Source organism: Agreia pratensis (assembly GCF_900177685.1).
GTDB classification, from domain to species: domain Bacteria; phylum Actinomycetota; class Actinomycetes; order Actinomycetales; family Microbacteriaceae; genus Agreia; species Agreia pratensis.
In genome coordinates, this window is sequence record NZ_FXAY01000006.1 from 112,359 (window position 1) to 158,888 (window position 46,530).

Annotated in this window: 40 protein-coding genes and 2 tRNA genes; 16 read left to right on the forward strand and 26 right to left on the reverse strand. The window is 65.6% G+C overall.

Translation table 11 applies throughout. The annotated features are described in order from the left end of the window. Positions 1-3: 3 nt before the first annotated feature. Genes B9Y86_RS15665 through B9Y86_RS15675 form a run of 3 tightly spaced genes read right to left on the reverse strand, consistent with a single transcriptional unit; the run spans position 4 to position 3,167 of the window. Positions 4-1,365, reverse strand: a complete 1,362-nt coding sequence (locus B9Y86_RS15665; RefSeq protein ID WP_139824943.1) for a hypothetical protein — start codon at positions 1,363-1,365, stop codon at positions 4-6. Further along, positions 1,355-2,086 (reverse strand): TIGR03943 family putative permease subunit, encoded by a 732-nt coding sequence (locus tag B9Y86_RS15670; protein WP_244894790.1) that lies wholly within the window; start codon positions 2,084-2,086, stop codon positions 1,355-1,357. Before B9Y86_RS15670 ends, B9Y86_RS15665 begins: the two co-directional genes overlap by 11 nt. Before the next feature lie 4 nt (positions 2,087-2,090). Next, positions 2,091-3,167: a permease gene (locus B9Y86_RS15675; protein ID WP_085487817.1), complete on the reverse strand. Its 1,077-nt coding sequence runs from the start codon at positions 3,165-3,167 to the stop codon at positions 2,091-2,093. Positions 3,168-3,240: 73 nt separating this feature from the next. Here B9Y86_RS15675 and B9Y86_RS15680 point away from each other — a divergent pair, with 73 nt between their 5' ends. Next, a complete protein-coding gene (locus B9Y86_RS15680; protein WP_085487819.1) occupies positions 3,241-3,519 on the forward strand; it encodes a DUF4031 domain-containing protein in 279 nt (92 codons plus the stop codon). Positions 3,520-3,549: 30 nt separating this feature from the next. On the opposite strand, the gene B9Y86_RS15685 is transcribed toward B9Y86_RS15680, so the two are convergent. Continuing rightward, positions 3,550-6,156: an Rne/Rng family ribonuclease gene (locus B9Y86_RS15685; RefSeq protein ID WP_085487821.1), complete on the reverse strand. Its 2,607-nt coding sequence runs from the start codon at positions 6,154-6,156 to the stop codon at positions 3,550-3,552. A 329-nt stretch (positions 6,157-6,485) separates the two neighbouring features. Between B9Y86_RS15685 and B9Y86_RS15690 the strand changes: the two genes are divergently transcribed. Continuing rightward, complete coding sequence (locus B9Y86_RS15690; RefSeq protein ID WP_176223391.1) at positions 6,486-7,085, forward strand: vitamin K epoxide reductase family protein; 600 nt, start codon at positions 6,486-6,488, stop codon at positions 7,083-7,085. A 1-nt stretch (position 7,086) separates the two neighbouring features. On the opposite strand, the gene ndk is transcribed toward B9Y86_RS15690, so the two are convergent. The 10 genes from ndk to B9Y86_RS15740 all read right to left on the reverse strand — a co-directional run bounded on the left by ndk (position 7,087) and on the right by B9Y86_RS15740 (position 19,256). After that, the gene (gene ndk, locus B9Y86_RS15695; RefSeq protein ID WP_085487909.1) at positions 7,087-7,503 is read right to left on the reverse strand and encodes a nucleoside-diphosphate kinase; all 417 of its coding nucleotides are present in this window, start codon (positions 7,501-7,503) and stop codon (positions 7,087-7,089) included. 68 nt (positions 7,504-7,571) lie between these two features. Next, on the reverse strand, positions 7,572-7,973 hold the full coding sequence (locus B9Y86_RS15700; protein WP_244894791.1) for a DUF4233 domain-containing protein: 402 nt from the start codon (positions 7,971-7,973) through the stop codon (positions 7,572-7,574). Then, entirely contained in the window at positions 7,970-9,385 is a 1,416-nt protein-coding gene (locus B9Y86_RS15705) for a bifunctional folylpolyglutamate synthase/dihydrofolate synthase (protein WP_085487828.1), read from the reverse strand. The genes B9Y86_RS15700 and B9Y86_RS15705 overlap by 4 nt, the downstream gene beginning before the upstream one ends. Further along, positions 9,378-12,788, reverse strand: coding sequence for an isoleucine--tRNA ligase (ileS, locus tag B9Y86_RS15710; protein ID WP_085487830.1), 3,411 nt, complete (start codon positions 12,786-12,788; stop codon positions 9,378-9,380). Before ileS ends, B9Y86_RS15705 begins: the two co-directional genes overlap by 8 nt. Positions 12,789-13,022: 234 nt before the next feature. Next, on the reverse strand, positions 13,023-13,766 hold the full coding sequence (locus tag B9Y86_RS15715) for a DUF2071 domain-containing protein (protein ID WP_085487832.1): 744 nt from the start codon (positions 13,764-13,766) through the stop codon (positions 13,023-13,025). Continuing rightward, a complete protein-coding gene (locus B9Y86_RS15720; RefSeq protein ID WP_085487834.1) occupies positions 13,763-14,101 on the reverse strand; it encodes a metalloregulator ArsR/SmtB family transcription factor in 339 nt (112 codons plus the stop codon). The genes B9Y86_RS15715 and B9Y86_RS15720 overlap by 4 nt, the downstream gene beginning before the upstream one ends. 25 nt (positions 14,102-14,126) lie before the next feature. Continuing rightward, positions 14,127-15,845 carry a dipeptide ABC transporter ATP-binding protein gene (locus B9Y86_RS15725; protein ID WP_085487836.1) on the reverse strand — a complete coding sequence of 573 codons (1,719 nt, stop codon included), beginning with the start codon at positions 15,843-15,845 and terminating at the stop codon, positions 14,127-14,129. After that, positions 15,842-16,660 carry an ABC transporter permease gene (locus tag B9Y86_RS15730; protein ID WP_085487838.1) on the reverse strand — a complete coding sequence of 273 codons (819 nt, stop codon included), beginning with the start codon at positions 16,658-16,660 and terminating at the stop codon, positions 15,842-15,844. Before B9Y86_RS15730 ends, B9Y86_RS15725 begins: the two co-directional genes overlap by 4 nt. Beyond that, complete coding sequence (locus tag B9Y86_RS15735) at positions 16,657-17,601, reverse strand: ABC transporter permease (RefSeq protein WP_176223392.1); 945 nt, start codon at positions 17,599-17,601, stop codon at positions 16,657-16,659. Before B9Y86_RS15735 ends, B9Y86_RS15730 begins: the two co-directional genes overlap by 4 nt. 23 nt (positions 17,602-17,624) lie before the next feature. Next, positions 17,625-19,256: an ABC transporter substrate-binding protein gene (locus tag B9Y86_RS15740; RefSeq protein WP_085487840.1), complete on the reverse strand. Its 1,632-nt coding sequence runs from the start codon at positions 19,254-19,256 to the stop codon at positions 17,625-17,627. A gap of 110 nt (positions 19,257-19,366) precedes the next feature. On the opposite strand from B9Y86_RS15740, the gene B9Y86_RS15745 reads away from it, so the two are divergent. Then, positions 19,367-19,966: a TetR/AcrR family transcriptional regulator gene (locus tag B9Y86_RS15745; RefSeq protein WP_085487842.1), complete on the forward strand. Its 600-nt coding sequence runs from the start codon at positions 19,367-19,369 to the stop codon at positions 19,964-19,966. Positions 19,967-19,995: 29 nt separating this feature from the next. Here the strand turns inward: B9Y86_RS15745 and B9Y86_RS15750 are convergent, their stop codons facing one another. Continuing rightward, a complete protein-coding gene (locus B9Y86_RS15750; protein WP_085487844.1) occupies positions 19,996-21,435 on the reverse strand; it encodes a helix-turn-helix transcriptional regulator in 1,440 nt (479 codons plus the stop codon). 134 nt (positions 21,436-21,569) lie between these two features. Between B9Y86_RS15750 and B9Y86_RS15755 the strand changes: the two genes are divergently transcribed. The 6 genes from B9Y86_RS15755 (at position 21,570) to B9Y86_RS15780 (ending at position 28,788) form a co-directional block, all read left to right on the forward strand. Further along, complete coding sequence (locus tag B9Y86_RS15755; protein ID WP_085487846.1) at positions 21,570-23,417, forward strand: phosphoenolpyruvate carboxykinase (GTP); 1,848 nt, start codon at positions 21,570-21,572, stop codon at positions 23,415-23,417. 88 nt (positions 23,418-23,505) lie between these two features. Beyond that, entirely contained in the window at positions 23,506-26,118 is a 2,613-nt protein-coding gene (valS, locus tag B9Y86_RS15760; protein WP_085487848.1) for a valine--tRNA ligase, read from the forward strand. A gap of 31 nt (positions 26,119-26,149) precedes the next feature. Beyond that, positions 26,150-26,599: a GNAT family N-acetyltransferase gene (locus B9Y86_RS15765; protein ID WP_085487850.1), complete on the forward strand. Its 450-nt coding sequence runs from the start codon at positions 26,150-26,152 to the stop codon at positions 26,597-26,599. Positions 26,600-26,661: 62 nt separating this feature from the next. Next, on the forward strand, positions 26,662-26,907 hold the full coding sequence (locus B9Y86_RS15770; protein WP_244894792.1) for a hypothetical protein: 246 nt from the start codon (positions 26,662-26,664) through the stop codon (positions 26,905-26,907). 6 nt (positions 26,908-26,913) lie between these two features. Next, positions 26,914-27,837: a siderophore-interacting protein gene (locus tag B9Y86_RS15775; RefSeq protein ID WP_085487852.1), complete on the forward strand. Its 924-nt coding sequence runs from the start codon at positions 26,914-26,916 to the stop codon at positions 27,835-27,837. Between the two features lie 42 nt (positions 27,838-27,879). After that, a complete protein-coding gene (locus tag B9Y86_RS15780; RefSeq protein WP_085487854.1) occupies positions 27,880-28,788 on the forward strand; it encodes a DUF2510 domain-containing protein in 909 nt (302 codons plus the stop codon). An 8-nt stretch (positions 28,789-28,796) separates the two neighbouring features. Here B9Y86_RS15780 and B9Y86_RS15785 read toward each other — a convergent pair whose 3' ends face one another. The 4 genes from B9Y86_RS15785 to B9Y86_RS15800 form a co-directional block, all read right to left on the reverse strand. Beyond that, positions 28,797-30,011 (reverse strand): benzoate/H(+) symporter BenE family transporter, encoded by a 1,215-nt coding sequence (locus B9Y86_RS15785; RefSeq protein WP_085487856.1) that lies wholly within the window; start codon positions 30,009-30,011, stop codon positions 28,797-28,799. Further along, positions 29,992-31,269 (reverse strand): ATP-dependent Clp protease ATP-binding subunit ClpX, encoded by a 1,278-nt coding sequence (gene clpX / locus B9Y86_RS15790; RefSeq protein WP_055774534.1) that lies wholly within the window; start codon positions 31,267-31,269, stop codon positions 29,992-29,994. The genes B9Y86_RS15785 and clpX overlap by 20 nt, the downstream gene beginning before the upstream one ends. A gap of 169 nt (positions 31,270-31,438) precedes the next feature. Continuing rightward, entirely contained in the window at positions 31,439-32,119 is a 681-nt protein-coding gene (locus B9Y86_RS15795; protein WP_044442923.1) for an ATP-dependent Clp protease proteolytic subunit, read from the reverse strand. Between the two features lie 33 nt (positions 32,120-32,152). Beyond that, positions 32,153-32,764: an ATP-dependent Clp protease proteolytic subunit gene (locus B9Y86_RS15800; protein ID WP_085487858.1), complete on the reverse strand. Its 612-nt coding sequence runs from the start codon at positions 32,762-32,764 to the stop codon at positions 32,153-32,155. Positions 32,765-32,926: 162 nt separating this feature from the next. On the opposite strand from B9Y86_RS15800, the gene B9Y86_RS15805 reads away from it, so the two are divergent. Beyond that, positions 32,927-34,219: a DUF445 domain-containing protein gene (locus tag B9Y86_RS15805; protein WP_085487915.1), complete on the forward strand. Its 1,293-nt coding sequence runs from the start codon at positions 32,927-32,929 to the stop codon at positions 34,217-34,219. Between the two features lie 32 nt (positions 34,220-34,251). Here B9Y86_RS15805 and B9Y86_RS15810 read toward each other — a convergent pair whose 3' ends face one another. After that, complete coding sequence (locus B9Y86_RS15810) at positions 34,252-34,641, reverse strand: DUF952 domain-containing protein (RefSeq protein WP_085487860.1); 390 nt, start codon at positions 34,639-34,641, stop codon at positions 34,252-34,254. 112 nt (positions 34,642-34,753) lie between these two features. Between B9Y86_RS15810 and B9Y86_RS15815 the strand changes: the two genes are divergently transcribed. Then, a complete protein-coding gene (locus B9Y86_RS15815; RefSeq protein WP_228515257.1) occupies positions 34,754-35,275 on the forward strand; it encodes a TetR/AcrR family transcriptional regulator in 522 nt (173 codons plus the stop codon). A gap of 13 nt (positions 35,276-35,288) precedes the next feature. Here the strand turns inward: B9Y86_RS15815 and B9Y86_RS15820 are convergent, their stop codons facing one another. From B9Y86_RS15820 to B9Y86_RS15830, 3 genes are all read right to left on the reverse strand, one after another. Next, the gene (locus tag B9Y86_RS15820; RefSeq protein WP_085487864.1) at positions 35,289-36,044 is read right to left on the reverse strand and encodes an aminoglycoside 3'-phosphotransferase; all 756 of its coding nucleotides are present in this window, start codon (positions 36,042-36,044) and stop codon (positions 35,289-35,291) included. A gap of 68 nt (positions 36,045-36,112) precedes the next feature. Continuing rightward, positions 36,113-37,450 (reverse strand): trigger factor, encoded by a 1,338-nt coding sequence (gene tig, locus B9Y86_RS15825; protein WP_085487866.1) that lies wholly within the window; start codon positions 37,448-37,450, stop codon positions 36,113-36,115. A 78-nt stretch (positions 37,451-37,528) separates the two neighbouring features. Then, positions 37,529-37,606, reverse strand: a tRNA-Pro gene (locus B9Y86_RS15830). A gap of 204 nt (positions 37,607-37,810) precedes the next feature. Between B9Y86_RS15830 and B9Y86_RS15835 the strand changes: the two genes are divergently transcribed. Continuing rightward, a tRNA-Gly gene (locus B9Y86_RS15835) sits at positions 37,811-37,881 on the forward strand. A gap of 104 nt (positions 37,882-37,985) precedes the next feature. Continuing rightward, on the forward strand, positions 37,986-41,810 hold the full coding sequence (locus B9Y86_RS15840) for an SCO7613 C-terminal domain-containing membrane protein (RefSeq protein ID WP_139824944.1): 3,825 nt from the start codon (positions 37,986-37,988) through the stop codon (positions 41,808-41,810). A gap of 12 nt (positions 41,811-41,822) precedes the next feature. Here the strand turns inward: B9Y86_RS15840 and B9Y86_RS15845 are convergent, their stop codons facing one another. The 3 genes from B9Y86_RS15845 to B9Y86_RS15855 are packed head-to-tail and all read right to left on the reverse strand — an operon-like array spanning position 41,823 to position 44,169. Continuing rightward, positions 41,823-42,077: a hypothetical protein gene (locus tag B9Y86_RS15845; RefSeq protein ID WP_085487870.1), complete on the reverse strand. Its 255-nt coding sequence runs from the start codon at positions 42,075-42,077 to the stop codon at positions 41,823-41,825. A gap of 21 nt (positions 42,078-42,098) precedes the next feature. Next, positions 42,099-42,779: a response regulator transcription factor gene (locus B9Y86_RS15850; RefSeq protein ID WP_085487872.1), complete on the reverse strand. Its 681-nt coding sequence runs from the start codon at positions 42,777-42,779 to the stop codon at positions 42,099-42,101. A gap of 4 nt (positions 42,780-42,783) precedes the next feature. Beyond that, on the reverse strand, positions 42,784-44,169 hold the full coding sequence (locus B9Y86_RS15855; protein WP_176223393.1) for a sensor histidine kinase: 1,386 nt from the start codon (positions 44,167-44,169) through the stop codon (positions 42,784-42,786). A gap of 210 nt (positions 44,170-44,379) precedes the next feature. On the opposite strand from B9Y86_RS15855, the gene B9Y86_RS15860 reads away from it, so the two are divergent. The 3 genes from B9Y86_RS15860 to B9Y86_RS15870 all read left to right on the forward strand — a co-directional run bounded on the left by B9Y86_RS15860 (position 44,380) and on the right by B9Y86_RS15870 (position 46,234). Next, positions 44,380-44,868 (forward strand): Dps family protein, encoded by a 489-nt coding sequence (locus B9Y86_RS15860; protein ID WP_055774554.1) that lies wholly within the window; start codon positions 44,380-44,382, stop codon positions 44,866-44,868. A gap of 113 nt (positions 44,869-44,981) precedes the next feature. Continuing rightward, positions 44,982-45,926: a polyphosphate kinase 2 gene (gene ppk2 / locus B9Y86_RS15865; protein WP_085487874.1), complete on the forward strand. Its 945-nt coding sequence runs from the start codon at positions 44,982-44,984 to the stop codon at positions 45,924-45,926. Positions 45,927-45,952: 26 nt separating this feature from the next. Next, positions 45,953-46,234, forward strand: a complete 282-nt coding sequence (locus B9Y86_RS15870; protein ID WP_085487876.1) for a hypothetical protein — start codon at positions 45,953-45,955, stop codon at positions 46,232-46,234. The last annotated feature ends 296 nt before the right edge of the window (positions 46,235-46,530 follow it).

Genomic DNA, 46,530 nt, shown 5'->3' on the forward strand with positions numbered 1-46,530 from the left:
CGGTTACTGCCAGGTGACGCGGAGACCTGTCAGGGTGCGCTCCACCGCGCCACTCGACCGGTCGACGAGAGAGGTCGCGACCTCGGCTCCAGTACGCGGCTGCACAGCGATCGCAAGGTACTGCGTGTTCGGCGACTGCGTGACCGAGACGATGCGCGCCTCCGCCGAAGCGGTGTCGAAGATGACCGTTGCCCCGCCGTCATCGCTTCGCACGACGACCTGCCTCGTGGTGCCATCGACAGCGCCGACGCTCACCACGGAGACGGTCGTCGTGTCGTCGGGCCCTAGGAGCGGCAGTCCGACAGGGATCGCACCCTCTGGGAGGATCGGCTTGAGCGGCGACACCTCACCCGAGAGCAGATCGAGCACGTGGAAGGCTCCCTGACCGCCGATCACCGACTGTGCTCCCGCCGGAGCGACCTCACCGAGATCGTCGTAGTCACCGATCACGGCCCCCTGCTGCAGCGCGGAGTCGTAGATCGACATCACGCCGTCGGCGGTCGTCTCGACCAGAGTGCTGTCGGGAATGAATCGCCACTGGTCCACCTGGAGCGGCTCACCGATCACGGTGCCGGGCAGTGTGAACGAGGTGTGCTTGGCAAGCAGATCGAACAACAGAAGCGTGTTCGAGTAGCCGTCGGCAGGGTCGGCACCGGTGAAGCGGAACCCGAGCATCGCCTGTTTCACCGAGGAGCCGAGTTGCGTGATCGTTCCGCGCGTCGGCAGGGGTAGCGTCTCGACGGCGCTCTGTCCGGGTGCCACCAGCACGAGCTGCGACATGCCATCATCGGTCTCGGTCGCGATTGCGAGACTCGACCCGACAACGGCGAAGTCCTGGATGCGCGGGGCCGAGTAGACGACGTCTCTCGCGGTTCCGGAGACCGTGGTTCGCACGATGGCGTCGGCGGCGCCGCCCACCGCATCCGGCGCGCCTTTCTGCAGATAGTAGAGCGGCGGCGATCCCGTCGTGAAGGAATAGTCGAACGTCGACGCGGCCTCGTGGAACGGGCTCGTGACCCCGGACACGGACACGACGTAGTCGGTGCCGTACAACAGGCGCTGCTCGAAGGTGATGGAGAGCGTGTTTCCATCGGTGGCGACCTTCAGGGGAATGCTCGGCGTGACACTCACCTGCTCGGCGTCGATCTCGGCGAGCGGCTCGTTCGAGTGCATCAGCAGTCGTTGCTGGGTCAGCTGCACGACACCATCGGCATCGATGTCGGAGCGCACGAGCCGCGGACCCTGCCCCAGGGTCAACACGGCGAGACCGGTGCACAGCACGACCAGCACGGCGACCATCGCCGCCAGGGTGCGGCGGAACGAGCCTCGGTGTGCGGGCGCGGCCCCTCGCGACTCAGTAGACATAGGGGTCACTCGGCTCGTCGACCGGGCTCACCTGCTGGGGCACGATCACCATCGGCTGGCGACTCTTGACGCTCGGATTCAGGTCGAAGGCCCCCGTCACCTCGACCCAGTCGTCGAGCGCGAGCGACGACTTCCAGTCGGGCTGGTACACCGGCACCCCGACCGGCTGCGCATCGGCGGCGCAGCAGGTCACGAAAAAGCGTGTGACGAAGAACACGTTCTCCGGATCGTCGGGATCGGCGCTGATGAAACCGGTGAGCGTGGTGGGTTTTCCCGCGATTCCTTGCAGATCTGTGCTCTGCCGCAGGGCTGTAGCCCACTCCTTGACGCCGTAGTCCGCGGTGTCACCGGTGGCCTGCTGCGACCCCGCGCCCACGACCGTGCCGCTGTTCACGCTGCGCTGGTCGGCGGTGGCCGAGGTGAGCGTCGCGGGCGGCAGAACGATCAATGAGCCGACGCCGAACAGGCTCGCGACCACGACCGCTACCGACAGGCCGAGCCGCCACGCGCGACGCGTCGGTCCAGCGTCCGTCGCCTCGTCGGCCGGTACCCTCACGACGAAGCTGGCGACGACCACCACGATGCCGCAGACGGCCGCGATGACGGTGAAGGCGAAGTAGCGGGGGTGGACGTAGAGCCCCAGGTCGCCGTTGATCCACAGCCACACGGTCGTCACGCAGGCCACCAGGGTCAGAACGACGCCGATCCATCGTTGTCTCACGCTGTCAAACAAGAACGTTCACCGCCAATCCCAATGCCGCGGCCATCAGCCCGACGAGGAGGGAAACCTGCAAAAGAGTCTTGGTCGTGAACGTGGTGCGCATCAGCGCCAGCATCTTCACGTCGATCATCGGTCCGAAGGTCAGGAACGACACGATCGCTCCGGTCGAGAAGATGCCGCCGAACGACAGGATGAAGAAGGCATCGACATTCGAGCAGACAGACACGACGAAGGCGAGAGCCATCAACGCCAGCACCGACCACACCGGGTTGCTGCCGAGCGCGACCAGCACGTCGCGCGGCACGATGGTCTGGATGCCGCCGGCCACGAGCGAGCCGATGATCAGCGCGGGCATGATTCCCGTGGTCTCCCGCACGAACATCGCCAGGCTGCGCACGAGTCGGGGACCGGACTCATCGTGGGCGACGGCGCACTCCCGCACGAACCCCGGCGTCAGGAGGGCATCCGGATCGGAGTGCTTCGAGTAGAGCCACCCGATGGTGTTCGCGATGACGAAACCACCCACGAGTCGTGCAATGAGGACGATCGGGTCTCCCCCGAACGCCTGCTGTGTGGTGATGATGGTGATCGGATTGAGGATGGGCGCGGCGAGCAGAAAGGTCAGGGATTCGGGCACGGTGAAGCCGCGGATGATGAGCCCGCGCGCCAGCGGCACATTGCCGCACTCGCATACGGGCAGCAGCATGCCGATGAGCGAGATGCAAGCTCGACGGGCCACAGGGTTCTTGGGGAGGATGCGGTCGAAGAATCCCGCGGGAAGCCAGACCTGCACGATCACCGCGAGCACGATACCGAGCAGAACGAAAGGCAACGATTCGACGATGACGCTGATCGAGAGGGTGATGAAGTCCTGCATGCGGTTGGGCAGGCTCCACCCGAGGCCCGGTATGAGGGCGCGAACCGCGAACAGGAGAGCTACGACGCCGACGCCGACGGCGATTCGCACGAGCAGCTGACGACCCGTCACCGATGCCGAGTGCGTATGCCCCTCGTGCCCCGTGTTCTCATCGTGATCGGTGTGATCACCATGACCATCGAGCGTGAATCGGGTGGAAGACATCGGGCACCAGAGTACAAGCCGCTGGGAGGCCCGAGGGTGAGGAGCGCCGAGCAGCCGTACACTCGAGAAGACTATGACCGTGCTCATCGATTGGCCCATCTGGCCCGCTCACGGCACCGTCTGGGGCCACCTCGTCAGCGATTCGTCGCTCGATGAGCTTCACGAATTCGCGCAAGCGGCCGGTCTGCCCGCGCGCAGCTTCGACCTCGACCATTACGACGTGCCCATCGCTCGTCACGACGAGCTCGTGGCCGCAGGCGCGCTGCCCGTCAGCTACCGCGACCTGGTGCGCCGGCTCGAGCGCAGCGGATTACGCGTCAAAGGCCGCGACCGCCCCGGTGCGGGGCGATAGCGGCCTCTGACGAGTGCTGCGGTCTGACCGCTACTGCTGCTGTTCCTCGGGCGTCGGAGCCGAGAGTGCAGCCGTGCTCACTCGACGGCTGCGCGAACGGCCCTGACCGGGCTGCTTGGGCTCGGGAAGAGCGCCGAGCACCGAATCGAGAAGCACTTCGGCGTCTCGGTTCGAGATGCGGCGCTGCGCGGCCGGCGCCTTCGCTACGGGGATATCGAGGATATCAATTGCCGGAAGCTCTGCAGCGACGGGAGCCGCTGCGGCATCCGTGGTCGCGGAGACCTGAGGCTTCTCGGTCGTCGAAGACGACTCGGTGCTCTCGACATCGACCACGGGCTTCGACTGGCGTGCGCGCCGGTTGCCCTTGCGACGTGACGATGTGGGCGCATCCGAGCCCGACGCATCCGGCGCTGTCTGAACGTTCTCAGACACCGAAGCGACCTCGACAGGCGCTTCGACAGCGGGCGCCGACGCAGCCTTGGCCGCCTCGGACTGCTCCTGGGTGATGATGTTCACCGCACCCGTGTGTGTGGAGATGGTCGACGCGGCGATCTTGGCGAGCGCGTTCTTCGCGTCGTCGGTGATGCCGTGCGGCTTGGTGGCGGGCGCGCTGTGCGATGTCGATCCGTTCGAGGAGCCGTTGCCGTTGTTCGACGACCCGTTCGAACCGTTGCCGTTGCCGTTGCTGTTGCCATTGCCGCGACCCGAGCGCCGACGCTCCTGCTGAGGGGCGCCCGACGAAGCGGGGGCGTTTCCCGTTCCGCGGTGCTTCACGACGGGATCGTGGTGCACGATGACACCGCGCCCGGCGCAGACCTCGCAGGCCTCGCTGAATGACTCGAGCAGTCCGAGACCCAGCTTCTTGCGTGTCATCTGCACGAGTCCGAGCGAGGTGACCTCGGCCACCTGGTGCTTGGTGCGGTCGCGGCTGAGGCATTCGACCATGCGTCGCAGAACCAGATCGCGATTCGACTCGAGAACCATGTCGATGAAGTCGACGACGATGATGCCGCCGATGTCGCGCAGACGCAGCTGCCGCACGATCTCTTCAGCGGCTTCGAGGTTGTTCTTGGTGACGGTCTCCTCGAGGTTTCCGCCGGAGCCCACGAACTTGCCGGTATTGACGTCGACGACCGTCATGGCCTCGGTTCGGTCGATCACGAGCGATCCACCCGACGGCAGCCAGACCTTGCGGTCGAGCGCCTTCTCGATCTGCTCAGAGATGCGGAACTCGTCGAAAGCGTCACGGTCGCCCTCGTAGCGTTCGACTCTGTCGAGCAGATCGGGAGCGACCTGGCCGAGGTACGTCTCGATCGTCGAGCGAGCGTCGTCACCCGAGATGACAAGGCGCTGGAAATCTTCGTTGAACACGTCGCGCACGATCTTGATCAGCAGATCGGGCTCGGAGTGGAGAAGGGCCGGTGACTGCTGCTTCTGCACCGCGGTCGAGATCTCGGCCCACTGCTTGGTGAGGCGACTCACGTCGAGGGTCAGCTGCTCTTCGGTCGCGCCCTCGGAGGCAGTGCGCACGATCACGCCGACGTTGTCGGGCAGCACCTCTTTGAGGATCTTCTTGAGGCGCGAGCGCTCGACATCGGGGAGTTTGCGCGAGATGCCGTTCATCGATCCGTTGGGCACGTACACGAGGTAGCGGCCCGGGAGCGAGATCTGGCTGGTCAGGCGGGCACCTTTGTGACCGACCGGATCTTTTGTGACCTGCACCAGAACGGTTGCACCCGGCTTGAGGGCCAGTTCGATCTTGCGTGCCTGGTTGCCACCGTTCGGGTTCTCCGCGGCTGCGGCATCCCAATCGACCTCACCCGAGTAGAGCACGGCGTTGCGTCCGCGTCCGATGTCGACGAATGCCGCCTCCATGCTGGGCAGAACGTTCTGCACCTTGCCGAGGTAGACGTTGCCGATCAGCGAGGCGTCCTGCGCCTTGGCGACATAGTGCTCGACCAGTACGCCGTCTTCGAGCACGCCGATCTGAATCTTGTTGTCTTTGGCCCGCACGACCATGACCCGGTCGACAGACTCGCGGCGGGCCAGGAACTCGGCCTCGGTGACGACAGGACGACGACGACCCGCATCCCGACCGTCGCGACGACGCTGCTTCTTGGCCTCGAGACGAGTCGACCCCTTGATGCGCTGTGGTTCGGTGATGAGTTCGGGTTCGGGCCGAGGGGCGCGGACCTTGACGACGGTGTTGGCCGGATCGTTGTCTCCCGGCCTGTTGTCTTCGCCTGAACGGCGGCGTGAGCGGCGCCGTACAGAGGTGTCGGGACGATCATCGTCGTCGTTCTCATCGTCGTCGCGCGGGGGCAAGGGCCGAATGTCGGGCGCCTGGAAGATCAGCGACGTGGTCGGGCGCACGACGGGCGCCTGAGCGGGCGCGTCGGCCGTCGCAGCGGGCTCGAGGGGCGCGAGGCCCGGGTGCTCCTCGTCGAAGCCGGCCGCGACCTCGGTCGGGGCCTCTGGCGCCTGCCTCGGCGCGTCCGGCACCACGGGGGGCGCGACGGGAGTCTCGAGCGCGGGAGCCTCAGCGGGCTTCTTCGCCGACTTCCGACCTCCGAAGAGGCGCTTGCGCGGTGCTGATTCTGTGTTCGATGAACCGTTGTTGTTGTTGTCTTCCACCATTGCTGGTGCACTCCTTGCCGAACCGGTGGCCGCGCCACCCGTCGGTACTCTCCAGAGCGAGCCCGCCGCCTGAGCGACGCCCTCGCCAATCCTTTACACGGACAGCCGGCGACATAGGCTCTGGCTGCCTTTACGTGTACTTCTTTTGTGACTGTACATCTGTGTTCGGATGAGGCGGGCGACCGATGAGGTTGCGCCTGCTTTCGTTCCGACAAGCCTTCTTTGGCGTCTTCCCGGACGCGGCCAGGAGGACTGACGCCAATTATCGCATGCATTCTCAGAATGCGTATTTTGCGCTGTGCGATAATCCGAGCGTGGTGGATACGGCGATGAAAACGAGAAGACCCTTTATTTTTGCGATCTTCCTGATCGTGGCCGGGGTGATCGGGTGGATCGCCGCCTTCGACCTCACTCTCGAGAAGATCGAGACTCTCACAGATCCCTCATACAGCCCGAGCTGCGACATCTCGCCTCTGGTGCAGTGCGGGGTGAACATGTCGAGCGCTCAGGGATCGGTGTTCGGCTTCCCCAACCCCATCATCGGAGTGGCGGCTTTCATGGCCCCGATCTTCGTGGGATTCGCGATTCTGGCCGGCGCGCGATTCGCTGCGTGGTTCTGGATCACGTTCAACGCGGGCCTGTTGGCCGGCATCGTCTTCGTAGCCTGGCTCATCTCTCAGAGCATCTTCGTTCTGGGAACCCTCTGCCCGTATTGCATGGTGGTGTGGAGCGTGATGATCCCGATGTTCTTCTACGTGACGGTCTTCAACCTAAAAGAGGGCCACTTCGGCAACTCGGGCGCGTCGCGCCGGATCTTCGCCCGCATCTACCCGTTCACATGGGTTCTCGTGCTTCTCGGGTATCTGGCGATCGTCGTGATGGCGCAGCTGAGGCTCGACGCCATCACGACGATCATTCTCTACAGCTGATCTAGCCGAACCAGATGGCGAGTTCGCGCTCTGCCGACTCGGGCGAGTCGCTGCCGTGCACGAGATTCTGCTGAACTTTCAGTCCCCAGTCCCGACCCAGGTCGCCGCGAATCGTGCCGGGCGCTGCCGTTGTCGGGTCGGTCGTTCCCGCGAGCGAACGGAAACCCTCGATGACGCGGTTGCCGGCGATGCGGATCGCGACGATCGGTCCGGACTCCATGAACTCGAGGAGCGGTTCATAGAACGGCTTGCCCTCGTGCTCCGCGTAGTGAGCCGCGAGCAGGCTGCGCTCCGGCTCGATGAGCTTGATGTCGACGAGCTGGTAACCCTTGGCCTCGATGCGGGAGAGGATCTCCCCCGTGAGATTGCGGGCGACGCCGTCGGGCTTGATGAGAACGAGGGATTCTTCGCTCGTGATGGTCACAGAGGTGTCCTTCCAGACAATGGGAAACGTACCGCTTCACTGTAGCGAGGCTCGCCGACCGATCAGGGCTGAACGGCGGCGGCAGCGGCTTTCTCTCGGTCGATCCGCGCCCCGACGACCATGCAATACGTCCACAGACCCACGAAGAGAATCCCCACGATCCACATGACGGGAACGAGGAAGGCGGAGGCGATGATCGCGGCCTGCAGCACCCAGCCGAAGGCATAGCCCCAGCGGAAGCGAAGAAGACCGGCTCCGGCCACCAGCGCGACGCAGAGCACGGCGCCGCCGCCGAGCGCGGGCAGCGCGGGCAGCGCCTTGAGTCCGAACGCCACGAGTGCGGCGAGGAACATCACGATGCTCTCGAATCCGAGCACGATCGAGCCGAGCGACCGGCGCACTGACGCGGGTCGGGTGGGCCGAAGCGGCTCGGCCTCGGCGGCGGGGGGCTGGATGTCTGTCACGGCTTCCACTTCTCGGCCGCGGCCAGCGTGATGGCCTCACCGACGAGGGTGATCGAGCCTGTCACCAGCACAGCGCCCCGTTCGGCCTCGTCCGCGCTGTCGCGTGCGACCTCCATGGCGCGCTCGAATTCGGGCTCGACCGTGACGCGGTCGCGCCCCACGATGCCGACGACGATCGCCGCCAGCGAATCCGCATCGACCGCACGGTCGCTGGGCGCATCCGTCACGACGAACTCGGTGACCACGGGCTCGAGCGCCCGCACGATTCCCTCGACGTCTTTATCGGCGAGAACACCGAGAACGGCGACCACCTTGTCGAAGGTGAAGTACTCGGTGATGGCCACGGCCAGCACCTCGGCTCCCCCGGGGTTGTGCGCGGCGTCGACGAGCACGGTGGGCTCGATGCCCACCAACTGCAGTCGTCCGGGTGACGTGACGGTGGCGAAGCCCTCATTCACGACGTCGGATGCGAGTTCGTGCGTTCCACCGCCGAGGAACGACTCGACCGCGGCCACGGCCACGGCGGCGTTCTGCGCCTGATGGGCACCGTAGAGCGGCAGGAAGAGGTCTGAGTACGTTCCGGCGAGCCCCTTGATCGAGACGACCTGGCCGCCGACGCCGACGGCGCTGGAGGTCAGCCGGAACTGCTCACCCTGCACGGCGAGGGTCGACTCGGTGAGCTCCGCTGCGCGCTGCAACTCGCTCAGTGCGCCTTCGGGCTGAAGCGCCGAGACGACATGCGACACCGGCTTGATGATTCCCGACTTGGTGCGCGCGATCTCCTCGACCGTGTTGCCGAGGCGCGAGGTGTGATCGAGCGAGATCGGCGTGATCACGGCGACCTGCCCATCGGCGACGTTGGTGGAATCCCATTCGCCGCCCATGCCCACCTCGATCACGGCGACGTCGACCGGGGCATCGGCAAACGACGCGAAGGCGAGAACCGACAGGGCCTCGAAGAAGGTGATCCGGGGCTCCCCCGCCGTCTCGAGCTCGCCGTCGACGATCTGCAGGAAAGGCTCGATGTCTGCCCAGTTCGCGGCCAGCGCCTCGTTGCTGATCGGTTCGCCATCGATGACGATGCGCTCGTTGAGTCGCTCGAGGTGCGGGCTCGTGAAGAGTCCCGTGCGCAGGCCGTACGCCCGCAGAATGCTCTCGGTGATGCGGCTGGTGCTCGTCTTGCCATTCGTTCCCGTGATGTGGATCACGGGGTACGCCCGCTGCGGGTCGCCGAGCAACTCGACGACCCGACGGGTGGCTGAGAGCCTCGGCTGAGGCGCGGCCTCACCGAGCCTCGAGAGAAGGGCCGTGTAGACAGCGTCTCCCGCGGCGACGAACTCGTCGGGATCGGTATCGTCGAGCGGACCGATGTACCCGGATTTCTCTGGATCGGGTGACTCGTGATCAGACATTGCGGATTCCTGACTGTCGGCTCACTGCGACGATGACGTCGTCGGTGTTCGCGTACTTGGCGCCGCCGATGCGAACGACGTGTTCGGGTGCGACGGCAACCACGTTGCCGATCCACTCGGTGACCAGATCTCCACGGTACCCGTCGAGACCGGGGGTGTCACGGGGGCCAGAGATGGTGAAGGTCGTGGCGAGGGTCTCTCCCGCGATATCGACTCCCGAGGCCTGACGCAGTGCGTCGGCATCCGCGTCATCGAAGAACACGAGGTCGAGCACGATCCTGTCGCTCACATCGAAACCCGCCGACTTGCGTGCGTCCTGCACGGCACGGATCATGTCGCGCGCGAGGCCCTCCGCCTCGAGCTCGGGCGTTGTGGCCGTCTCGAGCAGAGCGAATCCGCCGCCAGCGAGCAGGGCGAGGGCCGTGTGGGCGCCCTCACCGGCATCCTGCGTCTCGAGCACGAGCTCGTACTCGCCGGCGACGAGGTCGATCCCTCCCGCCGTCACCACACCGTTGCTCTCCGACCAGTCGCCCCCGCGGGCGGCCTTGATGACCTGCTGCACCTGCTTTCCGAGGCGGGGGCCTGCGGCGCGAGCGTTCACCGTGAGCTTCGATGTGATGCCGAACTCGAGCGCGCTGTTCTGCTGCTGCTCGACCAGGGTGACGTTCTTCACGTTGAGCTCGTCGGCGAGGATGCCCTCGAAGGGGCGCAGGGCCTCGACGTTCGCACTCACGATCGTGAGATTCGCGAGAGGAAGGCGCACACGAAGGCCGTTCTGCTTTCGCAGCGACAGAACGGTCGACGAGATCTCGCGCACCTGATCCATGGCGTGCACGAGGGCGGGGTCAGCCGGGAAGCGGTTCTCGTCGGGCCAGTCGGTGAGGTGAACGCTCCGACCTCCCGTGAGTCCCTTCCAGATGCGCTCGGAGACAAGTGGCAGAAGCGGCGCGGCCACTCGGGTGACCGTCTCGAGCACCGTGAAGAGGGTGTCGAAGGCCGCCGTGTCGGTTCCCGACCAGAAGCGGTCGCGGCTGCGGCGCACGTACCAGTTCGTGAGCACGTCGGCGAAGTCGCGCAGCTTGGCCGTCGCCAGCGTCGAGTCGTAGGCGTCAAGATCTGCCGCCACGTCGTGGATGAGCTCGCGCGTCTTGGCGAGCAGATAGCGGTCGAGCACATCCGTCGAGGAGGTGTTCAGCTGCGCGTCGTAGCCTCCGGCCCCTTCGACAGGCTCAGGGGACGGGTTGGCTGTGTTGGCGTAGAGGGTGAAGAAGTAATACGTGCTCCAGAGCGGCAGCAGCACCTGGCGAGTCGCCTCGCGGATCGCCTCCTCGGTCACCACGAGGTTGCCCCCGCGCAGAACCGGAGAACTCATGAGGAACCAACGCATCGCATCCGAACCGTCGCGGTCGAGCACCTCGGAGACGTCGGGGTAGTTGCGCAGACTCTTCGACATCTTCTGCCCATCACTGCCGAGCACGATGCCGTGACTCACGACGTTGCGGAAGGCCGGGCGGTCGAAGAGTGCCGTCGAGAGGGTGTGCAGCGTGTAGAACCAGCCGCGGGTCTGCCCGATGTACTCCACGATGAAGTCTGCCGGGTTGTGACTGTCGAACCAGTCCTGGTTCTCGAAGGGGTAGTGCACCTGGGCGAACGGCATCGACCCAGAGTCGAACCACACGTCGAGCACGTCTTCGATGCGGCGCATCGTCGACTGCCCAGTGGGGTCGTCGGGGTTGGGGCGTGTGAGCTCGTCGATGTAGGGACGGTGCAGGTCGGTGGGGCGCACGCCGAAGTCGGCCTCGAGCTCGTCGAGCGAGCCGTAGACATCGATGCGCGGGTACTCGGGGTTGTCGCTCTTCCACACGGGGATCGGCGAACCCCAATAGCGGTTGCGGGAGATCGACCAGTCGCGGGCGTTCGACACCCACTTGCCGAACTGGCCGTCCTTGACGTTCTCGGGGATCCAGTTGATCTCCTGGTTCAGCGTCTCCATACGGTCGCGGAACTCGGTGACCCTCACGAACCAACTCGATACGGCCTTGTAGATCAGCGGGTTGCGGCAGCGCCAGCAGTGCGGGTACGAGTGCTCGTAGCTGGCCTGGCGCAGCAGACGGCCGTTCGCGCGCAGCAACTGGGTGAGCGGCTTGTTCGCCTCGAACACCTGCAGGCCGACGACGTCGGACACGCTCGGCAGGAAGCGGGCGCCCTCGTCGACCGAGATCACGACAGGGATCCCCGCGGCCTCACAGATCTTCTGGTCTTCCTCACCGTAGGCGGGGGCCTGGTGCACGATCCCGGTTCCGTCGGTGGTCGACACGTAGTCGGCCACGAGGATGCGCCACGCGTTCTGCGTTCCCCACGTGTCAGTGTCGGCGTAGTAATCCCAGAGCCGGTCGTAGGTGATGCCCTCGAGCTCGGCCCCCAGGTGGGTGCGCGAGATCGCGGCGATGGCGTCGTCGGCCGACTCGTATCCCAGGTCTTTGGCGTAGTTGCCGACGAGGTCACTCGCGATGAGGTACTCGTGCGACTCCCCCTCGACTCTGTCTTCGTGCACGTCGGCGGCGCCGTTCGGCCCGCCGGGCACGACCGCATACTGGATGCCCGGGCCGACCGCGAGCGCGAGGTTCGTCGGCAGGGTCCAGGGTGTCGTGGTCCAGGCCAGGGCACGGACGGCGGTGAGGCCGAGTGCCTCGGCCTTGGCGCCGGTGAGCGGGAACGTCACGGTGACCGTCTGGTCCTGGCGCATCTTGTAGACGTCGTCGTCCATACGCAGCTCGTGGTTCGACAGCGGTGTCTCGTCGTGCCAGCAGTACGGCAGCACTCGGAAGCCCTCGTAGGCGAGACCCTTCGTGTGCAGCTGCTTGAACGCCCAGATGACGCTCTCCATAAAGGTGATGTCGAGGGTCTTGTAGTCGTTCTCGAAGTCGACCCAGCGGGCCTGCCGAGTCACATATTCCTGCCACTCACCGGTGTAGCGCAGTACGGAGTCACGCGACGCCTGGTTGAAGACGCCGATGCCCATCTCTTCGATCTGGCTCTTCTCGGTGATTCCGAGCTGGCGCATCGCCTCGAGCTCGGCGGGCAGGCCGTGGGTGTCCCAGCCGAAGCGGCGCTCGACCTTCTTGCCGCGCATGGTCTGGAATCGCGGAAACAGGTCTTTGGCGTAGCCGGTGAGCAGGTGGCCGTAGTGCGGCAGGCCGTTCGCGAAGGGTGGGCCGTCGTAGAAGACCCACTCGTCGGCATCCGATCGGTTCTCGATCGACGCGCGGAACGTGTCGTCGGCCTTCCAGAAGCCGAGGACCTCTTCTTCGATCGCCGGGAAGTTCGGGCTCGGCGTCACGGCAGGAGCCGCGTGGCGGTGCTGCTCGCCGGGGTTCTCTTCAGAATTCTTGGGGTACGACATGCTTCTCCTGGACGGGCCTGCTCGTTGCCTGTTCCACGAGGACGCCTGGTACGGAAACGTTCCGACCCGCGTGGTACCACCTCGCTTGCCGATCACGACTCTTGCCTCGATCGACCGCTTGTTCTTTGGCTGTGACGGGCCAGACCCGTTCGGTTCTACTCGGCCCGCTCTCGCGTGCCTTTCTTCCGAAGACTCACCGGTGATAGCCGGATCACTGTCATGCTGCGGACAACTTTACCCGACGGGAACAGCATTTGTTCCCTGAGCCTGTCGGAGGCCGCGACTCGGCACACCCCACGCGATGGGAACGTCTCGCATCACGAGAACGCTGTCGAGCCGCGCACTGCCGGAGGGCAACGCATCGAAGAACGACGACTCCACGTTCAACAGTCGGCCGGGCTCGACCTTCCACTTCTCGGTCTCGAGAGTGAGTCCGTCGAACTCTCCCGAATCTCGTCGCGGCGACCAGCCTGTCGAGCCCGCACGAAAGAACTCCGAGGCATCGTCGACTGTCGCAAAGAGCCGACTTCTCCATTCGGAGACGACGGCGACATCGGCCGAGACCCGCACATCCGACGCCGCCAGCTCGACCCGGATACGATTTGCCGTCTCGGACCCGGAGAAGCGCGCGTGCCGGTGAACGCCGGGGAACAACCGTCCGCCTACGGCCACGGGAAGCCAGGATGCGCTGTGCCGCACAGGAATATAGACGCCCCGCTGCGTTCCCTCGTCGTCGTCCCACTCCACGGCGATGCGGTGGGCCGCATTCTCGGCGCCCCATCCGAGTGCCCGCGGCATCCATGGCGCTCGCATGTCGCCGAGCCTGATGAGGCACACCCCGGCCACGGCGGAGCCGTCGACGAGGTGCGGCCGGAACCCGGGCGGGAGCATCCCGACCGCGACCTCCGGATCGAGGGCGTAGTTGATGAGCAGCCTGCGTTCGATCACAGCCGTCAAAGAAGGAATGAAGTAGCTCATGCGGGCGCCTCGCTCGTGTGCGTCGGTGTGGCTTTCTGGATGGTTCGGAGAACGATCTGCTCGGGGCAGACGGCCGAGAGAAAATCGCCGACAGACAGCGCGAGCCTGTCGCCGACGAGCGAATAGAGGATGCGGTTGGCGTCTCGTCTCTCGGTCACGAGGCCTGCCCCTCTCAGCACCGACAGGTGCCGGGAGATCGTCGGGCCGGAGACGGGAAAACGACCGGCGATGTCGCCCGCGGCGAGCTCGCCGTCTCGCAACTCCTGCAGGATCTGTCGCCGGATCGGAGAGCTCAGCGCCGTGAAGACATCGGATGTCGACTCGTCATTTCGCATATTCGCAATATAGCACTAATGCTAATTAGCGAGAAGGCTCATCTGGGGCGTGATGCCGATCGCTCGATGGCATGCGAGGCACAGCAGCGACCAGAGCACGGGTGAACGGATGCTCCGGGTGCCGGAAGACGTGATCGGTCGCGCCTCGCTCGAGAACGCGGCCGTCCCTCATCACGAGCACCTCGTCACACAGCTGGGCGACCACGGCGAGGTCGTGCGAGACGAAGACGAGGGCGACGCCGAGATCTCGACGCAGCGCATCCAGGAGATCGATGATCGTCGCCTGGATCGACACGTCGAGGGCCGATACGGGCTCATCGCAGACGAGAATTCGTGGCTCCGACGCGAGGGCGCGCGCAATCGCGACCCGTTGCCTCTGCCCACCCGACAGCTCGTGCGGCCGCCTGCCCTCGAGCGAGACGTCGAGGCCGACACTCTCGAGCAGCTGCCGGATGCGCGCGGCGGGTTTTTCGGAAGACCTGCGGCGAGCGTCGCCTCGCAGCCCCTCGGCCACGATGCGGGCCACCGTGTATCGAGGATCGAATGAGCCGAGCGGGTCCTGGCTGATGAGTTGGATCTCTCCGCGCCTCGATCGACGACGCCGTTCGGACACGCCGCTCCAGTCACGCCCGTCGAGGGAGACCGATCCGCGATCCGGATCATCGAAGCCGAGGAGCAGCCGGGCAAGGGTGGTCTTTCCCGAGCCCGACTCTCCCACGACGCCGATGGACGCTCCCGCGTGCACCGTCAACGACACATCGTCGACGGCCGAGCGCAGGCTCCCGTCATGACGCCGGAAGTCACGCCCGAGCCCGGTCGCGTGCAGCAGAGGCGCTGACTCCCGCTGGTCGAGTGGGCCGCGCGCGGCCGTATCGAGACCACCGGGAGTGATCTCGATACTCGGGCTCCTTCGTCGCGCCGCTACTCGATCAGCGAAGGGTCCGTCGCCCAGGCGCGGCGCCGCCGCGAGAAGCATCTGCGTGTACGGGTGCTGCGGATTCGACAGCACCTCCGTGGTGGTGCCCTCCTCGACGATGCGTCCGTCTTTCATCACGGCGACGCGGTCGGCCACACCAGCGACGACGGCGAGATCATGGCTGATCATGATGATGCCCAGCCCGGCGGCGCGCAGGCGAGAGAGCAGATCGAGTACCTGGGCCTGCACGGTGACGTCGAGCGCGGTCGTCGGCTCGTCGGCGATGAGGATTCCCGGCTCTCCCGCGAGCGCCGAGGCGATCAGGGCACGTTGTCTGAGGCCGCCGGACAACTCGTGCGGGTACTGCCTGGCCCGATCGGCGGGCTCCGGCACGGCGACCCGAGCCAGCAGCCCGGTGACCGTGTCGGCGATCCCGGCCCGCGGCATCCTCTCGCCCGAGCCGGGCGCACCGTGGATCTCGATGACCTCGGCGACCTCGGCCCCGACGCGGCGCAGCGGGTCGAGGGAGACCAGGGCGTCTTGGCTCACCAGACCCACGCGCGCGCCGCGGAGGTGGCGCCAATCACGCTCGGAGTTGCTTCGAGCATCGACGCCGTCGATGACGAGCTCATCGACATCGACCGAGGCTCCATCGGGAAGCAGTCCGAGAAGCGCCCTGGCCGTCAGGGTCTTGCCCGAGCCCGACTCCCCCACGATCGCCAGGCACTCTCCGGCTGCCACCGAGAGCGAGACCGAATCGACGACGACCGTCTGGCCGAAGCGCACAGTGAGCCCCGAGACCCGCACGACCTCACGATTCTCCGTCATGACCTGCGCCCCTCACCGGCTCGACGCAGTCGCCGACCCACGACGGTCGCCGACACGACAGTCAGCGTGATCAGCACCCCGGGGAAGAACGCGACCCACCAGGCCTGGCCGAGCAGATTGCGCCCTCCCGAGAGCAGAAGTCCCCACTCCGGGGTCGGATCCTGCGGCCCGAGGCCCAGAAAGCTGAGACCTGCCGCGGCCACGATCGTGGTTCCGATTCCGATCGTGGCGATGACCCCGAGCGGGCGCAGCGTGTTCGGCACGATGTGCGCCACGGCGACGCGCAGCGGGTGCACTCCGAGACCCCGAGCGGCCTCCACGTAACCGGCGCGGCGAACGACGAGCGTCTCCGCGCGCGCCACCCTGATGTAGGCGGGCAACGCGGCCACTCCGACGGCCGTGGCGACGTTGACGGGCCCCGGGCCGAGCACGGCGATCGCGAAGAGCGCGATGAGGAACTCGGGAAAGGCGAGGAGGATCTCGACGCCACGCATCGCCACGCCATCGATCACACGGGGAGCGAGCCCTGCCAGCGTGCCCACGACGATTCCGACGACCAGCGCGGCCGCGGTCGCGCCGACGCCCACACCGAGCGAGTAGGAGGCGCCGTAGACGACGCGGGTGAACACATCGCGACCCGTCTGGTCGGTGCCGAAAGGATGCCCCCAGCCCGGTGGCCGCAGCACCTGGGAGGTGTCGGTCGCCAGCGGATCGAGAGGGGTGAAGATCCACGGTGCGACGGCCATGGCCACAACGATGAGAAGAAGGAATACCGCAGCGACCAGCCCGAGCCGCCCGCGCGCCCAGCCCCTCATCGCGCACCTCGGATGGCGGTCGTAGGCGTTTCGATGCGTGGATCGACAGCTCTGTAGGCGAGGTCGACCACGAGATTGACGAGCACGAAGACGATCGCGGTGAACACGATGATCCCCATCACCACCGGCAGATCGCGGTTGGTGATGGCCGCGAGCGCCACGCGCCCGAGACCGGGGCGGGCGAACACCGATTCGACGACGACAGCCCCGCCGAGAAGCGACCCCACGATGTAGCCGGCCAGAGTCAGCGCGGGAATCGCGGCGTGGCGCAGAGTGTGCCTCAGAACCAATCGCGCGGAGCCCGCCCCTCGCGCTCTGGCCGTGGTGACGAAAGGCTGCTCCTCGGCGTCTTCGAGGCCCGTCCGCAGCACCTGGCCGAGAATTCCGGCGACCGGCAGCGCGATGGTCACGGCGGGCAGAACGAGGCTCTGGATGCCGTCTGCGCCGGCCACCGGAAACCAGCCGAGCCCGAACGCGAAGATACTCAGAAGCACCAGGCCGATCCAGAACGGGGGTGAACTGATGGCCAACAGCTCGAGTACCGAGAAGATGCCTCGCGAGGCCCGCCCGTGCACGAGCACCGCGCCGACGAGGGCGATGACCAGCGCGATCGCCAGCGAAGCCGCCGCCAGCTGCAGCGTGTATCCGAGCTGCTGACCGATCACATCCGTCACCGGTAGCCGGAGTTGATAGCTGGTGCCGAAGTCTCCCCGCACGAGCCGAGCGAGGTACGACAGATACTGCACGATCAGGGGCTGATCGAGGCCGAGCTCCGCGCGGATCGACTGCTTGAGCTCGGGCGAGGCCTGCGCCGAGACACCGAGCATGACGTCGACCGGGTCACCGGGAACCAGCTTGAGAACCAGGAACGCCGCGGTCGCCGCACCCCACACGACCACGACCATTCCCGCTACGCGCTCGAGGATGCGCCGCACGATCATGCCCTGAACTCTATGTCAGCGCTCTACTTGGTGACGTAGGCCCCGGAGAAGAGCGGCCACCCGTGAATGTCGACCTCGATGCCGCCGACCTTCTTGCTGGAGGCGAGGATGTACTCGGGCACGTAGAGCGGCACGATCACAGCGTTCTTCGCATTCCACTGCTGCAGCTTGGTATACAGCTCTGCACGCTTGGAGCCATCGGTCGTGGCGACGGCCGAAGCAAGAGTCGCGTCGATCTCGGGATCGCTGAGGTGCGACGCGTTCTGATAGCCGCCGGTTCCGAGGTGGCTGCGCAGAACATCGGCGTCGGCCGACAAGAAGCCCCAGTCGGTGAGGTCGTAGTCGCCCGCAAGGTATGCGTCGAGGTAGGCGCCGGGCTCGAGCTGATCGTGCACCACCTCGAAGCCGATCTTCTTCAGTCCGTCTTGAATCAGGTTGGCGAGATTGGCGTTGTCTTCGTTGACCGGTGTGTACGAGATCCACCGGGCACTCAGGCGCTCACCGTTCTTCGTTCGGTAGCCGTCGGAGTCGCGCTCGGACCAGCCCGCGGCATCCAGAGCGTCGTTCGCCGCGTCGACGTCGAACGACGCGCTCTTCTCGAGGGCTGCGTCATAGGAGTCGGGGGTCGTGGGCCCGAGGATCGAGTACGCGCGCTGATAGCTGTCGTTGAAGACGGCCTTCACGGCCGCATCGAGGTCGAAGCCACCGGCAAAGGCCTTGCGCACGGCGACGTCGGAGAAGACGGGACGTGTGACATTGAGATAGAGCGAGTACGGAACGCCGGGCGACTCGGTCGAGGTGACCGTGAATCCGTCGCCGATCTGGCTGAGGCTCGACGGTGCGGTGTCGCCGATCACGTCGACCTGCCCCGAGGTGAGCGCGCTCGTGCGCACCGAGCTCTCCGGAAGGATCTTCACATCGAGCTCGTCGATGCTCGCCGGCCCCTGGTTCGTCGCGCCCTCGGGCGCCCAGTTGTAATTGGGATTCTTCGTGTAGACGAGCTCACTGCCGGGGGTGTACTTCGACAAGATGAATGGACCCGAACCGACGGAGATGCCCGGGCCTCCGGCCTTCAACTCGCTGGCGTGCTCGGCGAGCACCTTCGGAGAGTAGAAGCCGAGCTGAACCGATGCGGCGTTGGCGAGGAACGGCGCGTACGGCTGCGAGAAGCTGACCCGAACGGTCGTGGGGTCGATCACCTCGGTGCCGGCGTAGTAGGCGCCGCCGATGAGGCTGGATGCCTGGGCCGACTCGGTGGCCGGGTCGACGATGTGGTCGAAGTTGGCTTTGACCGCGGCCGCATCGAACTTCTCTCCGTCGGAGAACGTGACGTCGTCGCGCAGCGTGAAGGTGTACTGCAACTGGTCGTCGGACACCTGCCAGCTCTTCGCCAGCCACGGAACGATCGTGCCGTCGGCCTTCTGCGACACCAGGGAGTCGAAGACGGGTCGCTGCAGGATCGCGTTGATGTCGAGTTGCGACGAGTGCACGTCGAGGTGCCCCACCGGGTCGACGTCGACACCGAACGAGATCGTGCCTCCCTCGACCTTCTCACCCGTGCCCGCAGACGCGGAGCAGCCGGCCAAAACCAGAGCGGCACTGACGACGAGCGCGAGGGAACCTGCGATGCGGAACGATCCGGGGCGCGAAAACATGATGAACTTCTCTCGGGTGGGGATGCCTCGATCGCGAGACGCGTGTTCTAGCCTAGGCCGTTTTAAATAGACTCAGCCCAATTAAAGCGAAGACGAGAGAGGATGCGCCCATGACGGATGCGCCGCGCGCAACGAGGGGGCGACCCCGCGTCGGATCGCCCTCGCTTCTCGAGGAAGCCGCCTTCGAACTCTTTCTCGAGAACGGCTACGCCGGCACGACCGTCGAGCAGATCAGCACCCGGGCGGGAGTGAGCCGGAACACCTTCTTCAACTACTTCGCGGCCAAGAGCGACGTGTTCTGGGTCGGGCTCGACGCCAGCATCGATCGCCTGGCGGCCTCACTCGACGCTTCGAACGCCGATGGCGGAGTGCTACCGATCGAACTGCTGCGCACCGCTCTTCTCGATGTCGCCGCTCGCCTCGGCCCCTCCGATGTTCCCTGGGTACTCACTCACTTCGAGCTCATCGGCAGCACGCACGAGGTCATGGCATCCGCCATCGGCCGGGCCACGCGCCTGTCGAGCGTCATCGAGCGGGCTCTTGGCGACGCCACGTCCGCCGCCGTCTCCCGCAGCCTCTCGTTCGCGTGCGTGGCGGCCGTCGTCGCGGCGATGATGAGCTGGGCAGAGGCCGGCCCCGACCGAGGTTCGCTCGCGTCTCACCTCGAACGTGCGCTCTCGCCGGTCTTGACGGGATTCTCCTCACCGTAGCCACCGAGCGAGACTCGCGCGCACCGCGGTCAGGTTGCGGAATGCGACTCCAGAAACTCATAGACCTCGAGGGTGTCGACTCCCGGAAACTCTCCCTGGGGCAGCGGCGACAGAATGTGGGCGTGCAGCCGTGCGCTGGGCCAGGCTCGATCTCTCCACCGCTCAGCAAGTTCGTCGTCCGGCCTACGGCAGCACGACTCGTCGGGGCAGCGAGACTGTGCCCGCACCGTCGTGTCTCTGCCCCGAAACCATTTCGCTTCGGCGAATGGAACCCCGACGCTGATCGAGAACTCGCCGGCATCGGTTTTTCCCGTCTGCGTCGCACACCAGAAGGTCCCACCCGGAGTATCGGTGTACTGGTAGAACTCCGTGGTGCGGTTCGTGCGGTGCAGGGCCGCGCGTGACGCCCAGAAGCGGCACACGAGCTGACCTTCGATCGCACCCGTCACATCCATCGGGAGAACGAGACCGTCGTTCTCGTAGGCCTTCTGGATGGCGCCGTCGTCGGCGACGCGCAGGAAGTGCATCGAGAGGCCGAGTTGCTCTGTGCTCAGATTGGTGAGCCTCAGCGCAGCCGCCTCGTGGGTCACCCCGAAAGCGTCACGGAAGTCCTCCACAGACAGGTCGCGACGCTCTTTCGCAGCTCGCAGGAAACGCACCGACGCGTCGTGCGGCATCAGACAGGCGGCCGCGAAGTAATTGATCTCGAGCCGCTGCTGCAGAAACTCGGCGTAGCTCTCGGGCGGCTGATGCCCGAGCAGCCTGTGCGCCATCGCCTGCAGGGCCATCGAGCGCAGCCCGTGGCCGCCGGGAATCGAGGCTGGCGGCAGGTAGATGCGCCCGTTCTCGAGGTCGATGACGGATCGTGCCGAGTGAGGCAGGTCGTCGACGTGGATGAGGCTGAATCCGAGACTCTCGGCGAGCAGGCTCACGCTGCGATGGGTCAGCGCTCCCCCGACGTGACCGACCTTCGCGAGCGCCTCCGAGGCGATCTTCTCGATCTCGGGCAAGTAGTTGTTGCGCTCACGCATTCTGAGTCGCAGCTCGGTGTTCGCTCGGCGCGCCTCCTCGGGTGTGGCGACCGCCCGATTCGCGCGGCGGATGAGTTCGCGATGGAGGCCCACCAGAGACTCGAGCGTCTCGGTGGGCAGGCTGCGTGATGCAGGAACGACAGGCAGACCGAGTGACGCGTACAGCGGGCCGCGCTGAGCCCGCGACAATTCGATCTCGAGGGCGGTCCGGGCATCCGGAGCATCGCCCGAGAGCAGATCGGCCAGCGGAACACCGAGTTCGCTCGCGATGTTCTGCAGCAACACGAGTCGCGGCTCCCTGCGGCCGTTCTCGACGAGAGAGAGCTGGCTGCCCACGACGCCCACCCGCGCGCCCAATTGGTCGAGGGTGAACCCGGCCTTTTTGCGATGGTGCCGGATGCGTCGGCCCAGCGTGATCAGATCGGTTTCGGCGGCCACATTGCCCTCCTGTCAAGAACGGCGATTCTTTTCGCGCGATCTTTTCAAATCTACGCCGCGATGAGCTCATTGTGGAGATACCGAAGGATTTTCTTCCTCGTAACCAGACCGACGCATCTATTCACAGGAGAATCATGACGCTGCTCGCACCGAGGACCGCATCAGCCCGCACTCGCCCCAACCCGGAGATCGCCGACTGGGTCGACGACATCGCTCGCCTCACCACTCCCGACGAGGTCGTCTGGGTCGACGGATCGACCGCGGAATGGGACCGGCTGACCAAGGAGATGGTCGCCCAGGGAACGCTGATCCGGTTGAACCCCGAATGGCGACCGAACAGCTTTCTGGCTCGCAGCGACCCGGCCGACGTGGCGCGGGTCGAGGATCGCACGTTCATCTGCTCCGTCGATCCCGACGACGCCGGCCCGACCAACAACTGGCGCGCCCCGTCGATCATGCGCCTCGAGCTCTCCGAACTCTTCTCCCGCAGTATGCGCGGCCGCACGATGTACGTGATCCCCTTCTCGATGGGCCCGGTCGGCGGAGATCTGTCGCAGTTCGGCGTGCAGATCACGGACTCGCCCTACGTCGTCGCGAGCATGGCACTGATGACTCGCGTCGGAGACGACGCACTCCAGGCGATGACGCCCGGAACCCCATGGGTGCCCGCTCTGCACAGCCTCGGCGTCCCACTGATCGACGACGACGGGGTGCGCCACGACGACTCGCCCTGGCCGCACAACGAGACCAAGTACATCTGCCATTTTCCCGAGACCCGCGAGATCTGGTCGTTCGGTTCGGGCTACGGCGGCAACGCGCTGCTCGGAAAGAAGTGCTTCGCCCTGCGCATCGCGAGCGTGATGGCCCGCGACGAGGGATGGATGGCCGAGCACATGCTGATCGTGCGCGTCACCTCGCCTGAGAAAAAGGTGTTCCATCTGGCCGCCGCTTTTCCCTCGGCCTGCGGCAAGACCAACCTGGCCATGCTCGCACCGACGATTCCCGGCTGGAAGGTCGAGACCATCGGCGACGACATCGCGTGGATGCGCCCGGGCCCAGATGGGAGACTCCGTGCGATCAACCCCGAACGCGGCTTCTTCGGTGTCGCGCCCGGAACGGGACCGTCGACCAACCCGACCGCCACGCAGACGATCTGGGGTAACACGATCTTCACGAATGTCGCCCTGCGCGACGACGGAGATGTGTGGTGGGAAGGTCTGACCGACTCACCGCCCGCGCACGCGACCGACTGGGAGGGGAACGACTGGACCCCCGCATCCGGAACCCGCGCGGCCCACCCGAACGGCCGATTCACCGTGACCGCAGATCAGTGCCCCTCTATAGCAGACGAGTGGAACTCTCCCGACGGAGTCGTCATCGACGCGATCCTGTTCGGAGGGCGCCGTCCGAGTACCGTGCCCCTCGTGTCGCAGGCCAGGTCATGGCAGCAGGGTGTGTTCATGGGCGCGACGATGGCGTCGGAGACGACCGCGGCCGCCACCGGCGAGGTCGGCCGGCTACGCCACGATCCCTTCGCCATGCTGCCCTTCGCCGGCTACAACATGGCCGACTACTTCGCTCACTGGATCGCCATGGGCGAGCTTCTCGGTGACAAGGCACCGCAGATCTTCTCGGTGAACTGGTTCCGCACCGATGCCGACGGCCGATTCATCTGGCCGGGATTCTCGGAGAACGCCCGGGTCATCGAGTGGATCGTCGGCCGGCTCGAAGGCGATCTGGCCGCCCGCGCCACCCCTATCGGAGGACTGCCGCTGGCCCACGAGTTGAATCTCGAGGGACTCTCGGTCGGCGTCGACGAGATCCAGGCGATCATCGATCTCGACAAGCCGGCCTGGCAGCGAGAGGCGGCGGCGATCGCCGAGTACTTCGGCACCTTCGATGAGACCCGGTTCCCTGCCGAGTTGCGACGAGAGCTCGATCGGTTGACGCGCGACCTCGGCCCCGATGTGACGCCGAGCTGAAGCGACGGCGGGGAGGGTATCCTTAGGAACTGACATTCAGGCACCTCACCATCGACACGGTGCCGCCCATAACAAAGGACTCCCCGCCGTGACCGACTCTGTGCCCTCGTCCATTCCCGCGAAGCCCGTGCTCGAAGGTCTCGAGGAGAAGTGGGCAGAAGCCTGGGACGCCCAGGGAACGTATCTCTTCGACCGCGACGCGGCGAAGCGCGAGGGTGTCTATTCGATCGACACTCCCCCGCCCACAGCATCCGGTTCGCTGCACATCGGGCACGTCTTCTCGTACACGCACACCGACGTGATCGCGCGCTTCCAACGCATGCGCGGCAAGAGCGTGTTCTACCCGATCGGCTGGGACGACAACGGTCTGCCCACCGAGCGCCGCGTGCAGAACTACTACGGTGTGCGCTGCGACCCGTCGCTGCCGTACGAGGCCGACTTCACGCCTCCCTTCGAAGGCGGCGACAACAAGAGTTCCAAGGCGGCAGACCAGAAGCCGGTCTCGCGCCGCAACTTCATCGAGCTCTGCGAACGTCTCACCGTCGAAGACGAGAAGCAGTTCGAGCTTCTCTGGCGCGAACTCGGCCTGTCGGTCGACTGGACGCAGACGTACCGCACCATCGGCGACGAGTCCCTCCGAGCCAGTCAGCTCGCCTTTCTCGGCAACGTCGAGCGCGGCGAGGCCTACCAGGCCATGGCGCCGACGCTGTGGGACGTGACCTTCCGCACCGCGGTCGCCCAGGCTGAACTCGAAGACAAGGAGCAGCCGAGCGCGTATCACCGACTCGCGTTCCACGGCCCCGCCGGCGACATCTTCATCGAGACGACCCGCCCAGAACTCCTGCCTGCCTGCGTGGCGCTCGTCGCGCATCCGGATGACCCGCGTTACGCCGATCTCGTCGGTACCACGGTGCGCTCCCCCCTCTTCGATGTCGAGCTTCCTGTGGTGGCCCACCACCTCGCGCAGCAGGACAAAGGATCGGGCATCGCCATGATCTGCACCTTCGGCGATCTGACCGACGTGATCTGGTGGCGCGACCTCGACCTGCCCATTCGCGCGGTGATCGGCTTCGACGGCCGCATCGTCTCGGATGCGCCACTCGCGATCACGTCGGAGGCCGGCAAAGCGGCCTACGCCCAGCTCGCCGGCAAGACTGTCTTCTCGGCCAAGCAGACGATCGTCGAGCTGCTCCGCGAATCGGGAGAGATGATCGGCGATCCGCGCCCCATCATGCACCCGGTGAAGTTCTTCGAGAAGGGCGACAAGCCGCTCGAGATCGTGTCGACCCGTCAGTGGTACATCACGAATGGCGCGCGCAACGAGGAGTTGCGCTCCCGCCTGCTCGAACTCGGAAACGAGATCTCGTGGCACCCCGAGTTCATGAAGGTGCGCTTCGACAACTGGGTCGGCGGCCTCACCGGAGACTGGCTCATCTCGCGCCAGCGATTCTTCGGCGTGCCCCTGCCCGTCTGGTACCCGCTCGACGCCGACGGCAACCCCGTCTTCGATCAGCCCATCTTTGCCGACGCCTCGTCGCTGCCCGTCGACCCGTCGTCGGATGCGGCACCCGGTTACGACGAGAGCCAGCGCGGCGTCGCGGGCGGGTTCCAGGGCGAGGTCGACGTGATGGACACGTGGGCCACCTCGTCGCTGACCCCGCAGCTCGCGGGCGGGTGGAAGCGTGACGAAGACCTCTTCGAACGCGTCTATCCCTTCGACCTGCGCCCTCAAGGCCAGGACATCATCCGCACCTGGCTGTTCTCGACGCTGCTGCGCGCCACCCTCGAAGACAACGAGAAGCCGTGGAAGCACGCGGCGGTCTCGGGATTCATCGTCGATCCCGACCGCAAGAAGATGTCGAAGTCGAAGGGCAACGTCGTCACCCCTGCCGATGTGCTGAAGCAGCACGGCTCCGACGCCGTGCGGTACTGGGCTGCATCGAGCCGCCTCGGAACCGATGCGGCCTTCGACCCGCAGAACCCGACCCAGATAAAGATCGGGCGCCGTCTCGCCATCAAGATCTTGAACGCGGCCAAGTTCGTCTACGGCTTCGAGCTGCCCGCGGGCGACCACGCCGTGACGCACCCCATCGACCTGTCGATGTTGACCTCGCTCGACGCTGTGATCGCCACGGCCACGGAGGCATTCGCGAATTACGACCACGCCCGGGCGCTCGAGACCACGGAGTCGTTCTTCTGGACGTTCTGCGACGACTACCTCGAGCTCGTCAAGGAGCGCGCCTACAGCGAGGCGACCGAACCTGCGGCCCGCGCGTCGGCCGTCCTCGCCCTGCGCGCGGCGACCGACGTGATGCTGCGACTCTTCGCCCCGTTCCTGCCGTTCGCAACCGAGGAGGTCTGGTCATGGACGCATGAGGGCTCGGTGCACGTCGCATCCTGGCCCACGACCACGCGCGACGCCGCCGGAGTCCCGGCCGACGGCATCCCCTCGAACGAGAGCCTGCTGCACCTGTCAGGGCAGGCATTGATCGGAATCCGCCGCGCCAAGACAGACGCGAAGGCCTCACAGAAGACTCCCGTCGCATCCGCCGTGATCGCTGCGCCCGCCGAAGCCCTCGAGGTTCTCGAGAGGGCGTCCGACGATCTGCGCGCCGTGGGAAAGATCGAGAATCTTACCTTCCGTGTCGGTACTGAGCTCGCCGTCGAAGAGATCGTCTTCGCGCCCGATAGTCTCAGCTGAGACAGCGTTGTCGCACACCCTAGGAGCACCAGTGGCATTCACCATCAGACCCGTTGTAGACCGTGATTTCTTCGCATGGCACGAGCTGTTCGAGGGCTACTGCGACTTCTACGAGACACCCCTGAACGACGAGAAGGCCGTGCGCGCCTGGTCGTGGTTCACCTCGGAGCGCCCATTGGCCGAGGCTATGGTCGCCGTCGATGACGAGACGGGCCAGTTGCTCGGACTCGCCCACTTCCGCGAGTTCGTCGACGCCCTCGCCGGTGGCACCGGGCTCTACCTCGACGACCTCTACGTACGTCCGGATGCGCGAGGGCAGGGCATCGGGTCAGCCTTGATCGAGCGGCTGCGCGAGATCGGCGTCGAGCGCCGCGCCTTCGTCGTGCGCTGGATCACGGCGGAGAACAACGAGGACGCCCGACGTCTGTACGACCGGATCGCGCAGAAGACCGAGTGGGTCACGTACGATCTGAAGGCGTGACCGAACCGAGCCACCACTGACATCGGCCTCGGCGCACCCGTGGCCCCGACCAAGGAGACACCATGATCCAGCTCGGAACCCGTTGGGCCGTCGGCGACGAGACCCCATCACGGCTCCCCCAGGTCGTCTCCGATGCCATCGAAGGGGTCGAAGCCGCCCTCGCAGAAGAAGACACCGACACCTCGGGCTGGAATTGGACGCTCACATGGCTCGAAGGCAAGCCGGTCTGCGAACTCGATGACGGAACGCTCGTCGAATACGATTCAGACGCCGACGAGGCGATCGTCACTCCCTACGACGAGGACTGAGCGACGGTGTTCGCTCAGACACCCACCGCACCATTCCATCTGCACCGAGTGAGGGTCAGCGCTATCCGTGACCTCTCTCCCAGCTTCCGCCGTTTCACGCTCACCGGCGACCACCTCAACCGCTTCGCGGACAACGGCTTCGATCAGCGGATCAAGCTGATCCTGCCACTCGACGAGCACGGTCTCGACCCTGTGCCGATGCACGACGAGTGGTACAACGCCTGGCGCGAACTGCCCGACGATCGCCGCAATCCTCTGCGCACCTACACGGTGCGCGCTGTGCGTCAGAGCGAACGCGAGATCGACGTGGATGTCGTTGTGCACGACGTCGCAGGCCCCGCCTCGCGCTGGGCTGAAGAAGCGACTGTCGGGTCGGAGATCGTCGTGCTCGGTCCGAACGAGGATCACGACGGGCCACAGGGCGGCGTGGACTTTCTGCCTCCGCCGCACGCCGAGCGGATTCTGCTCGCGGGCGACGAGACCGCGGTGCCAGCCATCGCATCCATTCTCGAGCGTCTCGACCCTTCAGCGCGCGGCGAGGCACTTGTCGAAGTGCCGTTCGACGCCGACGCCGTGTGTCTCCCGCAACACCCCGGCATCTCGGTGCGCGTGCTTGGACGCAACGGTCGCGCGCCGGGTGCGCTGCTCATTCCTGCCGTGACAGAGATTGCACCGGCTCTTCTGGAGAACACCGACCGCTCCCCCGCCGGCGAGATCGACGACGTCGACATCGATGAGGGCCTGCTGTGGGAGGTGCCGAGCGACCAGCACGGCGGGCCTGCGAAACAGACGACCCCGCTCTATGCCTGGCTTGCGGGCGAGGCGAGCGTGATCAAGGCCTTGCGCCGCCACCTCGTGGGCGAGCTGGGCATGGATCGCAAGGCAGTCGCCTTCATGGGCTACTGGCGCCTCGGCCGCAAGGAGAACTAGTCGGCCGGGTTAAGAACGGTTCACAAGAGGAAGAGCACATCGATGGTGGAATTTCAGCGGAATCCGACCAAGTACCTCGCGGCGACGTCCGCGCTCTTCGGGCCAGAACTGCACGCCCTCATCGCCGACGTGGAGTTGCCGAAACCGGCAGCCACGGCTCTGCGCCGGGTCAAGAAGATCGCGCCGGTGAAGTTCAGTCGTATGTGGGACATGTTCGACTTCGGCACGATCCAATCCGCCCTGCTGGTGGGCAACGAAGGTCAGCGCTCGATCGGCTACGAGATCGCGCGGCTGGTGACCAACGTGGGTTTCGCCAACTACACGGTCTATCAACCGATCTCCGGCATGATCCGTCACGCTGCCTATGTCGCCGCTCGGCATGGAGACCATGAGGTCACCGCCTCGCTTGAGGCGCATCTGTGGACGCCGAACGACGCTGAACTCACCAGCCGTTTCAACAATCACGGTGACGACAATCGAGGCTTCCGCTTCATCACGCTATTCGAGCGATTCGATCCGATGGCGCATCCGAATTCTTACTTCACCTGGGGCAAGCGAGGCTACTCGCTCGCATCGCAGTTCTCGCTCGAGACCAGCTATCTGGAGGCGGCGGCGGACTTCGGTCTTCGCGGAGGCAACAGCGATTGGCCCGTCGACCTCGTCGATCGCGCCTACGACGATCACGTCGAACGAATCCACCGCGTGCTCGCCGGGGAGTCGCTCATCCCTCAGGGTTTCGGCCACCCCTTCCCCGACGAGGCTGTCGATCTACCGCCTCGAACAACAGGCGAGCCCGCCCCAGCTTCTGGCTGGTATACCGACCCGCTCGACCCCGAGGGGCACAAAAGATGGTGGAACGGCGAACGGTGGACCGATTACATCCACCCCGGCCACAACGAATGGAAGCTCGAGGGTCGCGACGATCCCCCGCCCGAACTCCGCGGCATCTGACCTCGGCGTCAATCCGCCGGGCGGCGCCCGAGAGAATTCACGATCATCACCATGCCGCCCACGAGCAACCCCCAGAAAGCCGAGCCGAGGCCCACGATCGAGACGCCCGAGGCCGTGACGAGGAACGTGGCGATGGCGGGGATGCGCTGCGTTGCTGTCTCGAGCGCGCTGGTGATGCTCGTGACGAGCGCTCCCAGCAGAGCGAGGCCCGCGACGGCGGTGATGAGAATCGGCGGAGCAGCGGAGATCAGGGCTGTGGCCATGCCCGCCCCGAGGCCGAAGAGCACGTAGAGCGCGCCGGCAGTGACCGAGGCGGGCCAGCGCTTCTCCGGGTTCGGATGCGAGTCGGGGCCGGCCATGATGGCCGCGGTGATAGCGGCGAGATTGATAGCGTGGCCGCCGAAGAAGGCGCCGATCATCGACCCCGCGCCAGAGGCGACGAGCACCGGTCGCGGCGGAACGGTGTAGCCGAAGGTCGACATGACCGCGAAGCCGGGCACATTCTGACCCGCCATCGTCACGATGAACAGGGGCAGCCCCAGGCTGACGATCACGAGCGGATCGAACGCAGGTACAACGAACTGAAGAGTCGGCGCGAGCGATGCCCCCGCGGTCAACCCGCCGCCCGCTGTGACGACGATTGCAATGGCGGCCACGGCCATGGCCGCGGGCACGGCCCATCGCGGTGACAGGCGGAAGAACACAAGCCAGGTGACGATCACGGGAATCGCAAGCCACGGAATCTCGACCGCCGCAGTGATGGGAGCGAGGCAGATGGGAAACAGGATTCCGGCGAGCATGGCACTCGCGATCGACCTGGGGATGCTGGTGATCGCGCGACCCAGCGCCGGCCACAGTCCGCACAGCACGATGAGTGCGCCGCAGACGAGAAATGCCCCCACTGCCGCTGCGAAGTCGTCTGTCACGCTGGCCGCCGCGACCAGCAACGCTGCTCCGGGGGTCGACCAGGCGAACGAGATGGGCATGCGGAAGCGCCAGGCCAGCAGTATGCAGCAGAGTCCACTCGTGACGCAGACCGCCAGCAGGCCCGACGATGCCTGAGCGTCGCTCGCACCCACGGCGTGCAGCCCCGCCACGACCAGCACAAAAGAACTGGCGAAGCCGGTGATGGCCGAGATGACACCGGCCGAGACCGGCTGGATCAGCCCTGCGGCGTTCGAACCGCCCGACCCGGTGCGGCCGCTAAGCCGACTTCTCGGCACGGACGGGCTTGCGCGGAACGATGGTGGGAGCGGCGTTGTTGTTCACGGATTCGCGAGTGACGACCACACGTGCCACCTCGTCGGTGGAGGGAACCTCGAACATGATCGGCCCGAGCACCTCTTCCATGATGGAACGAAGGCCACGTGCACCCGTCTTGCGGAGCACCGCCAGATCGGCAATCGCTTCGAGAGCCTCACGGTCGAATTCGAGCTCGACGCCGTCGAGTTCGAACATGCGCTGATACTGCTTAACGATGGCGTTGCGCGGCTCGGTGAGAATCTGCATCAGCGCGGTCTGGTCGAGCGGAGTAACCGTGGTGACGACAGGGAGTCGACCGATGAACTCGGGAATCAGACCGAACTTGTGCAGGTCTTCGGGCAGAACGTCGGAGAAGAAGTTGACGTCTTCGCGCTTGGAATGCAGGGGTGCGTTGAAGCCGATGCCCCGTTTGCCCGCACGCTCGGCGATGATCTCCTCGAGCCCGGCGAATGCCCCGGCCACGATGAAGAGCACATTCGTCGTGTCGATCTGGATGAACTCTTGATGCGGGTGCTTGCGCCCGCCCTGCGGCGGCACGGAGGCCACGGTGCCCTCGAGAATCTTGAGCAGCGCCTGCTGAACACCCTCGCCGGAGACATCGCGCGTGATCGACGGGTTCTCGGCCTTGCGGGCGATCTTGTCGACCTCGTCGATATAGATGATGCCGGTCTCGGCGCGCTTGACGTCGTAGTCGGCGGCCTGGATGAGCTTCAGGAGGATGTTCTCGACGTCTTCGCCCACGTAGCCGGCCTCGGTGAGAGCGGTCGCGTCGGCCACGGCGAACGGCACGTTGAGCCGCTTGGCCAGGGTCTGTGCGAGGTAGGTCTTGCCACAGCCGGTGGGCCCGATGAGCAGGATGTTGCTCTTGGCCAGTTCGATCTGATCGCCCTGCGTCTCTGCCGGGCCGATGGTGGTGCGCGCCTTGGTGCGCTTGTAGTGGTTGTAGACGGCGACGGAGAGCGCCTTCTTCGCGGCCTCCTGGCCGATCACATACTCTTCGAGGAAGTTGAAGATCTCTTTGGGCTTCGGCAGCTCGAACTCACCGGTGGCTTCGTCGCCCGCCTCTGACAGGCGCTCCTCGATGATCTCGTTGCACAGCTCGACGCACTCGTCGCAGATGTAGACCCCGGGGCCGGCGATGAGTTGCTGCACCTGCTTCTGGCTCTTTCCGCAGAACGAACACTTGAGCAGGTCGGCGCTTTCTCCGATGCGAGCCATGCCAGCCTCCTGTCGATGACGATTGATTCGAGCCTAGCCCGTGCCACCGACATCCGGGGCAGACCACGATCGAGAGTCGCATTAGTCGTAATAAAAGAACCCTTCGACGAGCTCAGGGAACGATGATTCCGTTCCCTGAGCCTGTCGAAGGGCCCGTGGTGATGCGGAACTACTTGACGAGCGCCGGCAGGTTCTTGCGCGAGGTCAGAACCTGATCGATCAGTCCGTACTCGAGAGCGTCGGCCGCACTCATGATGTTGTCGCGATCGATGTCCTTGTTGACCTGCTCCGCGGTCTTGCCGGAGTGGTGCGCCAGGGTCTCCTCGAGCCACGTGCGCATGCGCAGGATCTCGGCGGCCTGGATCTCGATGTCGGACGCCTGGCCGCCACCCTCTCCGCCACCGGCGGAGGGCTGGTGGATGAGGATCCGAGCGTTCGGCAGCGCGAGGCGCTTGCCGGGCGAGCCGGCGGCGAGCAGCACGGCAGCGGCGGAGGCAGCCTGTCCGAGGCAGACGGTCTGGATCTGCGGGCGGATGTACTGCATCGTGTCGTAGATCGCCGTCATCGCGGTGAACGATCCACCGGGCGAGTTGATGTACATCTCGATGTCGCGGTCGGGATCCTGGCTCTCGAGAACGAGGAGCTGGGCCATGATGTCATCGGCGGACGCGTCGTCGACCTGCACACCGAGGAAGATGATGCGGTCTTCGAAGAGCTTCGCGTAGGGGTCCTGGCGCTTGTAGCCGTAGGCCGTGCGCTCCTCGAACGTGGGCAGGATGTAGCGGTTGGACGGCGAGGTGCCGTTTCCGTAGGGCGAGCTGTAAGCGGCGCCGAAAGCGGGAGTATTCATTCTTCTTCTCTGTTCGTCTGGTCTCGGCGGAACTTACTTGGACTCGCTGGGCACGGCGTCGGCTTCTTCGGTGCCGCCGCCGCCGGCGACGTCGGACGCGAACTCGCGGACGTGGTCGACGAAGCCGTACTCGAGGGCCTCCTGTGCGGTGAACCAGTTGTCACGGTCGCCGTCTTTGATGACCTGTTCGATGGTCTTGCCGGTCTGCTCGCTGGTGAGCTCCGCCATGCGGCGCTTCATGTCGAGGATCAGCTTGGCCTGGGTCTGGATGTCGGCACTCGTGCCGCCGAAGCCACCGGAGGGCTGGTGGAGCAGGACGCGTGCGTTGGGCGTGATGTAGCGCTTGCCCTTGGTTCCCGACGAGAGGAGGAACTGCCCCATCGAGGCGGCCATGCCGATGCCGACGGTGACGATGTCGTTCGAGACGAACTTCATCGTGTCGTAGATGGCCATTCCCGCGGTGATCGATCCGCCGGGAGAGTTGATGTAGAGGTAGATGTCGCGATCGGGGTCTTCTGCTGCGAGCAGAAGGATCTTCGCGCAGATCTCGTTCGCATTGTCGTCACGGACGGCACTGCCCAACCAGATGATGCGATCCTTGAGTAGTCGGTCAAAAACACTGGATACCAGAGCCGGTTCGGCCATGTGATTGCTCCTCTATTACTTGCGTGATCTCGAATCTACTGGAGGCTGCCTCGACAGGTGCCGTTGTTCGCCGTAGGCAAAGATCACACTGCCGCCGTAGGCAAAGATCACACTGCCGCCGTAGGCAAAGATCCGCGCAGCTCGCCGCCTTACGATGAATCCATGGCCACCTCGCCCGACGCGCCCGTCGCATCCACCACCCTTCTCTCGCCACGCGACCTCGAAAAGCTGGCCGCGCTGCGTGGCATGAAGCGCCTGGCCACAGGACTGCTCGTGATCATGGCGGTGATCTTCGTTGTGGCATTCGCCTTGCAGGAGAAGTACGTGTGGCTGCAGTACGTGCGTGCCGCCGCAGAGGGCGGCATGGTCGGCGCCATCGCCGACTGGTTCGCGGTGACCGCGCTGTTCCGGCATCCGCTCGGGCTGCGCATCCCGCACACGGCGATCATCCCGACAGAGAAAGACCGCATCGGAGTGACGCTCGGCGAGTTCGTCGAGACGAATTTCCTGTCGCGTGAGGTCATCACGACCAAGCTTCGCTCGCTGGGCGTCTCGCACGCGGTCGGAACGTGGCTCATCGATCCGGCCCACGCCGAGAGGCTCACCTCGGAAGCGGCGAATGCAGCCCGCGGATTCCTCTCTCTCGCCGACGACGACACGATGCGCGAGGTCATCGAAGAGATCGGGCGTCGACAGCTGATCGATCCGGCATGGGGACCTCCACTCGGGCGCATGACGTCGACCTTCGTCGAGGGCGGGCATCAGGGCCAGGTCGTCGACCTGCTCGTCGAACGGATGCATGAGTGGCTCGAACGCAATCCGGATGCGTTCGGTCAAGCCGTGAGCGAGCGCCTGCCCAGTTGGATGCCGTCATTCGTCGATCGGGTGGTCGACGATCGCGCACATCGAGAGGCGCTGAAGTTCATCTCGGCAGTTCGAAACGACCCGAATCACCAGCTCCGCGTCGCGATCGACGAGTACCTGCGCAAGCTCAGCGACGATCTGCAGCACGACGACGCCACGATGGCCAAGGTCGAGGAACTGAAGGGGCAGGTGTTCGACAGCCCGCAGGTGCGCGATCTGGCCGGCCAGGCGTGGAACGCTGCGCGCACGGCGCTGATGTCATCGCTCGAAGACGCCGACAGCGAGTTGCGCACGCGCCTCACTCAGGCGGTCACGCAATTCGGGCATGCCCTTCTCGAAGACCGGGTGCTCGGCGAGAAGGTCGACCGCTGGGTAGAGGATGCCGCCGGCTACCTCGTCGAGACCTATCGCCACGACCTCGCGGCGATCATCTCAGACACCGTACGCGGCTGGAATGCCGAAGACACGGGACGCAAGATCGAGGTCGAGGTGGGCCGCGATCTGCAGTTCATCCGCATCAACGGCACCGTCGTCGGGTCGCTCGCCGGACTCGCGATCTTCACCATCGCCCACGCCGTTTTCAACGGCTGACACTCTCACGACGCACCTGCGGCCGCGCGCCGTCAGAGGGCAACATCGAGACCGGTGAGGTCAGGAACGTCGAGACCATCAGCGGATCGCTGCACGGGGAGCAAGGCCACCACGACGTCGTCGATCATGGGAAGAATCCCCTCGATCCTCGGCGTTCGTCGCGAGTCGACTCCGTGGTCTTGCCAGCAGACACCCACTCCCGCCTTCTCGAGTCCCTCGACGTCGATGACGACGAGCAGCAGTGGCAGCTGCAGGTCGGCATACCGGCGGCGAAGGACATCATCGATGCCTGATGCCGTTGTCGCGCAGATGTACCCCGCATCGAACAACCCGACTCCGCGAGTCGAGACCTCGTACTCTCCGAAGTTGCGTGAGGCCTCCCAGTCGTCGCTGATCGCCACGTGCAGAATTCTGGTTCCCATCGGAATCTCCCGTCTTGTCACTGTGTCGCTTAATGATACGACGCAGTACTATTAAGAAATGACCGCATCCAGAGGACGAGTGCCCGATTCAAACCGACCGATACGTCGCGCGATGATCCTCGACACAGCGGTCGCCCTCTTTCTGACCGCGGGTTTCGCGGCGACGAGCATCGACGAGGTGGCTCGCCGAAGCGAAGCGAGCAAGAGCACCGTCTATGCGTACTTCGGAGACAAGGCCGGACTGTTCTCTGCCGCAGTAGAGCGGCTCCATGACGCGATCGCTGAGTCCATCGACGGTGAGGCGACTCTCGCCGAACTCGCGACGTCGGTCGTGATGACGCTTCATTCAGACGAAGCCGTCGGTCTGCACCGCACGGTCATCGCGGAGTCGTTGCGATTCCCCGAGCTCGCTCGTTCCTTCTATGCGTCGGGCCCCTCGCGCTCCACGCAGATGCTCCTGGCGGCGCTCCGCCGAGCAGACCCGGCGATCACCGCTGTGCACGCCGAAATGCTCTACACCCTTCTTCTCGGCGAGTCGCATCGTCGCCGGCTCCTCGGCCTGAGCGGTGCACCGAGCGTGCGCGAAGCAGCCCAGCACGCTCGTGACGCGCTGCACGCTCTCGGCCACAGATGATTGCGCTCCGAGCTCAGGTAGCGGCCCAGAGGGCTCGGTAGTACTCGATGCGCTCGTCGTCGCGGGCGACTCCGTAGGCCTCGAGCAGGTCCGACTCCAGAAACTCTCCCCCGGCGTAATTCCATTCCAGACTCCACGTCGCGACGGCCAGGTCGGCCCAGCGATCGGCGACGCCCAACGACCCCAGATCGACGTGGCCCACGACTGCTCCGTCGTCGGCGAGAAGGGTATTCGGCGCGCACGCGTCGCCGTGGCAGACGACAAGCCGATCAATGGATGGCGGAGTCTGGAGCGACTCGGCCACCGCAAGGCCCTCCGTCCGAGCCCGTGCGATGCGCTGCGATACCGACCACGAGTAGGGGCATCGGTCCACCGGCAGCGCGTCGTGCATGCGGCGGAGTCCGGCGCCGATGCCGCGAGCTGCCACCCGCGCTGCCGTCTCGTCCGAGGTGAAGCGCACATCGACCGCACTGTGGCCCGGGAGGCCGGCCGTCAGCATCCACGAACCGTCGTCGCCAGAGCCAGACGCAAGTACGCGAGGAACCTCGATGAACGGAGCCGCCCAGCTCACGCGCGCGACCTCGGCCTCGAAGATGGGATCGCCGCCAGGCATCCACTTGATGAAACGGGCCAGCTCGCCGTCTCCGAGACGGAAGGTCAGCCCACCTCGGGTGTTGCGCCAGACCGGAACCGGCGTATCGCCGTCGGCATACTCCCCCACGATCGGCGGCACGTCGATCGGGCCGTCGGGTACCGCGGCGATCAACATACCTCAGTGTGGCTTAACGACGAAGGGCCCGACATGCGCGTGCATGTCGAGCCCTCCGAATGAAGCGACTAGTGCGAGTGACCCTCGTGGTCGTGGCCCTCGTGCTCATCGATGGCGTCATCGGGCTCCGAGACGACCGCAGCGAACTCCTTGAGGTCGACCGTCTTGCCGTCGGTGTCGACGACCTTGGCCTTGCCGAGCAGGATCGCGAGAGCCTTGTTGCGGGCGACCTCGCCGACCATGGCGGGGATCTGGCCGCTCTGGTCGAGAGCCTGAACGAACTCGTTCGGCTCCATGCCGTACTGGGCGGCGCTCTGCACGAGGTACTGAGTCAGCTCGTCTTGGCCGACCTTGACCTGCTCCTTCTCGGCGACTGCGTCGAGAAGGATCTGGGTGCGGAAGGTGTTCTCGCTCGAGGTGGTGACCTCGGCGCGGTGCTCATCGTCTTCGAGGCGGTTCTCGCCCTCGAGGTGACGGTGCACCTCGTCTTCGATCAGGGCGGGCGGCACGGCCACGTCGACCTTCTCGAGCAGCGTCTCGACCAACTTGGTGCGAGCGGCGGATGCCTGGCCGAACGCCTTCTGCTTGGCGACGGTGTTCTTGAGGTCGGCCTTCAGCTCGTCGAGCGTGTCGAATTCGCTCGCGATCTGAGCGAAGTCGTCATCGGCCTCAGGAAGCTCGCGCTCCTTGACCGCAAGAAGCGATACCGAGACGAGCGCGTCGGAGCCGGCGTGGTCTCCGCCGAGCAGCGGCGCCTCGAAGGTGGTGGACTCACCGGCGGAAAGCGAGTCGAGCGCCTCGTCGATGCCCTCGAGCAACTCGCCCGATCCGACCTCGTAGGAGATGCCCGTGGCCTTGTCGACCTCGGCGCCGTCGATCGTGGCGACCAGGTCGAGCTGGGCGAAGTCGCCTGTCTTCGCGGGGCGGTCGACGGTGACGAGCGTGCCGAAGCGGCTGCGCAGGTTCTCGAGCTCGGTGGCGATGTCCTCGTCGGACACCTCGACCGCGTCGACGGTGACCTCGAGGTCGTTGTAGTCGGGGAGAGTGATCTCGGGGCGCACATCGACCTCGATGGCGAGTTCGAGGTCTCCGGAGAAGTCCTTGTTGCTGGGCCACTCGACGATGTCCGCGCTCGGCTTGCCCAAGGGGCGAAGCTCGTTCTCGGTGATCGCCTGGCGATAGAAGCCGTCGAGTCCGTCGTTGACCGCGTGCTCGAGCACGGCTTCCTTGCCGACGCGCTGGTCGATCAGGGGCGGCGGAACCTTGCCCTTGCGGAAGCCGGGGATGTTGATCGACTCGGCGATGTGGCCGTATGCGTGATCAATGCTGGGCTTCAGCTCGTCGGGGGTGACCGAGATGGCGATCTTCACGCGTGTCGGGCTGAGCTGTTCGACCGTGGTCTTCACGTTTGGCTTCTCCTGAGGGTTAGTACTGTGCTGCACCGTTTGGCTGGATCAAAGTGGTACCTGGGGGAACTCGCGCTGTGGTCGGGGCGACAGGATTCGAACCTGCGACCTCCCGCCCCCAAAACGGGCGCTCTAGCCAAGCTGAGCTACGCCCCGGTTCTCGTCACAAGTCCCGTGAGGCCAGTCACCGGGTAACGCACAGGGCGCATGGCACGAGGGTAGTGCCGGGCGAATTGGCCTCGGCAAGTCTACTGCACAGTCTGGAGGGCCGCTGAGCATTTTCCCGCCGCCGGTTACGCGGAGGGGGAAACTGTGTACTACGATGTTCCAGTGCCGCTTGCGGCGCACACCTCCCATTTCGGGGCTGTAGCTTAGTGGTAAAGCCTCTGTCTTCCAAACAGATGATGCGAGTTCGATTCTCGTCAGCCCCTCGTTCGTGAATCAAGGCCCCCGAGAATATCTCGGGGGCCTTTTCTCATCCACAGATCGAACGCTTCTGCCACGCGCGATCCGCCACGTCTGACACGCTGTGAACATGACAGACCCCGTGCCCGCCGCCGTTCCCTCATCGGGAGCCGCTTGGCCTACGACACCTCAGGCCTTCGCTGACACCACTCTCTGCCCGCGCTGCTTCGCCGTTCTCCTCAGTAGCCGATGCCATTCCTGCGGCCTCGAATTGGCTGTGCCCCTGGCCGCAGAACTGATCGCCGCGTCACACACGCTCGTCGATGCCGAACGCCATCGACGTGACCTGATCCAGCGCATGTGGAACGAGCAACTCGCCGCGCAGCTGATTGTGACGCCGGCCCGACCGGCGCCCACATATGTTCCGGATGCCGCGAGCGCGGCCGCCGCAACGGCCATCGCTCCCCCGCTCCCCGCGTTCCCCTCCGTCTCACCTCATCCGAGCACCGTCTCGCCTCCAGGAGCGACTCCAGCGCCCACGGTCCCGCCCTCGCACGAGTCGTCCGATTCGCGCCCTCGACGTTCCGGCGTGCAGGTCTTTCTGCTGGTGACAGGCATCGTTCTCCTCTCTGTCTTCGCGCTGTTCTTCGTGACGGTCGCCTACCTTTTCGCCACGGTCGAGGTGCGCGTCGTCGTCACCGCTCTCGCGGGACTGGTCGTATTCGGCGTCGCCTGGGTGTTGAAACGCCGCCACCTGCCTGCCACGGCAGAGGGCGTCGGGGTGACGGGTACGGTGATCCTGCTCGGTGTGCTCGAATTCGTTCGAGGCGCCGAGTTATTCGGTTCCGCCTCGATCACCCCCGCTCTCTTCTCCGGTGCCGGATTCCTCGCTCTGTCCGCTCTGCTCGAGGCGCTTCACCGCATCTCGAGGCTCCGCTTCGCACGACTCGGCAGCGTACTTCTCGCCCCGACAGGCGTCGCTCTCGTCGTGGTCGGTGCGCTTGGGTCTGTCGACTCCGGCTTGGCCTTGTGGGCGGGTCTGGTTGCCGCCGGCGCCTCGACCCTCGCACTGCCCCAGATCAGAGAGCGCTCGGGCGAGGCCGCCCTCGTTCGCTGGGTGGCCGTCGTCTCCATGACTGCGGCGCTCATCCCCGCCGCGCTGCTCCTACCCGAGGTTCCCGGCTCATCTGCACTGTCGTATTCGGTGTCGGCGATTGTCTGGGGCGCGTTCATTCTCCGACTGCGCGCAGGGTCCGGTGCACACGCATGGAGCAGGGCAGCATCGGTGATGCTGGGGTTGTCGGTGTCGCTTGCCCCGACAGTGGCGATATTCAGGCACGCTTCGACCGAGTGGAACCTGTGGGCGCCGGGAACCGCTGCAGCAATCGTCGCCGTCACTCTCGTGATTCGTGCGCGCACCTCAACCACACAACTCGCGAGCCGTATCTGCCGCGATGCTCAGATCCCCGCGCTCATTGTCGCCGCGCTCGGCCTGCTACCGGGCGTCGGCCTCGCTGCGATTCATATTCTCGGCTCCGTTTTTCCGCGATATCTTCTCTGGCAGGCGCGTCCGGGCGACGCTGCCGGCTTCGTTCCCGAGACTGGAGCGTGGGCTGCTGTACTTGCCCCGGCCGTCGCTGCACTCCTCGGAGCCGTGGCCATCCGCCTCGCGCGGCTACCGAGTGCGCTCGGCGCACTCGTGGGCTGCCTTTCGTGTGTGGCGTTGCTCGCTGCTGCCAGTCATGCGGGCACCGTCCTCCTCTCGCTCCTCGCCTACGCGATTGTCGCCACCACCGGGCTCGCCGCCCTTCTGGCGACGCGGGGCCGACGTGTCCCCGCCGTGCGTGTCCCCGCCGCGATAGCGCTGGGCGTCGCCACGTTCGCTGTCGTCATCCTTTCTCACGCGAGCACGTCGTTGTGGCTCCCGGGCACCCTCGCGACCGCCGCGCTCATCGTCGTATCTCGCTTCGCCATCGCGCCGAGCACTCCCGCCGCGTCGTTCGTTCGCCCCCTTCTCACAGGCTTCGTCGCGGGGTTCTTGTTCGTCGAGATGACACTGCTGATGCCGTGGATCTCCGGCTGGCGCCCATCGCTCTTGTCAGCGAGTTCGCCCTTTCCCGCTCCGACCGACTTCTTCGCTCTTCCCGGCGCGGGCGCTGTGCTCCTTCTGTGCGTGGTGCCGCTGGCTCTCCGCAGCCGCATAGACCGCGCATCCCGAGGCGCGTGGGACCTGCGAGCGGCAGCCGTCGTCGCCTTGCTCACGGCGGCCATCAGTTCGCTTGTTCTCTTTGTGGCGGGCAGCGCCTCCGCCATCGATCACGGCGCGCGTATCGCCATCCCGCTCGGTCTCGCCGTCGCAGCAATCGTGTGGCAGATTCGTGGCTCGGTGGCGCACACCGCTGAACGCGTCGCCTTGGCGGGACTCGCGCCCCTCGCTCTGACGGCAACCCTCGCTTCCGTCGCCGACGCTGCGACGGCATCGTCGACGGCACTGATGCTCGACCTCGCGGCACCAGTCGCCGCGATCCTGTCGGCCGCTCTGGGGGCGGTGCTCTTCACCCGAGCATCGCCGGGCATTCGCTCGGCGGCGCGCATCGCATGGGAGTGCGCGATTGCCCTCGTCATGATCGTGAGTATCGTCCGATGCATAGCCTCTGCCGACGCGAGCACCTGGCTGATTCTGCTTCTGCTCGCCGTGACGCCGATCATCGTCTCGTTCGCCGACGGCAACCCGTTCAGGAGCCGGTCGCCGAGACGCTTCGGCGGTGCGCTCTCGTGCGTCCTCGCCACTGCAGCACTCTGGCAATTCCTTGCATTCCGCGGCATGGTCGACGTCGAACCGTACACGCTTCCGTTGGCGGGCATGCTGCTCTGTCTGACGGCCGCCATCGCCGTGTTCAGCACGCAGACGGCGAGCGTGGCGACCGTTAGGTCGACCCTGTTCGCTGCGGCTCTCGTGATCGCACTCGTCCCCTCCGCGCTGGTGTCGATCGCCGACGAACGCCCGACTCGCGGCGTCGTCGTGCTCGTGATCGCAGCGGTATTGACGGCGGCGGCGCTCCTCGCGCCTCGCGTCATTCGCGGCGTCATCGTGCGCGACAGTGCGCTGTACTCGAGCATCGCCGTGCTCGTCACAATAGGCCTCGCGCGCGCCGTGCGCGACGCCATCGTCTCCGAAGACGGAGTGCTCTTTCCCGAAATCTGGGTGCTCCCCGCTGTGATCGCCTTGGTCGTCACCTCCGCAGTATGGACGAGACGACGCGCCCTGCCGTTCCGCGTCGCCCAGCTCGGTGTTCCCGCCGCCGTCGCCCTCATCGGTCTCATCTCGGTCGTGTGTCTGATCACTCTTCCCGAGACGAACTCGTCGACTCGCCTGGCTGTCGTGAGCACGACGTTCGTCGGTGTCGTGGTCGCAGCCGCCGTACGCCGCTGGGTACCGCTCGACCGCGTCTCGCAGATCACGGCCCTGTGCGTTCTGGTCGTCGTCGGCGCCACCGGCCTCGTGACGGGCGCGGCGCATCCGTTCGAACTCTCGACCACACCCGTCGGCCTCGCGCTGATCGTGTCGGGCCTCGTCACGGTGCGCCGTGACGCCTCCGCCCGTACGTGGCCGAATCTCGGTCCAGGCATCGCCGTGCTTCTGGTCCCGTCACTCCTCGCCGACTTCGGCAGCACCGAACTCTGGCGCGTCATCGCCCTCGGCGTGCTCTCGGTCGCCCTCGTCGCGGTGTCCATCACCCTGCGCTGGCAAGCCCCGCTGATAGTCAGCGGGACTGTGCTTCTCGTACACGCGCTCGCTCAATCCTGGCCCTGGATCCAGGGACTTTATTCGGTCGTACCGTGGTGGATCTGGCTGGGAATCGGCGGCGCGCTCCTCATCGCCTTGGCCGCGCGATATGAACACCGGGTGCGCAACCTCAGATCCTTCGTCGGCACGATCTCGTCCTTGCGCTGACGCACAACCCGGCTAGTGCGCGCCCTGCATCTCTCGTACGGCGTCGCTGAGGGCGTCAGGCCAGATGAGGCTGATCGCTCCGAACAGGAGGCCGATCGCGATCACGACTCCAAGACCGATCACCCGAGTCGCGAATCGGCGCGTCTGCGGGTCGACGACATCCTGATCGTAGAAGGCGGCCTCGGGGTCAGCATGCGACGGATCGCTATCTTCGGGAACATCCGACTCGACATCGGCGGAAGCCCGGTCGCTCTGGTCATCGCTCATGAGCCGACACTATCGGAGCATTCACGACGCCTGCAGCCAGGCGAGCACGGCCAGAACGCGGCGATGATCGGTGCCGGAGTCGTCGAGGCCCAGCTTGGAGAAGATGCTCGAGACGTGCTTTTCGATGGCCCCGGTTCCGACGACGAGTTGGGCGGCGATGCCCGCATTCGTTCGGCCTTCGGCCATCAGCGCGATCACGTCGCGCTCCCGTGCCGTGAGCGTCGACAGCGGGTCGCGACGCCGCCCGAGCAGATGCCGCACGACCTGTTCATCGAGTACCGTGCCGCCGCCTGCGATGCGGGTCACGGCATCCTGCAGTTCGTCGAGCGACGCCAGCCGGTCTTTCAGCAGGTACCCGACCCCGCTTTCGCCAGCCGCCAGAAGCTCGACCGCATAGGTCTCCTCTACGTACTGGCTCAGAAGCAGAATGCCGATCTCCGGATGCCGCCTACGCAGATCGAGCGCCGCGCGCACGCCCTCGTCGCGGAATGTCGGCGGCATCCGGACATCGAGAACGGCCACGTCGGGGCGAGCCGAGGCGACATCTGCGAGCAGAGCCTCGGCGTCGCCGTAGGCGGCCACCGTCTCGAACCCTGCCTCTGCGAAGAGCCGAACGAGGCCTTCGCGCAGCAGGAGGGAGTCCTCAGCGAGAACGAGACGGATTCTGCCGGCCGACCGCGGCTTGTCGTCTCGATCGCTCACCCCCTCAGGATAGGGGGATGCGGGTCGTGATCATCGTCGGGCCGCCTTCGGGCGAGGTGATCGAGATCTCTCCGCGCAATCCACTCACCCTCTCGGCCAGACCTGCCAACCCATGACCTGCGGCCTCCGCCGCCGACCCGACGCCATCATCGAATACGGTGAGCTCCAGCACGCGCTCCCCGGTCTCGGATTCGCGGGTCGACGCCGAGACCATGGCCGTCGTCGCCGCGGCGTGTTTCGCCACGTTGGTCAGAAGCTCGGCCGCAATGAAGTAGACGCTGCGCTCGACCTCGGGTGCGATCTCAGACTCCCCCAGAGACAGCCGGATGCTTGTCGGCACGGTGTTGCGCACGGCGAGCGATTCGAGGGCGGCCGCCAGACCACGGTCCTGCAGGAGGGGTGGGGCGAAGCCTCGCGACAGGTCGCGGAGTTCTTCGAGCGCCTCACGAGACTGCTCCCTGGCCCCCTCGAGCAGGGCTCGTGCTGTGGCGGGATCCGAATCGAGCGCACGCTCTGCGCTGGCGAGATCGAACTGCAGCCGCACGAGACGCTGCTGCGGGCCGTCGTGGATGTCTCGCTCGAGGCGGCGCAGGCCGTGATCCTCGGCCGAGACCGCTGCGTCGCGGGATGCACCCAATGCGGCGACTTCACGCTTGAGATCATCGGAGGCGAATCGACCGAGCATTCCCCGTGCGATCCCCTGGTGGATTCTCACGAGACCGTGAGTGACGAACGGCAGCATCGCGAGCATCGCGAGACCGAGGAGGGTGTAGAGGATCGTCTCGTTGCGCTGAAGACCATCGGAGTCGTTGCCGAGTTGAATACCGGGCACAACGAACTCGATGACGACCTTGTTGATCCAGATATTGCCTGCTTCGTGCGGGGGAAGAAATCGTGACCAGATGCCGAAGGTCACGCCGCCGAGGCCCGTCATGAGCCAGGTGATGGCGGTGCACCATGTCGCCACGCCTACGGCGAAGTTCACGACTCCCCCGTGCAACAGGTAGAGCCAGTAGTGCCCATCGCCCAGATAGCGCCTGAGCCAGCCCACGATCCCGGGGCGCCTCTCCGTGTTCCATGCGGGGCGAGCGATGCGCGGCATCCCAGCCGCTTCGAGACGCACGAGCTCGACAGCACCGAACCATCGAGCCGCAACCATGGCGGCGGCCAAGACGAAAACACCGCCTACGAGAACGAATGTCGAGGCGCCGAGCGAGAACAAAGTCACAAGCACGACGAACGCGATCGTCACCACCGGAAGTGTGGCGAGCAGGAATCCCAGTTCGCGGGGCACTCTGGCCCAGCGTCGGCGGAATCGGCTCTGCGTCGCTGCCTGCCCGTCGGTGTCGATCATCGTGCCCAGCGTGGCAGAGTCCAGCTGCGGTGTCATGTCGAGAGTCTGTGTTGTTATTCCTGTTGTTATGCCTGTTGTCATGCCTCAACTCTGACCGTCACGTCGCCCCATCGACATACGACGAGCATCCGGCATCGACCGGGGGTTAACCCCCGGTCAGACCTGGGTTAGCCCAGCCTCAGCTTGCTTGCGGAACAATCTGTGCTGAGTACGGTTATACGAGTCAGACACGATAGGAGTCACACAATGACCAACACAACCGTCACCGTTCCCACCAGCTCGACAAGCCCCGACGTCGCAGCCGCTACGGCCCAGTTCCTCGCCCCGATCGTCGTCGACCTCCAGGCCCTCGCCATCAACGGCAAGCAGGCGCACTGGCACGTGCGCGGCGCCAACTTCATCGGCGTGCACGAGCTGCTCGACAACGTCGTGAGCCACGCCCAGGATTGGGCCGACCTCGCCGCCGAGCGCGTCGTCGCCCTCGGACTTCCGCTCGACGCTCGCATCGAGACCGTCGCCGCGAAGACCGTCATCCCCACCATGGAGCCCGGTTTCCAGCGGTCCGAGTACATGATCGCCGCGATGGTCGCGCAGATCGACGCGACGCTCGTGGGCATTCGCAAGGCCATCACCGAGCTCAACGACATCGACCTCACCAGCCAGGACGTCGTTCTCGAAATCGCCCGCGGCCTCGAGAAGTCGCGTTGGTTCCTCGCGGCGCACATCGCCGAGTAGATCCCGTCCGAACGACAGCCCTCCAGTGAATCCACTGGAGGGCTGTCGTGGTTAACCCGGCGTCCACCCGGCGGACACCGACCGGATGCCTCTGACGGCTAGCGTCATGCTCCATGACCCAGCTCGTGAGCCACTACGCACTTCCGCCCGATCTCGACGACGTCTCGGGCTACACCGTGCTCGATGAAGACGATGACGATCCGGTGCTCATCTCGCGAGACGGCACCCAGATCGACACCTGGCGCGAGGGATATCCGTATGCCGAGCGCATGGACAGGAACGAGTACGAGCTCTCGAAACGACTACTGCAGATCGAGCTGCTGAAGCTGCAGAACTGGATCAAGGCATCCGATCGTCGTCTCGTCGTGGTCTTCGAAGGCCGAGACGCCGCAGGCAAGGGCGGAACGATCAAGCGGTTCACCGAGCACCTCAATCCGCGCGGCGCCCGAACAGTCGCGCTCGAGAAGCCGTCGGAGCGTGAGAGCGGACAGTGGTACTTCCAGCGTTATGTGAAGCACCTTCCATCCTCCGGTGAGATCGTGCTCTTCGATCGATCCTGGTACAACCGCGCCGGCGTCGAACGGGTCATGGGATTCTGCACGCCTGCCCAATACGACGAGTTCATGCGCCAGACGCCGAGGTTCGAGGAGATGCTCGTCGGCGACGGCATCGATCTGGTCAAGTTCTGGTTCTCTGTCTCATCCGACGAGCAGCGCACGCGGTTCGCCATTCGACAGGTAGACCCCGTCAGGCAGTGGAAGCTGTCGCCCATGGACATCGCCTCGCTCGACAAGTGGGGCGACTACACCGAGGCGAAAGAGGCGATGCTGGCCGCCACCGACACCGCGACGGCTCCCTGGACCGTGGTCAAGAGCAATGACAAGAAGCGCGCCAGACTCGAGGCCATGCGCCATGTGCTCAGCTTGTTCGACTACGAGAACAAAGACCACGAGATCGTCGGAACCCCCGATGGCAACATCGTGGGTTCGGCTGCTCGGGTCTACGAGCGCGGCGAGAAGACCGGAGCGGCAGTTCCGCCGCCACCACTGGGCAGCTGATCGATTTCCTCGCGTAGCCTTGTCGGGTGGAAAAAGATCTTCTCGACCTCGCGCAGCTACGCAAAGAGGCTCGCGACGTTCTCGATGCAGGCATCGAGGCTCGCTGCCGCGAGGGTGAAGACCCCTGGGACTTCCTGCCCGAGCTGCCGACGGTAGATCAGTGCGTGGTCATCGGTCTGCGCACTGAGCACGTCGAGGCCCGAACGCCTGGTGAGCCGAGGCTGTCGAACTTCGAGATCTTGCGGTCGATCGCGTTCGACTACCCCGAATTGCGCCGCGCAGCATGGTCGCTCGTGACCCGCCGCTGACTTCGTGTCCGGCGCTGCCTTCGCGTTGGTCGAGTAGGCCGCCCGCCCTCATCGCGTTGGTCGAGTAGGCCGCCCGCCCTCATCGCGTTGGTCGAGTAGGCCGCCCGCGGCCGTATCGAGACCACCCGCCAACCACTGCTGTCCGCTCCTCCACAGGACCCTTGTTCCACCATCTATCCACAGGCGAATCACCTGATGAGCAATTGAATGCGTGACTCGACCCGGTGTCGGTGGCTGCTGTTTGACTTCTCGTATGTTCACCACGATCCCTCCCCTTGAGCCCGACCCGTATGTGG

What these genes read in the sequence shown, in the direction of transcription:
- B9Y86_RS15755 (WP_085487846.1), top strand. Translation starts at nt 21,570, where the DNA reads ATGACGCTGCTCGCACCGAGGACCGCATCAGCCCGCACTCGCCCCAAC.
- B9Y86_RS15810 (WP_085487860.1), bottom strand. Translation starts at nt 34,641, where the DNA reads ATGGGAACCAGAATTCTGCACGTGGCGATCAGCGACGACTGGGAGGCC.
- B9Y86_RS15795 (WP_044442923.1), bottom strand. Translation starts at nt 32,119, where the DNA reads ATGAATACTCCCGCTTTCGGCGCCGCTTACAGCTCGCCCTACGGAAAC.
- B9Y86_RS15855 (WP_176223393.1), bottom strand. Translation starts at nt 44,169, where the DNA reads ATGACACCGCAGCTGGACTCTGCCACGCTGGGCACGATGATCGACACC.
- B9Y86_RS15685 (WP_085487821.1), bottom strand. Translation starts at nt 6,156, where the DNA reads ATGGTGGAAGACAACAACAACAACGGTTCATCGAACACAGAATCAGCA.
- B9Y86_RS15770 (WP_244894792.1), top strand. Translation starts at nt 26,662, where the DNA reads ATGATCCAGCTCGGAACCCGTTGGGCCGTCGGCGACGAGACCCCATCA.
- B9Y86_RS15675 (WP_085487817.1), bottom strand. Translation starts at nt 3,167, where the DNA reads ATGTCTTCCACCCGATTCACGCTCGATGGTCATGGTGATCACACCGAT.
- B9Y86_RS15705 (WP_085487828.1), bottom strand. Translation starts at nt 9,385, where the DNA reads ATGTCTGATCACGAGTCACCCGATCCAGAGAAATCCGGGTACATCGGT.
- B9Y86_RS15815 (WP_228515257.1), top strand. Translation starts at nt 34,754, where the DNA reads ATGATCCTCGACACAGCGGTCGCCCTCTTTCTGACCGCGGGTTTCGCG.
- B9Y86_RS15745 (WP_085487842.1), top strand. Translation starts at nt 19,367, where the DNA reads ATGACGGATGCGCCGCGCGCAACGAGGGGGCGACCCCGCGTCGGATCG.
- B9Y86_RS15725 (WP_085487836.1), bottom strand. Translation starts at nt 15,845, where the DNA reads ATGACGGAGAATCGTGAGGTCGTGCGGGTCTCGGGGCTCACTGTGCGC.
- B9Y86_RS15860 (WP_055774554.1), top strand. Translation starts at nt 44,380, where the DNA reads ATGACCAACACAACCGTCACCGTTCCCACCAGCTCGACAAGCCCCGAC.
- ppk2 (WP_085487874.1), top strand. Translation starts at nt 44,982, where the DNA reads ATGACCCAGCTCGTGAGCCACTACGCACTTCCGCCCGATCTCGACGAC.
- B9Y86_RS15680 (WP_085487819.1), top strand. Translation starts at nt 3,241, where the DNA reads ATGACCGTGCTCATCGATTGGCCCATCTGGCCCGCTCACGGCACCGTC.
- B9Y86_RS15780 (WP_085487854.1), top strand. Translation starts at nt 27,880, where the DNA reads ATGGTGGAATTTCAGCGGAATCCGACCAAGTACCTCGCGGCGACGTCC.
- B9Y86_RS15690 (WP_176223391.1), top strand. Translation starts at nt 6,486, where the DNA reads ATGAAAACGAGAAGACCCTTTATTTTTGCGATCTTCCTGATCGTGGCC.
- B9Y86_RS15820 (WP_085487864.1), bottom strand. Translation starts at nt 36,044, where the DNA reads ATGTTGATCGCCGCGGTACCCGACGGCCCGATCGACGTGCCGCCGATC.
- B9Y86_RS15840 (WP_139824944.1), top strand. Translation starts at nt 37,986, where the DNA reads ATGACAGACCCCGTGCCCGCCGCCGTTCCCTCATCGGGAGCCGCTTGG.
- B9Y86_RS15845 (WP_085487870.1), bottom strand. Translation starts at nt 42,077, where the DNA reads ATGAGCGATGACCAGAGCGACCGGGCTTCCGCCGATGTCGAGTCGGAT.
- B9Y86_RS15665 (WP_139824943.1), bottom strand. Translation starts at nt 1,365, where the DNA reads ATGTCTACTGAGTCGCGAGGGGCCGCGCCCGCACACCGAGGCTCGTTC.
- B9Y86_RS15740 (WP_085487840.1), bottom strand. Translation starts at nt 19,256, where the DNA reads ATGTTTTCGCGCCCCGGATCGTTCCGCATCGCAGGTTCCCTCGCGCTC.
- B9Y86_RS15730 (WP_085487838.1), bottom strand. Translation starts at nt 16,660, where the DNA reads ATGAGGGGCTGGGCGCGCGGGCGGCTCGGGCTGGTCGCTGCGGTATTC.
- ileS (WP_085487830.1), bottom strand. Translation starts at nt 12,788, where the DNA reads ATGTCGTACCCCAAGAATTCTGAAGAGAACCCCGGCGAGCAGCACCGC.
- B9Y86_RS15715 (WP_085487832.1), bottom strand. Translation starts at nt 13,766, where the DNA reads ATGAGCTACTTCATTCCTTCTTTGACGGCTGTGATCGAACGCAGGCTG.
- clpX (WP_055774534.1), bottom strand. Translation starts at nt 31,269, where the DNA reads ATGGCTCGCATCGGAGAAAGCGCCGACCTGCTCAAGTGTTCGTTCTGC.
- B9Y86_RS15800 (WP_085487858.1), bottom strand. Translation starts at nt 32,764, where the DNA reads ATGGCCGAACCGGCTCTGGTATCCAGTGTTTTTGACCGACTACTCAAG.
- B9Y86_RS15720 (WP_085487834.1), bottom strand. Translation starts at nt 14,101, where the DNA reads ATGCGAAATGACGAGTCGACATCCGATGTCTTCACGGCGCTGAGCTCT.
- B9Y86_RS15805 (WP_085487915.1), top strand. Translation starts at nt 32,927, where the DNA reads ATGGCCACCTCGCCCGACGCGCCCGTCGCATCCACCACCCTTCTCTCG.
- B9Y86_RS15735 (WP_176223392.1), bottom strand. Translation starts at nt 17,601, where the DNA reads ATGATCGTGCGGCGCATCCTCGAGCGCGTAGCGGGAATGGTCGTGGTC.